At 72.6% G+C, this 57,671-nt stretch carries 47 protein-coding genes (2 of these 47 only partly in view); 26 read left to right on the forward strand and 21 right to left on the reverse strand.

From position 1 onward, the window contains the following. Positions 1-1,358, forward strand: the 3' portion of a protein-coding gene (locus ACFYO5_RS21270) for a PHB depolymerase family esterase (RefSeq protein ID WP_388710705.1). Its footprint begins 106 nt before the window's first position; only the last 1,358 of its 1,464 coding nucleotides appear in the window; its start codon lies beyond the left edge, outside the window; its stop codon occupies positions 1,356-1,358. Between the two features lie 164 nt (positions 1,359-1,522). Next, the gene (locus ACFYO5_RS21275) at positions 1,523-2,953 is read left to right on the forward strand and encodes a tannase/feruloyl esterase family alpha/beta hydrolase (RefSeq protein ID WP_388710707.1); all 1,431 of its coding nucleotides are present in this window, start codon (positions 1,523-1,525) and stop codon (positions 2,951-2,953) included. A 51-nt stretch (positions 2,954-3,004) separates the two neighbouring features. Here ACFYO5_RS21275 and ACFYO5_RS21280 read toward each other — a convergent pair whose 3' ends face one another. Further along, entirely contained in the window at positions 3,005-3,460 is a 456-nt protein-coding gene (locus tag ACFYO5_RS21280) for a hypothetical protein (RefSeq protein WP_388710710.1), read from the reverse strand. A gap of 293 nt (positions 3,461-3,753) precedes the next feature. Here ACFYO5_RS21280 and ACFYO5_RS21285 point away from each other — a divergent pair, with 293 nt between their 5' ends. Both ACFYO5_RS21285 and ACFYO5_RS21290 read left to right on the forward strand, forming a co-directional pair. Next, a complete protein-coding gene (locus tag ACFYO5_RS21285; protein WP_388710713.1) occupies positions 3,754-4,638 on the forward strand; it encodes an alpha/beta fold hydrolase in 885 nt (294 codons plus the stop codon). A 100-nt stretch (positions 4,639-4,738) separates the two neighbouring features. Then, positions 4,739-5,518, forward strand: a complete 780-nt coding sequence (locus tag ACFYO5_RS21290) for an SDR family NAD(P)-dependent oxidoreductase (RefSeq protein WP_388710716.1) — start codon at positions 4,739-4,741, stop codon at positions 5,516-5,518. 99 nt (positions 5,519-5,617) lie between these two features. On the opposite strand, the gene argG is transcribed toward ACFYO5_RS21290, so the two are convergent. The 3 genes from argG to ACFYO5_RS21305 form a co-directional block, all read right to left on the reverse strand. Continuing rightward, positions 5,618-7,072 carry an argininosuccinate synthase gene (gene argG, locus ACFYO5_RS21295; protein WP_356569852.1) on the reverse strand — a complete coding sequence of 485 codons (1,455 nt, stop codon included), beginning with the start codon at positions 7,070-7,072 and terminating at the stop codon, positions 5,618-5,620. 123 nt (positions 7,073-7,195) lie between these two features. Next, on the reverse strand, positions 7,196-7,336 hold the full coding sequence (locus ACFYO5_RS21300; RefSeq protein WP_356569854.1) for a hypothetical protein: 141 nt from the start codon (positions 7,334-7,336) through the stop codon (positions 7,196-7,198). Positions 7,337-7,472: 136 nt separating this feature from the next. After that, on the reverse strand, positions 7,473-8,384 hold the full coding sequence (locus tag ACFYO5_RS21305; protein ID WP_388710721.1) for a polysaccharide pyruvyl transferase family protein: 912 nt from the start codon (positions 8,382-8,384) through the stop codon (positions 7,473-7,475). 281 nt (positions 8,385-8,665) lie between these two features. On the opposite strand from ACFYO5_RS21305, the gene ACFYO5_RS21310 reads away from it, so the two are divergent. Then, complete coding sequence (locus ACFYO5_RS21310; RefSeq protein ID WP_388710724.1) at positions 8,666-9,655, forward strand: SDR family oxidoreductase; 990 nt, start codon at positions 8,666-8,668, stop codon at positions 9,653-9,655. Positions 9,656-9,889: 234 nt separating this feature from the next. Here the strand turns inward: ACFYO5_RS21310 and ACFYO5_RS21315 are convergent, their stop codons facing one another. Beyond that, positions 9,890-11,167 (reverse strand): cytochrome P450, encoded by a 1,278-nt coding sequence (locus tag ACFYO5_RS21315; RefSeq protein WP_388710727.1) that lies wholly within the window; start codon positions 11,165-11,167, stop codon positions 9,890-9,892. 113 nt (positions 11,168-11,280) lie between these two features. Here ACFYO5_RS21315 and ACFYO5_RS21320 point away from each other — a divergent pair, with 113 nt between their 5' ends. After that, positions 11,281-12,744 carry an aminotransferase class I/II-fold pyridoxal phosphate-dependent enzyme gene (locus ACFYO5_RS21320; RefSeq protein ID WP_388710730.1) on the forward strand — a complete coding sequence of 488 codons (1,464 nt, stop codon included), beginning with the start codon at positions 11,281-11,283 and terminating at the stop codon, positions 12,742-12,744. Positions 12,745-13,070: 326 nt separating this feature from the next. On the opposite strand, the gene ACFYO5_RS21325 is transcribed toward ACFYO5_RS21320, so the two are convergent. Both ACFYO5_RS21325 and ACFYO5_RS21330 read right to left on the reverse strand, forming a co-directional pair. Further along, positions 13,071-13,352: a DUF3040 domain-containing protein gene (locus tag ACFYO5_RS21325; protein ID WP_388710732.1), complete on the reverse strand. Its 282-nt coding sequence runs from the start codon at positions 13,350-13,352 to the stop codon at positions 13,071-13,073. A gap of 142 nt (positions 13,353-13,494) precedes the next feature. Next, positions 13,495-13,881 (reverse strand): DUF805 domain-containing protein, encoded by a 387-nt coding sequence (locus tag ACFYO5_RS21330; RefSeq protein ID WP_356569866.1) that lies wholly within the window; start codon positions 13,879-13,881, stop codon positions 13,495-13,497. A 133-nt stretch (positions 13,882-14,014) separates the two neighbouring features. On the opposite strand from ACFYO5_RS21330, the gene ACFYO5_RS21335 reads away from it, so the two are divergent. Together ACFYO5_RS21335 and gap are read left to right on the forward strand one after the other, a co-directional pair. Further along, on the forward strand, positions 14,015-14,971 hold the full coding sequence (locus tag ACFYO5_RS21335) for a GlxA family transcriptional regulator (RefSeq protein WP_388710735.1): 957 nt from the start codon (positions 14,015-14,017) through the stop codon (positions 14,969-14,971). Between the two features lie 123 nt (positions 14,972-15,094). After that, positions 15,095-16,096, forward strand: a complete 1,002-nt coding sequence (gene gap, locus ACFYO5_RS21340; RefSeq protein ID WP_356569870.1) for a type I glyceraldehyde-3-phosphate dehydrogenase — start codon at positions 15,095-15,097, stop codon at positions 16,094-16,096. 537 nt (positions 16,097-16,633) lie between these two features. Here the strand turns inward: gap and ACFYO5_RS21345 are convergent. Beyond that, a complete protein-coding gene (locus ACFYO5_RS21345) occupies positions 16,634-17,824 on the reverse strand; it encodes an MFS transporter (RefSeq protein ID WP_388710738.1) in 1,191 nt (396 codons plus the stop codon). A gap of 72 nt (positions 17,825-17,896) precedes the next feature. Beyond that, a complete protein-coding gene (locus ACFYO5_RS21350; RefSeq protein WP_388710741.1) occupies positions 17,897-18,454 on the reverse strand; it encodes a TetR family transcriptional regulator in 558 nt (185 codons plus the stop codon). A 305-nt stretch (positions 18,455-18,759) separates the two neighbouring features. Here ACFYO5_RS21350 and ACFYO5_RS21355 point away from each other — a divergent pair, with 305 nt between their 5' ends. Continuing rightward, entirely contained in the window at positions 18,760-19,632 is an 873-nt protein-coding gene (locus ACFYO5_RS21355; protein WP_388710744.1) for an SGNH/GDSL hydrolase family protein, read from the forward strand. Positions 19,633-20,065: 433 nt separating this feature from the next. After that, positions 20,066-21,343, forward strand: coding sequence for an RICIN domain-containing protein (locus tag ACFYO5_RS21360; RefSeq protein ID WP_388710747.1), 1,278 nt, complete (start codon positions 20,066-20,068; stop codon positions 21,341-21,343). Between the two features lie 167 nt (positions 21,344-21,510). Here the strand turns inward: ACFYO5_RS21360 and ACFYO5_RS21365 are convergent, their stop codons facing one another. After that, positions 21,511-24,936: a CARDB domain-containing protein gene (locus tag ACFYO5_RS21365; protein ID WP_388710750.1), complete on the reverse strand. Its 3,426-nt coding sequence runs from the start codon at positions 24,934-24,936 to the stop codon at positions 21,511-21,513. 456 nt (positions 24,937-25,392) lie between these two features. Between ACFYO5_RS21365 and ACFYO5_RS21370 the strand changes: the two genes are divergently transcribed. From ACFYO5_RS21370 to ACFYO5_RS21390, 5 genes are all read left to right on the forward strand, one after another. Next, positions 25,393-26,403 carry a LacI family DNA-binding transcriptional regulator gene (locus ACFYO5_RS21370; protein ID WP_388710753.1) on the forward strand — a complete coding sequence of 337 codons (1,011 nt, stop codon included), beginning with the start codon at positions 25,393-25,395 and terminating at the stop codon, positions 26,401-26,403. A 243-nt stretch (positions 26,404-26,646) separates the two neighbouring features. Further along, positions 26,647-28,089, forward strand: a complete 1,443-nt coding sequence (locus tag ACFYO5_RS21375) for an ABC transporter substrate-binding protein (RefSeq protein ID WP_388710756.1) — start codon at positions 26,647-26,649, stop codon at positions 28,087-28,089. Positions 28,090-28,252: 163 nt separating this feature from the next. Next, complete coding sequence (locus ACFYO5_RS21380) at positions 28,253-29,215, forward strand: carbohydrate ABC transporter permease (RefSeq protein WP_388710759.1); 963 nt, start codon at positions 28,253-28,255, stop codon at positions 29,213-29,215. A gap of 19 nt (positions 29,216-29,234) precedes the next feature. Then, a complete protein-coding gene (locus tag ACFYO5_RS21385) occupies positions 29,235-30,110 on the forward strand; it encodes a carbohydrate ABC transporter permease (RefSeq protein WP_356570027.1) in 876 nt (291 codons plus the stop codon). Positions 30,111-30,233: 123 nt separating this feature from the next. Then, the gene (locus ACFYO5_RS21390; protein ID WP_356570026.1) at positions 30,234-31,850 is read left to right on the forward strand and encodes a glycoside hydrolase family 13 protein; all 1,617 of its coding nucleotides are present in this window, start codon (positions 30,234-30,236) and stop codon (positions 31,848-31,850) included. 124 nt (positions 31,851-31,974) lie between these two features. Here the strand turns inward: ACFYO5_RS21390 and ACFYO5_RS21395 are convergent, their stop codons facing one another. Beyond that, positions 31,975-32,460, reverse strand: coding sequence for a VOC family protein (locus tag ACFYO5_RS21395; protein WP_388710763.1), 486 nt, complete (start codon positions 32,458-32,460; stop codon positions 31,975-31,977). A 227-nt stretch (positions 32,461-32,687) separates the two neighbouring features. Here ACFYO5_RS21395 and ACFYO5_RS21400 point away from each other — a divergent pair, with 227 nt between their 5' ends. Beyond that, positions 32,688-33,065 carry a VOC family protein gene (locus ACFYO5_RS21400; protein ID WP_388710766.1) on the forward strand — a complete coding sequence of 126 codons (378 nt, stop codon included), beginning with the start codon at positions 32,688-32,690 and terminating at the stop codon, positions 33,063-33,065. A gap of 216 nt (positions 33,066-33,281) precedes the next feature. Continuing rightward, complete coding sequence (locus ACFYO5_RS21405; protein WP_388710769.1) at positions 33,282-33,629, forward strand: DUF1330 domain-containing protein; 348 nt, start codon at positions 33,282-33,284, stop codon at positions 33,627-33,629. Between the two features lie 62 nt (positions 33,630-33,691). On the opposite strand, the gene ACFYO5_RS21410 is transcribed toward ACFYO5_RS21405, so the two are convergent. Next, positions 33,692-34,114, reverse strand: coding sequence for an ATP-binding protein (locus ACFYO5_RS21410; RefSeq protein WP_356570022.1), 423 nt, complete (start codon positions 34,112-34,114; stop codon positions 33,692-33,694). Between the two features lie 235 nt (positions 34,115-34,349). On the opposite strand from ACFYO5_RS21410, the gene ACFYO5_RS21415 reads away from it, so the two are divergent. Next, a complete protein-coding gene (locus ACFYO5_RS21415; RefSeq protein WP_388710772.1) occupies positions 34,350-35,315 on the forward strand; it encodes an expansin EXLX1 family cellulose-binding protein in 966 nt (321 codons plus the stop codon). 92 nt (positions 35,316-35,407) lie between these two features. Here the strand turns inward: ACFYO5_RS21415 and ACFYO5_RS21420 are convergent, their stop codons facing one another. The 4 genes from ACFYO5_RS21420 to ACFYO5_RS21435 all read right to left on the reverse strand — a co-directional run bounded on the left by ACFYO5_RS21420 (position 35,408) and on the right by ACFYO5_RS21435 (position 39,809). Then, positions 35,408-36,121: a hypothetical protein gene (locus ACFYO5_RS21420; protein ID WP_356570020.1), complete on the reverse strand. Its 714-nt coding sequence runs from the start codon at positions 36,119-36,121 to the stop codon at positions 35,408-35,410. Positions 36,122-36,218: 97 nt separating this feature from the next. After that, complete coding sequence (locus tag ACFYO5_RS21425; protein ID WP_356570019.1) at positions 36,219-37,184, reverse strand: YihY/virulence factor BrkB family protein; 966 nt, start codon at positions 37,182-37,184, stop codon at positions 36,219-36,221. A gap of 231 nt (positions 37,185-37,415) precedes the next feature. Further along, positions 37,416-38,933, reverse strand: a complete 1,518-nt coding sequence (gene glpK / locus ACFYO5_RS21430; protein WP_388710776.1) for a glycerol kinase GlpK — start codon at positions 38,931-38,933, stop codon at positions 37,416-37,418. A 24-nt stretch (positions 38,934-38,957) separates the two neighbouring features. After that, on the reverse strand, positions 38,958-39,809 hold the full coding sequence (locus tag ACFYO5_RS21435) for an MIP/aquaporin family protein (RefSeq protein WP_388710779.1): 852 nt from the start codon (positions 39,807-39,809) through the stop codon (positions 38,958-38,960). Positions 39,810-40,026: 217 nt separating this feature from the next. Between ACFYO5_RS21435 and ACFYO5_RS21440 the strand changes: the two genes are divergently transcribed. Beyond that, positions 40,027-42,078, forward strand: a complete 2,052-nt coding sequence (locus ACFYO5_RS21440; RefSeq protein WP_388710782.1) for a SpoIIE family protein phosphatase — start codon at positions 40,027-40,029, stop codon at positions 42,076-42,078. Positions 42,079-42,389: 311 nt separating this feature from the next. On the opposite strand, the gene ACFYO5_RS21445 is transcribed toward ACFYO5_RS21440, so the two are convergent. The 3 genes from ACFYO5_RS21445 to ACFYO5_RS21455 form a co-directional block, all read right to left on the reverse strand. Then, positions 42,390-42,923, reverse strand: a complete 534-nt coding sequence (locus ACFYO5_RS21445) for a GNAT family N-acetyltransferase (protein WP_388710785.1) — start codon at positions 42,921-42,923, stop codon at positions 42,390-42,392. Positions 42,924-43,586: 663 nt separating this feature from the next. Beyond that, positions 43,587-45,182 carry a glycerol-3-phosphate dehydrogenase/oxidase gene (locus ACFYO5_RS21450; protein ID WP_388710788.1) on the reverse strand — a complete coding sequence of 532 codons (1,596 nt, stop codon included), beginning with the start codon at positions 45,180-45,182 and terminating at the stop codon, positions 43,587-43,589. After that, positions 45,179-45,778: a TetR/AcrR family transcriptional regulator gene (locus ACFYO5_RS21455; protein WP_388710791.1), complete on the reverse strand. Its 600-nt coding sequence runs from the start codon at positions 45,776-45,778 to the stop codon at positions 45,179-45,181. The genes ACFYO5_RS21450 and ACFYO5_RS21455 overlap by 4 nt, the downstream gene beginning before the upstream one ends. Before the next feature lie 74 nt (positions 45,779-45,852). On the opposite strand from ACFYO5_RS21455, the gene ACFYO5_RS21460 reads away from it, so the two are divergent. After that, entirely contained in the window at positions 45,853-47,451 is a 1,599-nt protein-coding gene (locus ACFYO5_RS21460; RefSeq protein ID WP_388710794.1) for an FAD-binding oxidoreductase, read from the forward strand. Positions 47,452-47,740: 289 nt separating this feature from the next. Beyond that, complete coding sequence (locus tag ACFYO5_RS21465) at positions 47,741-48,622, forward strand: YegS/Rv2252/BmrU family lipid kinase (RefSeq protein ID WP_388710797.1); 882 nt, start codon at positions 47,741-47,743, stop codon at positions 48,620-48,622. Positions 48,623-48,799: 177 nt separating this feature from the next. On the opposite strand, the gene ACFYO5_RS21470 is transcribed toward ACFYO5_RS21465, so the two are convergent. Next, on the reverse strand, positions 48,800-50,203 hold the full coding sequence (locus ACFYO5_RS21470; protein ID WP_388710799.1) for a DHA2 family efflux MFS transporter permease subunit: 1,404 nt from the start codon (positions 50,201-50,203) through the stop codon (positions 48,800-48,802). Positions 50,204-50,299: 96 nt separating this feature from the next. On the opposite strand from ACFYO5_RS21470, the gene ACFYO5_RS21475 reads away from it, so the two are divergent. Next, positions 50,300-51,238, forward strand: a complete 939-nt coding sequence (locus ACFYO5_RS21475; protein ID WP_388710802.1) for a sigma-70 family RNA polymerase sigma factor — start codon at positions 50,300-50,302, stop codon at positions 51,236-51,238. A 150-nt stretch (positions 51,239-51,388) separates the two neighbouring features. Here ACFYO5_RS21475 and ACFYO5_RS21480 read toward each other — a convergent pair whose 3' ends face one another. Continuing rightward, complete coding sequence (locus ACFYO5_RS21480) at positions 51,389-53,341, reverse strand: glycoside hydrolase family 36 protein (protein ID WP_388710805.1); 1,953 nt, start codon at positions 53,339-53,341, stop codon at positions 51,389-51,391. Between the two features lie 467 nt (positions 53,342-53,808). On the opposite strand from ACFYO5_RS21480, the gene ACFYO5_RS21485 reads away from it, so the two are divergent. The 4 genes from ACFYO5_RS21485 to ACFYO5_RS21500 form a co-directional block, all read left to right on the forward strand. After that, on the forward strand, positions 53,809-54,873 hold the full coding sequence (locus tag ACFYO5_RS21485) for a LacI family DNA-binding transcriptional regulator (RefSeq protein WP_388710808.1): 1,065 nt from the start codon (positions 53,809-53,811) through the stop codon (positions 54,871-54,873). A gap of 199 nt (positions 54,874-55,072) precedes the next feature. Next, the gene (locus ACFYO5_RS21490; protein WP_388710811.1) at positions 55,073-56,404 is read left to right on the forward strand and encodes an ABC transporter substrate-binding protein; all 1,332 of its coding nucleotides are present in this window, start codon (positions 55,073-55,075) and stop codon (positions 56,402-56,404) included. A 31-nt stretch (positions 56,405-56,435) separates the two neighbouring features. Beyond that, the gene (locus ACFYO5_RS21495) at positions 56,436-57,365 is read left to right on the forward strand and encodes a carbohydrate ABC transporter permease (RefSeq protein WP_388710815.1); all 930 of its coding nucleotides are present in this window, start codon (positions 56,436-56,438) and stop codon (positions 57,363-57,365) included. Positions 57,366-57,373: 8 nt separating this feature from the next. Then, on the forward strand, positions 57,374-57,671 hold the beginning of the coding sequence (locus tag ACFYO5_RS21500; protein WP_388712268.1) for a carbohydrate ABC transporter permease. It continues 527 nt past the right edge of the window; only the first 298 of its 825 coding nucleotides appear in the window; it begins with the start codon at positions 57,374-57,376; the stop codon falls past the right edge of the window.

A 57,671-nucleotide genomic window follows, 5' to 3' on the forward strand; every position in this document is an offset into this window, starting at 1 on the left:
ACGCCGCCGTCGGCCTGACCAGGGTCACCGACTTCGGCGCCGATCCCGGCCGGCTGGCCATGTACGTCCACCGGCCCCCGTCCCTGGCCGAGCACCCCGCCGTGGTGATCGCCCTGCACGGCTGCACCCAGAGCGCCCAGGGCTACGCCGACAACTCGGGGCTGCCCGGACTCGCCGACCGGTACGGGTTCCTCCTCGTCCTCGCCGAGACGACGTCCTCGAACAACCCGAACAAGTGCTTCAACTGGTTCCAGGCCACCGACAACCGCAGAGACCAGGGAGAAGCCGCCTCCATCAGGCAGATGGCCGCGCACACGGTCTCCGCCTACGGCGCGGACCCCCGCCGGATCCATGTCACCGGCCTGTCGGCCGGCGGCGCCATGACGGCGGTGATGCTCGCCGCCTATCCGGACGTGTTCCGCTCCGGCGCCGTCGTGGCCGGCCTGCCGTACGACTGCGCCAGGGACACCGGCCCCTACACCTGCATGAACCCCGGCGTCGACCTGACCCCCGCCCAGTGGGCTCGGCGGGTCCGGGACGCCCACCCCTCGTGGACCGGCCCGTGGCCGCGCGTCGCCGTCTGGCAGGGCGACCGGGACACCACCGTCGTACCGCGCAACGCCGACGAACTGCGCGACCAGTGGACCGCGCTGCACGGACTCTCCCCGGTGCCGAGCCGTACCTCGCTGATCGGGCCGGACTCGACGCGGCACGAGGAGTACGCGGCGGCGGACGGTACGGTGGCCGTCGAGGTGAACCGGGTGCCCGGCATCGGGCACGGCACCCCGGTCGACCCCGGCAGCGGCCCCGAACAGTGCGGCAGCACCGGAGCGCCCTACTTCCTCGACTCCATCTGCTCCAGCTACTGGATCACGCACTTCTTCGGGCTGGCGGAGCCCGGCCCCCCGTCCGGTTCGCTGCCCGCCCCGACCGCCCTGACCGCGACCGGCGCCACCGACACCACCGTCACCCTGGGGTGGAACCCGGTCGACGGAGCCGCCGGTTACGTCATCCACCGTGACGGTTCGCCGGTCGCCGCGCCCGCCTCGACCTCGTACACCGACACCGGCCTGTCACCGGGCTCGACCCACACCTATGCCGTCGCCGCCCGCGACGCCGACGGCGGCGCCGGACCGCTGTCGGCCACGGTCACCGCGCGGACCACCGGTGCCACCGCCGCCTGCTGGACCGCGAGCAACTACGCCCATGTCCGTGCGGGGCGTGCCACGACCGGCGGCGGCTCCACCTACGCCAAGGGATCCGGCCAGAACATGGGCCTGTACAACACCTTCGTCACCCACACCCTGAGGGAGTCACCCGTCGGCCACTTCACCGTCGCCGACACCGCCTGCCCCTGACCCGGGCCGGGCACGGCTGTCGGCGCCGTCCACGCAACCGGCAGCCGTGCATGGCGTCAGCCCACTCGATGAGCAGGGCCATCATGGCGGGCGCACACATGTCCGGCGACTTCTCGTGCCGCCTAGCCTCCAGCCGTCGAGTCCGCTTCCTCCGGAGGTCGTTCATGGCCCTGTTCCCCGCCGCCGCCCCGCCGACGAGACGGCGTACCGCCCTGGGCGCCGTCGCCCTGGCCGCCGCCGCGGCCCTGCTGCCCTCACCCGCGGACGCCGGGTCGGCCCCCGGCGACGTCACCGGTCACTGTGCGGGCCTCTCCCACCTGAGGGTGCCGGGTGCGGCCTATCAACAGGCCGACTGCCTGGACGAGTTGACCACGGCCGGCACCGTCGCCTCGGGCCACACCGACCCGGCCGACTGGGCCGGGCTGACCCCGAAGGACCTCACGGTCCCCAGCGGGGTCCCCGGCATCCAGGTCGACGGCTACTTCCCCGACACCTCGACCACCAACACCAACCACGGCTGGAACCACGACGCCCAGTTCGTCGTCCGACTGCCCGACCGCTGGAACGGCGGACTCGTCGTGGCCGGCACCCCCGGCAACCGCGAGCAGTACGCCAACGACCGGGCCATCGCCGACTGGGTCCTGGCCCGCGGCTACGCCTACGCCGCCACCGACAAGGGCAACACCGGGCTCGCCTTCCACCGGGACGGCGTCCGTCCCGGCGACGCCGTCGTCGAATGGAACACCCGGCTCACCCAACTCACCCGGGCCGCCCGCACGGTGGTCACCCGGCGCTACCACCGGCCGCCCGCCCGCACCCTCGCCACCGGAATGTCCAACGGCGGCTACCTGGTGCGCTGGCAGTTGGAGAACCATCCCGAACTGTACGACGGGGGAGTGGACTGGGAGGGCACGCTCTGGCGGGCCGAGGGCCCCAACCTGTTCACGTTCCTGCCGTCGGCCCTGCGCCACTACCCCGCCCACGCCGCCGGCGGCCCCGCCGCCGAGCGGGCGCGGACGGAACTGCACCGGGCGGGTTTCCCGGCCGGCTCGGAGTTCCTGTGGCCGTTCCACCACCAGGTCTACTGGGACCTGACCCAGCGCGTCTACCGCGAGGAGTTCGACCCCGCCTTCGACGGCGCCACCGAGGCGGGCACGCCGTACTGCGCACCGGGGTCGGTCCCGGGCTGCGACGCCGACTACGACTACCCGGCCCGTCCCGCCGGGGTGCGGGCGGCGGTGGAGCGCGTCGCGCTGACGGGCCGTATCGGCAGGCCGCTGATCACGATCCACGGCACCCTCGACGTCCTGCTGCCCATCGCCCGGGACTCCGACGTCTACGCCCGGATGGTGCGGGAGGCGGGCCGCGGCGGCCTGCTGCGCTACTACCGCGTCGAGGGCGGCACCCACACCGACGCCCTGTTCGACAGCTTCCCCGACCGGCTCCGCCCCCTGCTGCCCTGCCACCGCTCGGCCTTCGCCGCCCTGGAGACCTGGCTCGCCACCGGCCACCGCCCGCCCGCCGGCCGTACGGTCGCGCGGCCCGCGGACGCCGACGCGGCCACCCTGCTCAGGGACTGCCCCCTCGACGGGTGACCGGCCCGGTGGCGTGGAGCCGCCGAGGGAACCGGCGAGCCGGGCCGGTGGTCAGCCCGCGAACACCCGGCCGTCCTTCACCACGTAGTGCGCGGGGTCGGAGCAGCCGAGGGACGGCGTGAGGAGCAGACTCACCGTGAGCGGCGCCGGCTCGGTGCTCGCCGTCGAGAACGCGCAGACGGCGCCCTTGCCGGTGAGCGGGTACCAGAACCAGCCCTCCGGGTCGCCGACGGTGACACGGTCCGTCTCCTTCCAGGCGCCGCCCGTCCGTGTGAAGACCTGAAGGCGCACGGAGGCGGCGTACTCGTCCTCGGCCGAGCGCAGTGCGGTCAGGGTGATCTTGTAGTCGCCGCCGAGCACCGAGGAGGCGATCTGCCGTGACTGCGGCGCGGCGGTGCCGGCGGCCGACGCCCCGGCGGCGCCGAGCACGGTCGCCGACAGGGCGACGAGGGCCGCCGTCACGCCGAGCCGGGTCCGGCGGTGGTCGCGCTTGCGAGCCGTGTTCATGTGTTCCCCCGTGGAACGATGTGAGGTGGATGACCGAGTTCGTCCCGGATCATTCCGTTTGATGAGGAAGACGCCTGAAACGGCTCGACGGTTGCACGGGCGGCGGGCTCCGGTCTCCGTCCCGCCGGACCCCGCGGCGGAAGTCGCCCCACCGGCGAGCGTGACGCGGAGGGCGGAGCGGGCGTTGAACCTCCCATGGAACATGCCCTCACCACAGCGGTCCCGCCGACCCGGGCGACCGTGCAAGCCCGTGGTACCCGTGCTCGTCACGACCGTGGCCGACGGAGCCGACGATGACCGGGCGCAGGCGTGAACACCGGCTCGAGTTCGAGGGGTTCACGTATCTCTGCCGGGTGACCGAGTCGCCCGACCCGGTCACCGGGCCCCTCGTCGTGATCGGCGGCATGATGCAGGACCGCGGTTCCTGGGCGAACTACGAGAAGCTGCTGCTCGGGCAGGCCTCGCTGGTGACCGTCGAGCTTCCCGGCTTCGGCGCCTCCGACCCGCTCCCCGCCGCCCACGGCTACGACTTCCTCGCCGCGGCCCTGCGCCACCTGCTCGTCGAACTCGGCATCCGCGACGCGAACCTGCTCGGTACGTGCTACGGCGGCGCGATCGCCCTGCGCTGCGCCCAGCGGTACCCGCAGCACGTGTCACGGCTGCTGCTCGGCGCGATGACGGGACGGCTGCCGCAGCCCTACCTGGGCATGATCCCGCAGTGGCGGGCGATGGTCGCGGAGGACCGGCGCGACGAACTCGCCGACAGCCTGATGTCGACGTTCGTGAAGCCGCCCGACCGCCGCATCCCGCGCCACTCGGCGGTCTGGCGGATGCTCAGTCACCAGTTCCGCACCCAGAGCCGCCAGGACCTCGCCAAGGCCTGCGACCACAACGCCCGCATGCTGCTGCACGAGTGGTACGAACCGATCGCCCTCGACGTCCCCGCCGTGGTCTACACGGGCGAGCAGGACCACCTCACCACCCCGGCCCAGGGGCGGCAGCTGGCCCGTGAACTGAACGCCCCGTTCGCGACGTTCCGCGACGCCGACCATATGTTCACCCTCGAGCAGGACGTGGCCCACGCCGACCTCATCCTCCGCTTCTGCACCGGTCGGCCCCTGACGGACCTGCCCTACCTCAGTTCCCTCGAGCACCCCGCCGACGCGGCCGCCGTCTGACGCGTGCCGCCGCCTCCCCGGCCCGCGGCACCGGAAGGCGGCGGACGTCCGTGGCGTCCCCCGGCCCCGTCGCCGTGCACCGGACGCCTAGGGTGCGGTCATGACATCGCGCGACTACCTCTCCGAACTGTTCTCGCTGGACGGCCTGACCGCCGTGGTCACGGGCGGCAGTTCCGGCATCGGCAAGGGCATCGCCGGGGCACTCGCGCGAGCGGGGGCGAGCGTGGTGGTCGTGGCCCGCGGGGAAGCGCAACTCGCCGCCACCGTGGACGAGTTGACGGCGGACGGCTGCCGCGCCGGCTGGGTGGCCGGCGACCTGAGCACCCGCGACGGGGTGCGTACGGCGGCGGAGCGGGCCGTCGCGGTGTTCGGCGAGCCCGACATCCTCGTCAACAGCGCCGGGATCAACCTGCGTCCGCCGATGAGCGAGCTGGACGAGGAGGTGTGGGACGCGACGATGGCGGTGAACCTGGACGCGCCCCATCTGCTGGGCCGTCGGTTCGGTCCCGGCATGGCCCGGCGGGGCTACGGGCGGATCATCCACATCACCTCGCAGCAGGCACACCGGGCGTTCGCCGACAGTGGCGCCTACGGCGTCTCCAAGGGGGCGCTGGAGTCGCTGGCCCGCTCCCAGGCCGAGGCCTGGTCGCCGTACGGCGTCACCTGCAACACGCTGGTGCCCGGCTTCGTGATGACCCCGCTGAACACACGGCTGTCCTCCGACCCGGAGAAGGTGGCGGCGCTGGCCGCGCGCACGATGGTCGGGCGCAACGGGCTGGCCGACGACTTCGCCGGTGCCGCGGTGTTCCTGGCCGGCCGCTCCTCCGGCTATGTCACCGGGCAGTCCGTCTTCGTGGACGGCGGGTTCTCCGCCCACTGAGCGGGGCCCGTCGACCCGCGCGGCGCGTCGGCGCGGGGCCCCGCCTCCACGACGCGAAGGCCGGCCGGTGCGTCCGGCCGGCCTTCGGGGGTCGAGGGATCAGTCCGTGCCGAACTCCATGGCGGCGCGGTCCAGCAGCTCGTCGTCCTCGGAGACCTCGCCGCGTGAGGCGATGGCCTCGGCGCCGCCCTGCGGCATCTCCGGCATGGTGCCGATCAGGCCGGTCGCGGCCGCCTGCGAGGCGCCCATGGCGGGGCTGCCGGTGCCGATCAGGCCGAGGCCGACGTACTGCTCCAGCTTGGCGCGCGAGTCGGCGATGTCGAGGTTGCGCATGGTGAGCTGGCCGATCCGGTCCACCGGACCGAACGCGGAGTCCTCGGTGCGCTCCATCGACAGCTTGTCCGGGTGGTAGCTGAACGCCGGGCCCGTGGTGTCGAGGATGGAGTAGTCCTCGCCGCGCCGCAGCCGCAGGGTGACCTCGCCGGTGACGGCCGAGCCGACCCAGCGCTGGAGCGACTCCCGGATCATCAGCGCCTGCGGGTCCAGCCAGCGGCCCTCGTACATCAGCCGGCCCAGACGGCGGCCCTCGGCGTGGTACTGGGCGAGGGTGTCCTCGTTGTGGATCGCGTTGACGAGACGCTCGTACGCCGCGTGCAGCAGGGCCATGCCGGGCGCCTCGTAGATGCCGCGGCTCTTGGCCTCGATGATGCGGTTCTCGATCTGGTCCGACATGCCGAGGCCGTGCCGGCCGCCGATGGCGTTCGCCTCGACGACCAGGTCGACCGCGGAGGCGAACTCCTTGCCGTTGATCGTGACCGGGCGGCCCTGGTCGAAGCCGATCGTCACGTCCTCGGTGGGGACCTCGACCGAGGGGTCCCAGAACCGCACGCCCATGATCGGCTCGACGGTCTCGACGCCCGTGTCGAGGTGCTCGAGGGTCTTGGCCTCGTGGGTGGCACCCCAGATGTTGGCGTCCGTGGAGTACGCCTTCTCGGTGCTGTCGCGGTAGGGCAGGTCGTGGGCGACCAGCCACTCCGACATCTCCTTGCGGCCGCCCAGCTCGGTCACGAAGTCCGCGTCCAGCCAGGGCTTGTAGATCCGCAGGTGCGGGTTGGCGAGCAGCCCGTACCGGTAGAACCGCTCGATGTCGTTGCCCTTGAACGTCGAGCCGTCGCCCCAGATCTGGACGTCGTCCTCGAGCATCGCCCGGACCAGGAGGGTGCCCGTGACCGCGCGGCCGAGGGGCGTGGTGTTGAAGTACGCGCGTCCGCCCGAGCGGATGTGGAACGCCCCGCAGGTGAGTGCGGCCAGGCCCTCCTCGACCAGCGCCGCGCGGCAGTCGACGAGACGCGCGATCTCGGCGCCGTACGTCTTCGCACGGCCGGGCACCGACGCGATGTCGGGCTCGTCGTACTGGCCGATGTCGGCCGTGTAGGTGCAGGGGACGGCGCCCTTGTCGCGCATCCACGCGACCGCGACGGACGTGTCGAGGCCGCCCGAGAAGGCGATGCCGACGCGCTCGCCGGCGGGAAGGGAGGTGAGGACCTTGGACATAGGAAGAGTATGCAGCATCTCGCATGATCATGCAAAGAGAGTTCTCTTCGCCTCGCCGGGGCCGCCTCGCTGTGGGGTGCCCTCGCCGCCGTCGCTCGCCGTGGTGGCCTCGCCGTTGTCTCGCTAGTCGGTGTCGGGCTCGTCGTCCCGGTCGCCCTCGGCCTGGGACGGTGTCGGGTGCTCGGGGGTGGGCACGTCGGTCCTGTTCCCGGCGTCGGGCTCGTCGGGCTCGCCCTCGGCCTGGCTGGGGGTGTGGTCGTTCATGGAGAGGCTCCTCAACGGTGTCGTTCGCGTGCTGTCGTGGCGGTCGTCGGTGTGCGGTCGTCGGTGTACCGGAAGGACCCGGACCGGCCGCCCGGACCGCCGGGGTCGTGCCCCGGGTGCCCCGGCGGCTTCCGGCTCAATCGGCGGGGTCGCGCGCCAGGGCCTGGAGGAGACCGTCCGCCGCGTCCGGCGCGGCATCCCGGCGGAATCCGGCGCCGATCTCGCGGGCGAGGTCACGGCCGGAGGTCCCGCACCAGTGCCACCAGTGGTCCAGCGCCGCCTCGTCGAGCCGTTCGGCGGGCACCAGCGCGGGCCACCCGCAGGCGTGTGCCTGCGCCGTCACCTTCGCGCCGCCCTCCACCGGGTCGACGGCCACCACCGGAACCCCGGCGCGCAGAGCGAGCACCATCCCGTGCAGCCGGTCGGTGACGACCAGGTCGAGCCGGGAGAGCACGGCCTCCAACTGGGCCGGTGTCGCGCACAGCCGCCAGTCGTGCACGTCGAGCCGCGTCTCCAGTTCCAGGCGCGCGCAGTCCCGGCCGCACAGCCAGCGCGTCACCTCCTCGGCGACCCGCTCGTGCCTCCGGCGCGCCCCGTACTCGTGCTGGCCGTGGGTGAGGATCACCCCGACCACGGGTCGCGCGGGCAGGGCGGGGGCGCGGGCCGCGAGATCCGTGGTGGGCACGGTGTCCGGGGCGTCCCGGGCCAGCACCCGGTGGAAGCCGGTGACGGCGGGACCCCCGACGTCGACGACGGAGGTACCGACGGCGATCCGCACACAGTGCGCGAACCGCCGGTGCAGCTCCTCGATCTGCGGCCCGTGCAGGGGACCGCAGACGAACACCAGATGGGAGTAGTCCTCGGGACGGAGCCGCGCCAGATGCGGTCCCGCGGGCCGGAAGCCGGGGCTCCAGGCGACGTCGTGGTCCAGCCCGGCGCGCAGCAGCACGTCCCGCACCCGCTCCAGCGCCAGCACGTCCCCGGCGGTCGCCTCCCCGTCCAGGAAGCCGAACCACCCGGTCAGCAGGATCCGCGTGCGCTCTGCCACAGCGCCCCGGGTGCCCCCGTGGTCCGGTCGGCAATCACGGCCGGGCGCGGCCGGTCTCCGCACCGTCGGGCGTGGCGCCGAGACCCGCACCCGCACCGTCGGGGCGCGGCGCCGAAATGCACCGGACAGGACGGGGGAACCATGGCCAGGTTCCTCTCCCCACGTCCTCACGAGGGTTCGACGACGGAACGCGGAGAGGACCCGGCGGTGCCGGGTACTCGTCCCGCCGTGTGCGGCCGGACATCAGGCGTCCGGCTCCGACAGAGCCGAGGAGGTACGGGATGGGACTGCGCAACCAGGTCGTGGTGGTGACCGGAGCGTCCAGCGGGATCGGGCGGGCCACGGCCGAGGCATTCGCCCGCAAGGGCTGCGCCGTCGTGCTGGCGGCGCGCCGCGAGGAGGCACTGGAGGCGGCCGCCGAGGAGTGCGCCAAGCACCGCGGGGCCCGGACGCTGGTCGTGCCGACCGACACGACGGACGTCGAGGCGGTCGAGAACCTGGCACGGCGCGCGGTGGAGGAGTTCGGCCGGATCGACGTCTGGGTCAACAACGCGGCCGTCAACGCCTTCGGCCGCTTCGAGGACGTGCCGCTGGAGGACTTCCGCAGGGTCCTCGACGTCAACGTGATGGGTTACGTGCACGGGGCCCGAGCGGTTCTGCCGGTGATGCGTCGGCAGGGTACGGGGACGCTGATCAACATCTCGTCGATCGTGGGCGCCGTCTCGCAGCCGTACAGCCACCCGTACAGCATGTCCAAGCACGCCGTGCGGGGCCTCGGGTCCAGCCTGCGCCAGCAGTTGCGGGTGGAGGGGGTGAAGGGCATCCACGTGTGCACGGTGATGCCGGCGACCATCGACACCCCGCACTTCGAGCAGTCGGCCAACTACACCGGGCGCAAGGTGGTCGCCATGCCCCCGGTCTACAGCCCCGAGCGGGTGGCCCACGCGATCGTGGCTCTCGTACGCCGTCCGCGCCGCGAGGTGGTGGTCGGCCCGGCCGGTCGCGCCCTGGTGCGCCAGTCCCGCATGGCGCCGGCGCTGGCGGAACGGGCCATGGCACGCCAGACCGACAAGGGCCACCTGGACAAGGACGAGACGGCTCCCGCCACGCACGGCGCGCTGCACGTACCGGCCCCCGGAGAGGGCTCCGTGCACGGCGGCTGGCACGGGCGTCGACGGACCGCGGTGCGCAGGACGGCCGTCGCGGCGGCGCTGGCGGGAGCGGCCGTGACCGCGGGGCGCCGCGTGGGCCGGGTCCAGGCGGGCCGCTGACCCGGGGCCCTGACCGGCCCCGAGGGCCTGACCGGGGCCCTGACCGGCGTTCTCCGGCCGTGTGCCACGTCCGCCGACGCGCGGCGCACGGCCGAAGGGGCCCCTTTTTCATGACCCTGTTCGTCAGCTGGTTCGTGACTAAGGTGCGTCGTGATCCGGGAGGCGGCCGCCGGCGCGCGAACGGGCCCCGCCGTCAGGCGGGGCCCTAAGAACGCGCCGATGTGCCGACGGACCTCAGCCGGACACCCGCCCCGATTCCTGGCGGGCCGGCGCCGGGACGCGGACCCCCTCAATGACGAATCCGCTGCGTACACGGCTGGGCATGCGGCTCAGCGGGATCCGCAGGTCCTGTTCGGGCACGGCGTACTCCAGCCGGGCCAGCCGTGGCCCGAGGGCGCTCAGCAGAGCGATCGTGATGTCCTCGCCGGGGCAGCGGTGGCCGGAGGAGCGGTCGCCGCCGCCCTGGGGGACGAGTTCGTCGCGCTCGGGCGGCCTTCCCAGGAAGCGCTCCGGTGCGAAGGTGTACGGATCGGTCCACAGCTCGGGGTCGTGGTTCTGGCCGTACACGTCGAGCAGGACCAGCGCGCCGGACGGGATCGGTTCTCCCCGCCACTCCAGATCGGTGACGGCCCGGCCGCCGAGGAAGGGCGCGAAGGGGTAGAAGCGCCGCAGTTCGTGGGCGAAGGCCACGGCGTAGGCGGAGTCGTCCTGGCACAGCCGTTCCCGGATGGCCGGACCGCGGTGCAGCGCGTGTCCGGCGTAGCTGACGAACCAGCACACCGCGACGGTCGGGCGGATGACGTTCAGCAGTTCGACGGCGGCGGTGTGCGGGTCGAGCAGCCTGCCGTCGGCGTCCCGGTGCCGGACCACCACGTCCAGCGCCGACCCGGCCGGCGCGACGGCATCGCCGTCCCGTACGTCCTCCACCAGACGCCCCAGCCACGCCTCACTGCGGGCACGGGCCCGGCGGGCCCGCCAGTGGCGCGGCCCCGGTGTGGCGAAACCGTCCACCATGGCGACCATGGACCGCGCCACCTGGTCGGCGTCGTCCAGCGGAATGCCGGCCCACCGGCAGACACCCCGGGTGAGGACGCGGCTCACCTCGTCGAACAGGACGACCGACGGACGGCCGGACCACGACGGCACCGCCTCGTCCCACGCCTTCGTGACCTCCTCCACCACTCCGGCGACGGCCTGCGGGCCGGTGAGCAGCGAGAGGAACATGTCCTTGCGGGCGCGGTGCGCCCCGCCGTCCAGGGTGTGTACGGCCCCGTGCCCGAACAGGGTGCTCAGCACGGGCCCGGGAAGCGCCGTTCCGCGTTCCACGTGGCGTTCGTCGTAGAAGAAGCGCACCGCGTCCGGCCCGTGCAGGGCCACGGCGTGCTGTCCCATCAGGCGGGTGCGTACGACAGGGCTCGCGGTGCGGCGCCGGCGGTCGGGCAGCCAGGCGTACCCCTTGGCCAGGAGGGGAAGCGAGCTGTCGGCGAGTGGGGGGCGACGACTCTGATTCATGGCTCCGCGAGTGCCCGTCGGCCCCGGCCGGAAACGCGGAGCGGCCGGGCGACGACGCAGGGTTCCCCCGCCGGGCCGCAGGGTACTCGGAGCGCTCCCCACCAGGAGGAATAATGGATCACTCACGGGTTCCGGTGCTGGAGGCGTTGCAGAAGTTCAGGCTCCGGGGAGACGTGTCGTACGGCCCGCCCGGGCACCGGCAGGGCCGCGGGGTGGACCCGCGGGTGGCGGAGATCGTCGGCCTCGACGTGTTCCGCTCCGACGTCCTGTCCCTCAACGGCCTCGACGACCGCCGCCAGTCCCAAGGCGTGCTCAGCCAGGCCCAGGAACTCATGGCGGACGCGGTCGGTGCCGAGCAGGCGTTCTTCTCCACCTGCGGCAGCTCCCTGTCGGTCAAGACCGCCATGCTGGCCGTCGCCGGCCCCGGCGAGAAGCTGCTGCTGTCGCGCAACGCGCACAAGTCCGTGGTCGCGGCCGTCGTCGTCAACGGTGTCGAACCCATCTGGGTCCACCCGAAGTTCGACGAGGAGCGCCACCTCGCCCACCCGCCGGAGCCCGACGACGTACGCCGTCGCCTCGAGGAGCACCCGGACGCCAAGGGCATGCTGCTGATCACCCCCACGGACTGGGGCACCTGCGCGGACATCCAAGGCGTGGCCCGGGTGTGCCACGAGTTCGACGTCCCGCTCATCGTCGACGAGGCGTGGGGCGCGCACCTGCCGTTCCACCCCGCGCTGCCGCCCTGGGGCATCGACGCGGAGGCCGACCTGGTGGTCACCAGCGTCCACAAGATGGGCGGCGCGATCGAACAGAGTTCCGTCTTCCATCTCCAGTACGACCGCGTCTCGGCCGAGGCGCTCAAGCAGCGGGAGGACCTGCTCGGTACGACGAGCGCCTCGTCCCTGGTCTACGCGACGCTCGACGGCTGGCGCCGCCAGATGGTCGAGCAGGGGCACGAACTCCTGGGGACCGCGCTCCAGCGGGCGGAGCGGATCCGGGTCGCGGCCGGTGAGCTGCCGGGATTGCGGCCGATGGGCGAGGAGGTGGTCGAGGAGGGGCTCGCCGCCTCCTTCGACCCCCTCAAGATCGTGATCGACGTACGGGAACTCGGCATCAGCGGTATGCAGGCCGCCGAGTGGCTGCGGGACCGGCGGCACGTGGACGTCGGTGGCTCCGACACCTGCCGCATCAGCGCCTCGATCACCCATGGCGACGACGACGAGACCGAGAAGATCCTCCTGGACGCCCTGCGCGCCCTCGTCGACGGCGCCGACTCCATCGAACGGCAGCCGCCGGTCCACCTGCCGGAATCCTCCGTCCTGGAGCTGGAACAGGCCATGCTGCCGCGCGAGGCGTTCTTCGCCGAGGTGGACCACGTGCCGGCGGAGCGCGCGGCGGGGCGGATCGCCGCGGAGACGATCAGCCCGTACCCGCCGGGCGTGCCGGTCATCGCTCCGGGCGAGGTCATCACCGCCGAGGTCCTCGACCACCTCCGCAGCGGAGTCGAGCACGGCGTCCTCATCCCGGACGCGGCCGATCCCTCGCTGGAGACGCTGCGCGTCGTGCGACAGCACTGAGGAGACGGAACAGGCGGGACGGACCGAAGGGACGGAACAGGCGGGACGGACCGAAGGGACGGAACAGGCGGGACGGGCGGGACGGAACCGTCGAGGCTGTGCACAGACCGACCCCGCTCGGCCACCCGGAGCCGGGCGGGTCGGGCCGGGTCGGTCCGGGGGATGGCCGAGCGGGGTCGGACGGGGACGAGCATGCGGGACGGCGCCGGGAGGTCGGCCGGCGTAGCGCGGTCCGTGCTCGCCGGTGTCGTACCTCTCGCTTCCCCGGCTCGGGCACGACGATCACCAGCCGCCGGCCGCGTCCCCCACTTCACAGGGCGATACCGCTAGCCGTCCGTCCAGCGGCACAGCAGCCGGAACACCGTCACCAGGGTCACCGGCCACACGGCGGCGAACGCCCAGATCACGGCGGGTTCGGAGGTGACGATCCCGGTCACCATGAACGTGACGGACACGGCGAGCAGGAAGAGTGCCGTACGCGGGCGCGGGCGGGCCGGGGGCAGGTGGAAGGCGCGCAGTCGTCGATCGAGGCGACGGTCGCGGCGCAGCGCGCGTTCGATCTCCTCCAGGACGCGCCGTTCCCGATCGGAAAGTCGGCCGGCAGCCACTGTCCCTCCTCCCGCGACGACCGAGCGGACGCCCGGCGAGTGCCCGGGAGGCACCGGAGTTAACGGGTGGCCCGGCAGTCCGTGGACGGAGGGAACGGCCCATGCCGAGGAACGCTCCCGTCCGCAGCCGGTCGGCCACCGGTCAGTCGGCGACCGGTCGGTCGGGGACCGCGTCGGCGAAGAAGGGGGTCTCCTTGGGATTCGGGCCGTACCTGTTCTGGCCGGGGGTGGGTTCGTTGGACGTGAGCGCGAGCATGGCGATGATGCCGACGCAGGGGATCGCGCCGATCAGCACCCACCAGCCGGAGCGGTCGGTGTCGTGCAGGCGGCGGACCGTGGCGGCGAGGGTGGGCAGCGCGGTCGCCGCGGTGTACGAGAGGGTGGGCCAGTCGTTGCCGAAGTGGTCGTCCGCGAACATCAGCGCGATGTAGACGACCGAACTCACCAGGGTGAACATCCAGTACTCCTTGCGGCGGGCACGGCCGCGGAACACGGCGTACTGTCCGAGCACCTTGAAGTACCAGCTCACTGCGGCCCCCGGGATTCGATGTGCGACGGTCCTGTTGATCAGGAACGCCGCGAAACCTAGGTGGGCGGACGTGTACCCGTCAATCGAGATACCGGCGGGGAGGTCCGGTGATCGTCGCCGGTAACCTGGTCCCGTGCAGGCCCCCCGTCTACGTCGTGTCGCCGTCCTCGTCCTCGAAGGGGCGAAACCGCTGGATGTGGGCATCCCCGCCCAGGTGTTCACGACGCGAGCGAGCATGCCGTACGAGGTACGGGTCTGCGGTGCGGCTCCGGGGCTGGTGACCGGCGGTGACGGACTGTCGTACCACGTCGCCGACGGGCTCGACGCCCTGGAGTGGGCCGACATCGTCTTCATCCCCGGCCACCGGTTCCCCGACCGCGACGACCCGCCGCCCGCCGTCGTCGACGCGCTGATCGCCGCCCACGGCCGGGGGGCCCGGCTCGCCGCCATCTCGACGGGCGCCTTCGCACTGGCCGCGACCGGTCTGCTCGACGGCAGGCGCGCCACCACGCACTGGCACTACACCCGGGCGCTGGCGGCCCGGCACCCGCTGGTACGGGTCGACGAGAACGTCCTCTTCGTCGACGAGGGCACCGTGCTGACCTCGGCCGGCGCCGCCTCCGGCATCGACCTGTGCCTGCACATCCTGCGCGGCGACCTCGGAGTGGGCGCCTCCAACCACACGGCCCGGCGTCTCGTCGCGGCCCCGTACCGCAGCGGCGGCCAGGCGCAGTACGTGCCGCGCAGTGTGCCCGAGCCGCTCGGCGAGCGGTTCGCCGCCACCCGCGAGTGGGCGCTGCGCCGCCTCGGCGCCCCCCTCACCCTCACGGACCTCGCCCGGCACGCGGCGGTCTCGCCCCGCACCTTCTCGCGGCGTTTCGTCGAGGACACCGGGTACACACCCGTGCAGTGGGTGATGCGCGCACGTATCGACGCGGCCCGTGAACTGCTCGAACGGTCCGAGCGGAGCGTCGAGCAGATCGCCGCCGACGTCGGCCTGGGCACCGGCGCCAATCTTCGGACGCACTTCCAGCGCATCCTCGGCACCACGCCGAGCGAGTACCGGCGCACCTTCACCCGGGGCGAGTGACCGGCCGGCATCCGTCCGAGGCACCCCCGTGGCGCGATCCTTTCGAACCGTGGCGATCTCGCCGCTGTCCCGGTCGTGGGCGGCGCGCGAGCCTGGGGGAAGCGAATGGAAGGGACACCACTCATGACTCGCATCGCCATCAACGGATTCGGCCGTATCGGACGCAACGTGCTGCGCGCGCTGCTGGAACGCGACACCGGCCTGGAGGTCGTCGCGGTCAACGACCTCACCGAGCCCGCCACCCTCGCCCGGCTGCTCGCCTTCGACTCGACGGCCGGCCGTCTCGGCCGCCCGGTGAGCGCCGACGGGGACACCCTCGTCGTGGACGGCCACCGCATCAAGGTGCTCGCCGAGCGTGAGCCGGCACGGCTGCCGTGGGCCGAGCTGAACGTCGACATCGTCCTGGAGGCGACCGGCCGTTTCACGTCGGCGAAGGCCGCGCGCGCCCACCTGGACGCGGGCGCGAGGAAGGTGCTCGTCAGCGCGCCGTCGGACGGCGCGGACGTCACCCTCGCGTTCGGCGTCAATACGGACGCGTACGACCCGGACCTGCACACGATCGTGTCGAACGCCTCCTGCACGACCAACGCGCTCGCACCGCTGGCCGCGGTCCTCGACGACCTCGCGGGGATCGAGCACGGCTTCATGACCACGGTGCACGCGTACACCCAGGAGCAGAACCTCCAGGACGGCCCGCACCGCGACCCGCGTCGCGCCCGCGCCGCCGGTGTCAACATCGTGCCGACCACCACGGGTGCCGCGAAGGCGATCGGGCTGGTCCTGCCGAACCTCGAGGGCAAGCTGTCGGGCGACTCGATCCGGGTGCCGATCCCGGTGGGCTCGATCGTCGAACTCAACACGACCGTGGCCCGCGACGTGACCCGCGACGAGGTGCTGGCGGCCTACCGTGCCGCCGCCGAAGGTCCCCTCGCCGGGGTCCTCGAGTACTCCGAGGACGCGCTCGTGTCGGCCGACATCGTGGGCAACCCGGCCTCTTCGATCTTCGACTCGGCCCTCACCCGCGTCGACGGCCGTCACATCAAGGTCGTCGCCTGGTACGACAACGAGTGGGGCTTCTCCCACCGCGTCATCGACACGCTCGGACTGCTCGCCGCCACCGGCTGACGGACACCGCTCCTGCGCCCGGCGCGGGACCGCGGTACGCGGCGGCCGGCGCACGGACGGGCCCTCTCGTCCGGGGCGGGAGGCTTGCTGTTGCCGTTGACGTTGCGCTGCTGCCGGTGTCGTGTGTCGCGAGCGCGTCGGCCGGGTTCGCCGCTGCCGCGTCGCGCACGAAGCCCCCGCTGACGGCCGTCCGCGGCGGGGGAACCGATGCCCCCGGTGCCGCCCGGACCCCGGACTCGCCGCGCCCCGTGGCCCGTTCGGCCGCCGTCACGCGCAGGAGGGGCATCGGGCCGATGGCCCGAAGCCCCTGTCAGCGTCATGAGGCAGGGTGTTGGCGCGTTCGCGCGACCGTGGTGCGGCCGCTTCCCCGCAGCGGACGACTCTGCGGGAGCCGGGCCCCCGGCCTCGCTGACCGACCGTGAGCAGGCCCGACGTGAGCAGGGCTGACGTGAGCGGGCCGACATGTGCAGGCCCGACGTGTGCAGGGCCGACCTGTGGAGGCCCGGCGTAGAAATCTCCTCCGAACCGCCCGGACGTTCAGGAGTTTCTAGGTAGTGGTCGCCGGAGCAGATGCGCCGCCGCCGTCGAGACCAGGATCGCCATGCAGGCGATGAAGACCAGGCCCGCGCCCTCCAGGCCGAGCGGCTCGGCGAGCACGCCCACGCCGATCACCGGGACGGAGATGCCCGTGTAGGCCACCACGAACAGCGTCGAGATCACCGCCGCGCGCCGGTCGGCGGGGGAGGCCCCGGCCACCGCGGTCAGCGCGCCGCGGAACGCGAGTCCCTGGCCGATCCCGCCGACGATCGCGCTCAGTACCACCAGAGCCAGCAGCTCCCGGTGCAGCGCGCCCGCGAGCAGTGCGAGTCCCACGAGGAGCGCCGCGCAGCCCAGTGGCAGAGACCGCCGGACCCCGACCCGCCCGACGACCAGTTGTCCGGCGGTCGAGGAGAAGAAGGCCAGGGCGACGATCAGCCCGCTGACCGCATGGTTGTCCACGTGCAGCGACTGGGCGAGGAACGCGGGGCTGACCGACGTGAACACGCCGGACAGCGCGAAACCGACGAAGGCCGCGATCGCCGCCGGCCCGAAGACGGCCCGTACCTCGGCGGGCAGGGCGGGGCGCTGCGGCCGTACGGTGCTCAGCGGGCGCGGCTCCCGGACGGTTTCGGGGAGCCGCAGCAGGACGGCGGCCGAGACGACCACCAGGGCCAGGTGCACGGCGAACGGCAGGTACAGCGGCCAGGGCGCGTACTGCGCGAGCAGCCCGGCGAGGAGGGGGCCGCAGCCCAGACCGCCCATGGTGGCGGCCGTCGCCACAAACGTGGCCCGCGGGCCGCCGCCGCGCGGCGCCAGGTCCATGATGTACGCCGTGGCGGCTCCGGTGAACAGGCCGGCGGACAACCCGGACAGCAGCCGCCCCGCGTACAGCCAGGCCGGCGACTCGGCGCAGAGGAACGCGCCGGCGCTCGCCGCCGCGCAGCCCAGGCCCGCGAGGAGCACGACACGTCTGCCCACGGTGTCGGAGGCGTTGCCCGCGAGCAGCAGGACGCCGATCACCGCGAAGGCGTACACGGCGTACACGACGGTGACCGTCAGCTCGGAGAAGCCGAACTTCTGCTGGTAGAGGCCGTAGAGCGGAGTCGGGAGGGTGGTGCCGGCCATGCACACGGCGAAGACGGCCCCGCCGAGCAGAACCTGCGGCCATCCCCGGCGCTCACCGTCCATGCCGCCGACGGTAACGCGGCAACCCGTCTCCGCCCGGTACGACGTGCCCGTGAGCAGGTGGGCGGCCGACGGTCAGGAATCCGCCGGGGTGAGGACCGTCTGGAGGAGCGCGCCGTAGCGGGAGATCAGTTCCGCCCGGTCGGTGCGCAGCAGGGCTTCGTCCCTCACGACCCACAGGGTGTGCAGGAGACCCGCCGCCAGGGCGGCCGCGAGGCGTGCGCGGAGGTCGGAGTCCGGTCCGCGGAGCCGGCCGCGCAGGGACCGGACGAGGACCTGTTCGTGTGTGGTGCGCAACCGCTCCTGGATCTGCGGCTCGTTGCTGCCGCGTACCAGGGCGAGGAAGATGCCTCTGGCGGATCCGTCGAGGCCGACGAGGAGTTCGACAAGTCGTTCGCCCAACTGCCCCAGGGGGACGTCGAGGAGCGGTTCGTCGTCGATCGTCAGGTGCATCGTCTCCAGGAACAGCAGCTCCTTGCTCTTGAAGTGACGGATCACCAGGGCGGGGTCGGTGTCGGCCGCCGCGGCGATCTGGCGGACGGTGGTCCGGGCGAACCCCCCTTGCTGGAACAGTCGGGTGGCGGCGGAGTGGATGGCCTCGCGTGTCGTCGCGGCGGATCCCGTCTGCAACATCGCGCCAGGATAGGCGGAGCCGAGCCGGAGCGTGGGCCGTCTTCGGCCGAGCGACGTGGTAAGGCGTTCAAGAACTTCGGTCAACTATGTTGACTCGGCTGCCGGGCGCCTGCACATTACCTATGGGTAGTACCAACAGGTAACCGCGCAACCAGCACGTCACGGTCGTCGGCGGGCGTTCTCGCGCCCGCGCGAGCCGTCGGCACATCACCTCGCTCGAGCCGCTGAATCCTCGCGTCCCGTACGCCCGTGGGCATCGCTGTGCCCGTTTCCGCCGCGTCCGCACCCCCGAGAATCGAGAGCACATGCCGAAGCCCGTCCTGCGTCATGTCATGGCTACGTCACTGGCCGCCGTCGGTACGCTGGCCCTCAGCCTCACCGGGGCCCCCGCGCAAGCCGCCACCCCCCTCGACTACGCCGCCCTCGGCGACAGTTACAGCGCCGGTTCGGGCGTCCTTCCGGTGGACCTCTCGAACCTGCTGTGCCTGCGATCCACGGCCAACTACCCCCACGTCATCGCCTCCAGGACGGGCGCCCACCTCAAGGACGTGACCTGCGGAGCCGCCCAGACCAAGGACTTCACCCAGGCCCAGTACCCGGGCACGGCCCCTCAGGTGAACGCCCTCGACGCGGGCACCGACCTGGTCACGCTGACCATCGGCGGCAACGACAACGGGACCTTCATCAACGCCGTGACGGCGTGCGCCGCCGCCGGCGTGCTGAGCGGGGGTCAGGGCAGCCCCTGCAAGGACGCCAACGGCACGAAGTTCGACGACCAGATCGACGCGAGCACGTATCCCGCGCTCCGGGCCGCCCTCGGCAGCGTCCGCGCCAAGGCCCCCAACGCCCGTGTGGCGGTGCTGGGCTACCCCTGGATCACCCCCGCCACCGCGGATCCGTCCTGCTTCGCGAAGCTCCCCGTCGCCTCCGGCGACGTGCCCTACCTGCGCGCCATCCAGACCCACCTCAACGCCGTCGTCCGCCGCGCAGCCGAAGAAAGCGGAGCCACCTACGTCGACTTCGGCCGGGTGTCCGACGGCCACGACGCGTGCAAGCCCGTGGGCACCCGGTGGATCGAACCCCTCCTCTTCGGCAGCAGCGTCGTCCCCGTCCACCCCAACGCCCTCGGCGAGCGCCGCATGGCCGAACGGACCATGAACGTCCTCGGCCTCGGCTGACCGGGCGATCCGCCGACCGGGCGATCCACCGCCCCGACCGCCGCCGCGGGCACAGGGACACCGACACCGTTCGCGGCGGGGTGGGGAGCGGTGGGGAGCGGCAGCGAAGGCCGCGCGCAGGCAAAGGTGGCGCAGGCAAAGGTGGCGCAGGCAAAGGTGGCGCAGGCAAAGGTGGTGCCGGGAAAGGCGGCGGCGGCCGTCGACCGGGCCACGGGATCGGCGGCCAGGTCGAAGGGTGTCGCGGTCCCCGTGGTAGGTGGTCCATACCAAACTCTTGACAGCCGGATTACTCACTCCTTAAATCACACAGTGAACTAAGTGTTGCCCCCCACCGCCATGCCGCACCGACCGGCCGATCCCGCCCGTACCTGACCGACTCTGTCATGGGCATGATGTGGCCGGTCCCCGCGTCATGCCCCACGAAGGGAGAGTCATGGACTCCCCGCGCTTTTCCCGGCGCCTCCTGTGGTCGCTCGCCCCGCTCCTCGCCTTCGCGTCGCTCTCCACCGGGCTCGCGCAGGGCGCGTCGCCCGCGCCGAAGACCGCCGCGTCCGCCGTCGCCGAGGCCCAGGCGGCCGCCGTCACCTTCTCCGACGAGTTCGACGGTCCCGCGGGCGCCGGCGTCGACGGCGCCAAATGGCAGGTCGAGACCGGCGACAACGTCAACAACCACGAGCGGCAGTACTACACGGCCGGCAACCGCAACGCCGCCCTGGACGGCCAGGGCCATCTCGTGATCACCGCCCGCCGCGAGAACCCCGGCAACTACCAGTGCTGGTACGGACGGTGCGAGTACACCTCCGCCCGGCTGAACACGGCGGGCAGGTTCACCACGACGTACGGCCGTGTCGAGGCCCGGATGAAGATCCCGCGCGGCCAGGGCATGTGGCCCGCGTTCTGGATGCTGGGCAACGACATCGGCCAGGTCGGCTGGCCGAACTCGGGCGAGATCGACGTCATGGAGAACGTGGGCTTCGAGCCGTCCGCCGTGCACGGCACCCTGCACGGTCCCGGCTACTCCGGTTCCGGAGGCATCGGCGCCGGATACACCCTGCCCGGTGGACAGGCCTTCGCGGACGCCTTCCACACCTTCGCCGTCGACTGGAGCCCGAACGCGATCACCTGGTCCGTCGACGGCACGGTGTACCAGCGGCGCACCCCCGCCGACCTCGGCGGCCGGCAGTGGGTCTTCGACAAGCCCTTCTTCCTCATCCTCAACCTCGCGGTCGGCGGCTACTGGCCCGGGGACCCCGACGGCAGCACCGTCTTCCCCCAGCAACTCCTCGTCGACTACGTCCGCGTCAGCACCGACACCGCCCAGCCGGGCGGCAGCGGCCCCATCACCGGCGTCGGCGGCAAGTGCGTCGACGTGGCCGGAGCCAACACCGCCAACGGCACGGCCGTCCAGCTCTACGACTGCAACGGGACCGCCGCCCAGCGGTGGACCGTCGGCGCCGACGGCACCGTCCGCGCCCTCGGCAAGTGCCTGGACGTGGCCTCCGGCGGCACGGCCGACGGCACCCCGGTCCAGCTGTGGGACTGCAACGGCACCGCCGCCCAGCAGTGGGCCGTCCCGGCCGCGCGGGACATCGTCAACCCGCAGGCGAACAAGTGCCTGGACGCCAGCGGCGGCAGCTCCGCCAACGGCACCCGCCTCCAGATCTGGACCTGCACCGGAGCGGTCGGCCAGAAGTGGACGGTGACCCGATGAGCCCGCGACCCCCGCGTGGGCCGGCCGCTCGCCGCGAGCCGGTCGCGGTGGCCGCCGTGTGACGCGGCGGCAGGCGCACAGGCCGCGCCCGGTGCCGGATCTCCGGCACCGGGCGCGGCCCATGAGAGGGGTGGCCGATCCCCGCCACCGGGGGGATCGGCCGCGGGTCAGCGCGGGGCTCGCCGGGCCGCCGGCGAAGCCCCGTTCGGGGTTCCGGTGATCGTGAACTGCGACCCTGGTTCGACGTGTACGTCTCCCTCGGCCGAGCCCGTGATCGTGACGTTCGACAGGGTCGCGCTGCCGCGGGCGCCGCTCATCGCGAGGATGCCGGAGCCGTTGACGGACCTGTCGATACGGACGTCGGTGATCCGCACGTCCGGCATCGCGCCGCCTCCCGTCTTGAACTGGATGCCGTCGTACGTCGAGTCGTGGATCTCGGTGTCCCGGATGGTGACGCCCGGGATGTCCTGGCCCTGCGCGAAGAGGGTGATGGCACCGAACTCCTGGTCCTCGTTCCAGAACGCGCCGCCCGTGCGGTACAGGGCGTTGCCCGCGATCAGGGTCTGCCCGGAGAAGGGCAGCGGGTCGTGGTCGGTGGCCAGCATGATGCCCGGGTAGTTCATGGTGTCGGAGACGACGTTGTTCTCGATCGTGTTCCCGTGACCGCCGTACACCGCGATTCCGTTGGCCCGCCAGGGCAGCTGGACGGTGTTGTTGCGGAAGTGGTTGTCGTGGCCGACGTCCACCGCGGTGTCCTTCACGTACTTGCTGGCCCAGACCGCGAGCGCGTCGTCGCCGGTGTTGCGGAAGGAGGAGTTGTACACGGTGGAGTTGCGGGTGCCGTTGGCGAAGTTGATGCCGTCGGCGTAGGTGTCGCGGATGCGGACGCCGGTGAACTCCAGTCCGTCGCCGGGGCCCCACAGTTCGGGGATGTTGGAGTAGTCCCGGCCGGCCCACACACCGACGTTGGCGTGCTCGATCCACACGTTGGTGATCTTCGTGCCCTTGCCGAAGCGGCCGTTGAGGCCGACGCCGCCCTCGGCGTTGCCGTCGCCGCCCCGGATGGTGCCCGACCCGAAGATGGCGATGTCGGAGATCTGTGTGTTGTGGTCGATGTCGAAGCCGAAGTTGCCCTCGTGCGGGTGGTTGATGCCGCCCGCCTCGTGCGGCGGGGTCAGGGTGTACAGCTGGGAGTGCCACATGCCCGCGCCGCGGATCGTGACGTCCCGGATGCCCACCTGGTTGAACTGGCCGCGGTTGAGCGGGTCGTCGGTGAGGATCTTCTGTTCCTGCCGCCACTGTCCGGCCGGGATCCACACGCAGGAGATCTGGCCGTTCTGGTCGGCGGTGACCGCCCGCTGGAGGGCGTCGGTGTCGTCGAGGCCGTCGTTGGGGACGGCGCCGTACTCGGTGATCGAGGTGCAGGCGGCCGGCTTGGCGGCCGGTGGCGCCACCTGCTCCAGGTCGACGAGGTCGATGATCTGGAACGCGGCGGAGTCGCCCGCGTCGCGCTGGAGACGGAAGGTGGTCCCCACCGGGTAGGTCTGCGACAGCAGCGCGTGGGACTCGTCGAACAGGCGCCGGGCGTCGCCGCCGGGACGGTTGGTCAGCCCCTCCGGGTCGTCGGTGGAGCCGTACAGCCAGCTGTGCTTCGACGACAGGGTGAGCTTGCGGACGAACGTGCCGTCGGCGTAGAGGCTGATCGTGGCGTCCGCGCCGCCACCGGTCGCCGAGTCCGGGACGGAGTTGCGCACCACGAGGGAGTTGGCCGGGTTGGTCGAGGTGAACTCCACGTACTGGCCCGTGGAGTTGAGGCGCACCGACCTGCGTCCTGAGGACTCGGTGGCGAAGTTGGTGTGTCCGAAGGTCCGTTCGGCGTCGGCCGTCAGCAGTGTGCCCGAGTAGCGGCCGTCCTCCGCCTCGTATTCGGTGTACGGAACGGCGGCACCGCGTCCGACGACGAGGGACTTCGCGAGCACGTTGTTGTTCTCGTCGGTCTCGGTGACGACTCCGGTGGCGTCGGCGGTCGCGGTGACGGTGGCCCCGCCGGCGGTCGCCGTCCAGGCTCCGCTGATCCGCACGTCCACCGTGGCGTCCGGAGCCACCTGGCCGGTGGTGCCGTTCAGGGTGGTCGAGCCCGCCTGGACCCGGGTCACGGACCCGGCCGGTACCGCGGTGGTCCCGCGGTTGTGCACGGCGACGGTGAAGGAGACGGGGGTGCCGACGGCCGGGTTGGCCGGGCTGGTGGCGATGGACCGCACCTCCAGGTCGGGGCCCGGGGCCTGCGCGACGACCAGTCGGTTCGCGGCGGCACGGCTGTTGTTGGTGTCGTCCAGCTCGACGACGGTGCCCCGCGGGTCGACGACCGCCGACACGGCGTAACTGCCCGCCGGGCGCGTGCCGGTGGCCACGTCCACGGTGGCGGAGGCGCCCGGATCGAGTGCCGGGACGGCGCCGCTGCCCGCGACCACGCCCTCGACGACGGCTTCGACGGTGGTCGCGGCGGAGCGTGCGGTCCCGGCGTTGCGGACGGTGGCCCTGACGGTGACCGCGTCCCGTGCGGTGGGCGCGGCGGGCGTCCAGTCGAGGCCGGTGACCGTCAGGTCGGGGGCGGGCGCCGCGGTGCCGACGACCTGGAACTCGGCCACCTGACCGCCGGGCGCCCCGGTGTTCGAGGAGAACCGCAGGCGTACGTCGGCCCAGCGGCCGTCGACCGCGATGGTCACCGTGTTGCCGCTCGCCGGGCTGAAGGCGTACGTCCTCGCGGCGACGAGGGAGGTGAAGTCACCCGCCGCCTGCCGGCGGCCGAGGACCTGGATGCCCTGGGTGCGGGCGGCCCACACCGGGTCGGGGGCGAGCTTGACGACCACGGCGGAGAGATCGGCTTCGGCGCCCAGCCTCACGGTGAGGTCGGCGGGGTGGCCGGCCGCCTCCCAGTAGGTGGAGGTCGAGTCGTCGGTGGCGTTGGCGGCCACGTAGTTCTGCACGGAGGAGGTGGCCTCGACGGGCTTGTTCCGGGCCAGGTTGGTGCCGGTGGGTGGCGGTTGCGTGCCGCCGTCCTCGCCGTAGACCTCCAGTTCGGAGAGCTGGGCCGCGTTCCAGCCGGTGTTGCCGGAGATGCTGACGCGGACGTAGCGGACGTCGGCGGGGGAGGCCGGTGCGACGGACACGGTGTTGGCCCGCACCGGGTCGAAGACCCGGACCGCCGAGGTGGCGAGGGTGCTGAACGCGGAGCCGTCGGTGCTGCCCTGGAGGGACAGGGTCTGGTCGCGGCCCTCCCAGCCCGTCGGGAGTTTCAGCACGACCCGGTCCACGTCGCGGGGAGCGCCGAGGTCGACCTGCACCCACTGCGGGAAGGAGCCCGCGGGGCCCTCCCAGTAGGACGCCTGGGCGCCGTCGGTGGTGCGGGACGCCGGGTACTCGGCGTGCGAGCCGCCCGCGGTCGCCGGGCGGCCGAGGGCCAGGTTGACGTCGGCGGCGGCCGGTTCGGCCTGGGCGGGGGGAGCGAAACCCAGCGGCAGCAGTCCCGTCGTGACCAGAGCGGCGATGACGACGCCGGTCAGTGGCCGACGGCCTGGTGGTCTCCATCTCATGGTGTCCTCAGTTCGATCGGTGGCGCGGCGGAGGGCGCGGCGGACCGGCGGGGGAGGTGCGGGGAGGAGAGAGCGGGACGACCCCGAGGGGTCCACCCGAGCGAGAAAACGCCGGCCGTGCAGGTGATTTGAGTCGGACGGTCGATTCTTTGCGGAAACTACGTCCACAGGTTTCTCGCGAGTCTTCGGTTTGTCAACGGTCCGGGGAGGAGCGCCGGTTGACGCGCAAGTCGCTTGCGCCGCTTGTCGGCCGACTTGCTTTTCCCGACAGTCCTCGCGAAAGCCGCTGGCGGGGGCGGTCACAGGCCGAATCGCCGAGGGAGGGGGCGACCCGGCCGAGAACCAGGACGGATGACGTCGCGCCCGGTGAGCCGCCCACGACAGCCTCGCCGCCGACGTCCCGCACGCTCGGCATTCACGCAAAACGCTTGCATCGCTTGCGCTAGCCTTTCGTTCATGACGCGACGACTTGCTCAGGTAGCCAAGAAGGTTGGGGTCAGCGAGGCCACGGTCAGCCGGGTCCTCAACGGCAAGCCCGGGGTGTCGGACGCCACCCGGCAGTCCGTCCTGACCGCGCTGGACGTGCTCGGCTACGAGCGCCCCACCCAGCTGCGCGGCGAACGCGCCCGCCTGGTGGGCCTGGTCCTGCCCGAGCTGCAGAACCCGATCTTCCCCCTGCTCGCCGAGGTCATCGGCGCGGCCCTCGCCCAGCAGGGGCTGACCCCGGTGCTGTGCACCCAGACCAAGGGCGGCGTCTCCGAGGCGGACTACGTCGAGCTGCTGCTCCAGCAGCACGTCTCGGGGGTGGTGTTCGCCGGTGGGCTGTTCGCTCAGGCCGACGCCCCGCACGAGCACTACCACCAACTCGCCGAGCGGCGGATCCCGGTGGTGCTGATCAACGCCCCCATAGCGGAACTGGACTTCCCCTGCGTCTCCTGCGACGACGCCGTCGCCGTCGAGCAGGCCTGGCGCCACCTCTCGCTGCTGGGTCACGAGCGCATCGGCGTCGTGCTCGGACCCGGTGACCACATCCCCTCCCGGCGCAAGCTCGCCGCCGCACGCGCCGCCGCCGAGGCGGCCGGCTCCCCCCTGCCCGACGACCGGGTGGAGCGCTCGATGTTCTCCCTGGAGGGCGGCCAGGCGGCCACCACGCGCCTGCTGGAACGCGGTGTCACCGGCATCGTCTGCGCCAGCGACCCCCTAGCGCTCGGTGCCATCAGGGCCGCCCGCCGCCGCGGCCTCGCGGTGCCCGGACAGGTGTCGGTCGTCGGCTTCGACGACTCGGCGTTCATGAACTGCATCGAGCCCCCGCTGACGACCGTGCGCCAGCCCATCGAGGCCATGGGGCGGGCCGCCGTGGACCTGTTGTGCGCCCAGATCCGCGGTGGTGAAGTGCCGCCCGGAGAGCTGCTGTTCGAACCCGAACTGGTGGTCCGCGGATCGACGGCGCAGGCTCCGCGCGGCTGAACGGCGGGCTCGGTGCGGGCCGCTGCGGGCCTGCCGTCGCGGACCGGTCAACCGGCCTGCCGGGGACGGGCCTTGCGCAGCCGGACCCGGCGTGGACTCGGGTGTATGCGGCTGACTGTCAAACAATTACTAAATCAGCGCGAGATATTGCGACCACTTGTTGGCGGTGGTTGAGTGTGCGGCGCCCCACATCGCATCGGCGACGGGGGCGCCTTCCACGTTCATGCCCGAAGGGGACCACCCATGAGAAGAGTTCGGTTCCGCCGCACCCCCCGCACGCATCGCACTCGTCGCACCCGCCGCGCCGGCGCGGTCGCCCTCGTCTCCGCGCTCACGCTGACGGCGCTCGCCGCCTGCGGCACGAGCAGCGACACCGACGACGACAACGGTTCCGGGGACGGCGCGAACTCGGATCCCACCGCGCCGCTGGACCCCGGGACCAAGGTGACCATCACCATCGACTGCATGCCCCCGGCGGCGAAGGCGGCCGAGCTGAAGGAGTGGAACGAGGACGTCGAGGAGTTCAACAAGACGTACCCCCACGTCACCGTCCGGGGCCGGTCCACCCCGGGCCAGTGTCTGGAGCCGCCCCGCTTCACCGCCATGCTCAAGGCCAAGTCCCAGCCCGACGTGTTCTACACGTACTTCACCGACCTGGAGCAGGTCCTCGACAACGACGGCGCCCAGGACATCAGCGCCTACGTCAACGACAGGACCGTTCCGCTGCTGAAGGACATCGACCCCGACGTCCTCGCCTCCCTCACACGGGACGGCAAGCTCTACGGCCTGCCCACCAGCAACTACCGGATGGGCCTGCTGATCAACCGCAGACTCTTCACCGAGGCCGGCCTCGACCCCGACACCCCGCCGGCCACCTGGGAGGACGTCCGCGCGGCGGCCAAGAGGATCGCGGCCCTCGGCGGCGGCGTCGCCGGGTTCGGCGAGTACAGCGCGGCCAACACCGGCGGCTGGCACTTCACCGCGCAGATGTACAGCCTCGGCGGTGACGTCGTCGACGCCTCCGGGAAGAAGGCCGCCTTCGACGACGCGACCGGCAAGCAGGTCGCCCGCAACCTCCACGCGATGCGCTGGGAGGACGACTCGATGGGCAAGACCCAACTGCTGAAGTGGGGCGACCTCCAGAAGCAGATCGCCACCGACAAGCTCGGCATGTTCCTCGCCGCGCCCGACGACGTGACCTACATGGTCCAGCAACTCGGCGCCAAGTACGAGAACTTCGGCATGGGCCCGATCCCCGGCGGCCGCAACACCCTCGCCGGCGGCAACAACTACATGATCAAGAAGGGTATTTCGCCCGACAAGGTCAAGGCCGCCGTCGCCTGGCTCAACTTCAAGTTCACCACCGTCGGCAAGGGCCACTACGACTGGCGGCGGGCCAAGGCCGACGGTCTGCCCGTCGGACTCCCGCAGCCCAACCTGTGGAGGAACGACAGCAAGGCCAAGGACGACGCGGCCCGCAAGCAGTACGCCACCATGCCGGTGGAGAACTTCAAGGCGTTCATGGACAACCCGGTCCCGGGCAAGGCCGAACCGCCGAAGGCCCAGGAGATCTACAAGGTCCTCGACAACGTGATGTCCGGCATCCTCACCAACGAGGACGCCGACATCGACAAGCTCCTGTCGACGGCGGCGTCCCAGGTCGACCAGGTCCTCGCCACGCGGTGACCCCGCGGGGCCGGGCGGCGCCGCACCGACCCGGCCCGCGAGCGCCCCCGCCCGGCCCGCGAGCGCGCCCCCGCCCTCCCCGGCGGCACGGCGAGCCCGACCGCCCACGTCACGTGCCCGGACCGACGCGTCCGGCGGCACCGCAGCACGTCAAGGAGCGCCCATGTCGGCCCCCACCCTCGCGCAGGACCCGGCGGCCAAGGAGCGCCGTCCCCGCCGGACCCGCCCCGGCGCCGTACGGCCCCCGGCCGCAGGCCTCGCCACGGCCGTGCGCCGCAACCTCACCGCCCACGGATTCCTCATCGGCGCGGTGCTCTGCTTCGCCTTCTTCTCCTGGTACCCGATCGTCCGCGAGTTCCTGCTCGCCTTCCAGAAGACCGAGAACGGCCGCGTCAGCTGGACCGGCTGGGACAACTTCGTCACCGTCTGGAACGACCCCGCCTTCGGCCAGGCCTGGCGCAACACCCTGTGGTTCACCGTCCTCGCGCTGCTCCTGGGCTTCGCCGTCCCCTTCCTCACCGCCCTGGTCATCAACGAGTTCCGGCACGGCCAGGGCTACCTGCGGCTGCTCGTCTACCTGCCGGTGATGCTTCCGCCCACCGCGTCCGTCCTGCTGTTCAAGTACCTGTACGACCCCGGGTACGGCATGTTCAACGAGGTCCTCGGCGTCCTCGGCGTTCCCGCCCAGCAGTGGCTCCAGGACCCCGACACCGCGATGCTCTCCGTGGTCGTCGCCTCCACCTGGATGAACATGGGCGGCGCGACCCTCATCTACCTGGCCGCACTCCAGGGCGTCCCCGGCGAACTGTACGAGGCCGCCGAACTCGACGGGGCCGGCCTGCTGCGCAAGGTGTGGCACGTGACGATCCCGCAGACCCGGCTCGTGCTGCTGCTGATGCTCCTCATGCAGATCATCGCCACCATGCAGGTCTTCATCGAACCCTTCCTGCTCACCGGCGGCGCCGGACCGGAGGGCTCCACCACGACGGTCGTCTACCTCATCTACCAGTACGCCTTCAACTTCAACAACTACGGTGCCGCGGCCGCGCTCGGCCTGCTCCTGCTCGTACTGCTGGCCGGCTTCTCGGCCGCGTACACCAGGCTCAGCCGCGCCGCCGACGACTAGGACCGGGGGAGACACGCACATGTCCACACGCACGCTCATCTCACCCGCCCGACTGGCCCGGCCGCGCGGCAGACTCCTCTACTGGCTCGCCTTCGCGCTCGTCGTCGCCCTGTTCACGCTGGCCTTCCTGGGCCCCCTGTACTGGATGGTGTCCGGCGGACTCAAGACCACCCAGGAAGCCGTCCAGACACCCCCGACCTGGGTGCCCGCCTCCGTCCACCCCGAGAACTACCGGCGGGCCTGGGAGGTCATGGACCTCGCCCGACTGCTCCTGAACACCCTGTACTACGCCTTCGGGGCGCTCGCCTTCCAACTGGTCCTGGACGTCGCCGCCGCCTACTCGCTGTCCAGGCTGCGGCCCGTCCTCGGCAAGGCCGTCCTCGGGATGATGCTCGTCACCCTGATGATCCCGGCGACCGTCCTCGTCGTACCCCAGTACCTCACCGTGCTGGACGTGCCGATCGTCGAACGCAACCTGCTCAACTCGCCGTGGGCCATCTGGCTGCCCTCGGTGACCAACGCCTTCTCCATCTTCCTGCTGAAGCGGTTCTTCGACTCCATCCCCCGGGAACTCCTCGACGCGGCCTCCATGGACGGCGCCGGACCGCTGCGCGTCCTGTGGTCCGTCGTCCTGCCGATCTCCCGGCCCATCCTCGGGGTGGTGTCCATCTTCGCCGTCGTCGGCGTCTGGAAGGACTTCCTCTGGCCGATGCTGGTGCTGCCCGACCCCACCGGACAGACCCTCGCCGTCGGCGTCTACTCGCTCGCCACGAGCGTGCCCGAGAACGTCCTGATCGCCGCCCTGACCATCGCCTCCCTGCCGACCCTGCTGCTGTTCCTCCTCTTCCAGCGCAACATCATGAGCGGACTGACCGCGGGCGGCCTCAAGGGCTGACGCGTCTCGCCTCCCGGCACCGGTGCACCACCGCCCTCCCGACCTTTCCGCCGCCGCCCGTCCTCGCCGCCCCGCTGTCCGAGGCGGCGGCGGAGAACCACCCTGCCCCGAAAGGACCCTCACGTGGCAGCCCCGCATCGCGACACGACCCCCGGCCACTCGGACCCCTGGTGGCGTGACGCTGCCATCTACCAGGTCTACCCCCGCAGCTTCGCCGACGGTGACGGCGACGGCACCGGGGACCTCGCGGGCGTACGGGCGAAACTGCCCTACCTCGCCGAACTGGGCGTCGACGCCGTCTGGTTCACCCCCTGGTACGTCTCGCCGCTCGCCGACGGCGGCTACGACGTCGCCGACTACCGCGCCATCGACCCCGCCTTCGGCACCCTCGACGAGGCCGAGAAGCTGATCGCCGAGGCCCGCGCCCTCGGCATCCGCACCATCGTCGACATCGTGCCCAACCACGTCTCCGACCAGCACCCCTGGTTCCGGGCGGCGCTCGCCGCCGGACCCGGCAGCCCCGAACGCGAGCTGTTCCACTTCCGCCCCGGACGCGGTGAGCACGGCGAACTGCCGCCCAACGACTGGCCGTCACAGTTCGCGGGCCCGACCTGGACCCGGGTCGAGGACGGCGAGTGGTACCTGCACCTGTTCACCCCGCAGCAACCCGACCTCAACTGGGCCCACCCGGCGGTCCGCGAGGAACACGAGGACGTCCTGCGGTTCTGGTTCGAGCGGGGCGTCGCGGGCGTCCGTATCGACTCGGCCGCCCTGCCCGCCAAGGACCCCGCCCTGCCCGACTTCGTCGAGGGCCGCGACCCCCACCCCTACGTCGACCGCGACGAACTCCACGACATCTACCGCTCCTGGCGGCGCGTCGCCGACGCCCACGACGGCGTCTTCGTCGGCGAGGTGTGGCTCCCGGACGCGGAGCGCTTCGCCCGCTACCTGCGCCCCGACGAACTGCACACCGCGTTCAACTTCACCTTCCTGGCCTGCCCGTGGGAGGCCGCGCGGCTGCGCACGGCCATCGACGACACCCTCGCCGAGCACGCCCCCGTCGGCGCCCCCGCCACCTGGGTGCTGTGCAACCACGACGTGACACGCACGGTCACGCGCTACGGCCGCGAGGACACCGGCTTCACCTTCGCCACCAAGGCCTTCGGCACCCCCACCGATCTGGAGCTGGGCACCCGCCGGGCCCGTGCCGCCGCTCTCCTCACCCTCGCCCTGCCCGGCTCCGTCTACCTCTACCAGGGCGAGGAACTGGGCCTGCCGGAGGCGGACATCCCCCGCGACCGCATCCAGGACCCCATGCACTTCCGCTCCGGCGGCACCGACCCCGGCCGCGACGGCTGCCGCGTCCCCCTGCCGTGGACCGCCGACGCTCCCCACGCCGGCTTCGGCTCGGACGCCGAACCCTGGCTGCCGCAGCCCACCGGCTGGTCCGCGTACGCCGCCGACCGCCAGGCCGCCGACCCCGCCTCCATGCTGACCCTGTACCGCACGGCCCTGCGGCTGCGCCGCACCGATCCCGGCCTGGGCGACGGCCCGTTGGAGTGGCTGCCCGCCGCCGACGAGGTCCTCGCGTTCCGCCGCGCGCCGGGACTGGTCTGCGTGGTCAACCTGGGCGGCGCCCCGGCCGACCTGCCGGACCACGAGACCGTCCTCCTCGCCAGCGGCCCCCTGGCGGACGACGGGAAGCTGCCCACCGACACGGCGGCCTGGCTGCGCGTCTAGGACCCGTCCGCCGATCACGTCCGGCGCCCGAGTGCCTCCACCCCGAGCACCTGGGAGGGGTGCCGTGGCGCGGGACGGCACGGCGCCCGGTGTGCGGTCCGGTCGCCGCGCGCGCGAAGTCCGGTCACCCGGCGGCGGTCAGGCGGCGGCGAAGCTCCTCCTCGGAGACGTCCTCCAGGTGGGTGAGGAAGACCCACAGGTGACCCGAAGGGTCCCTGAGGACGACGGTGCGATCGCCGTGGAACATGTCCTTCGGCGGCTGGAGGATCTCGGCGCCGGCGGCTTCCGCGCGCTCCGCCAGACCGTCGACGTCCGGCACGAAGACATGCAGCATGACGGACGTACCTCCGCCGAGCGAGGTCGGCGCGGCGAAGGGGGTGGCCGCCGCCTCGTCCACGCCGGCGTCGCCCAGCATCAGGGCCGACCGTCCGACGGTGATCTCGGCGTGCAGGATCCGGCCGCCGGGGGCGTCGATCCTGAAGTCCTCACGGGCGCCGAACGCCCGCTGGTAGAAGTCGATCGCCGCGGCGGCGTCCTCGACCACGATGTGCGGGATCACGGCATAGCGGTAGCGGTCGGGAATCTCGATGTGGGTCGTGCGCTCGGCCACGGCGAACCTCCTGGAAGCGGCGCCGCCGGTCGGTTCCCGCGGCCCTGGTAGGAACCTAGAAGCTCAGGTTTGGTTGAGGTCAAGCGTCGGAGTGGCTCCGCGGGTGTCCGGTCGCGGGCACGCGCAGGCAGACGCCCGCCCCCGGACGGCACGGCTCGCCGACTCGGTGTCGGCGTGCGCCGATCTCCTCCATCGAGGGTGCCCGCGCCCCGACCTACGATGAGGGGATGCTGAAGCTCACCGATGTCATCCTGGACTGCCCCGACCCCTGGAAGCTGGCCGAGTTCTACGCGAAGCTGCTGGGCTGGGAGATCAACACCGACATAAGCCAGAAGGACTGGGTCAACCTGCGCAACGACGGCATCGAGCTGTCCTTCCAGCGCGTGGAGAACTACCAGCGGCCCTCCTGGCCGGGCCAGGAGCATCCGCAGCAGTTCCACCTCGACTTCGAAGTGGACGAGTTCGAGCCCGAGCAGCGCCGGGTGATCGAGCTGGGTGCCACCTTCGAGAAGAGTTTCGTCGGTGAGTCGGGCTACGGCTGGCAGGTCTACACCGATCCGGCCGGGCATCCGTTCTGCCTGTGCCGCAACCGTCCCTCGACCTGACCGCACGCAAATGAGAAGCCGCCCCCCGGCCACGAAGGCAGTTGGGGGCGGCTTCTCGTCCCTCGCGGGAACCCGGTGTCGCGCGAAGCGTAGGGGTTCGCCCGGCGCGGGGCGGGTGCCGTGCGGCGCCGTGCCTACCTCTCGGGTAATCGACCGCCGGCCCCTCGAAGGCGCAGGATCGTGGGTGTCGAGAGCCCGAACGGACGGAAGGACACCATGTCTGCCTACGCGATCGCCCACTTGCAGGAGGCGGCACCGCACGCGGAGGTCGCCGAGTACATCGAGCGCATCACCGCGACGTTCGAACCGTACGGCGGCCGCTTCCTGGTGCACGGTGCGCAGCACGAGGTGATGGAGGGCGCCTGGCCAGGACACGTCGTGGTGATCGGCTTCCCCTCGATCGCCCGGGCGCGCGCCTGGTGGGCCTCCGCCGCGTATCAGGAGATCGCGCCGCTGCGCGCACGGCACATCGAGGGCGACATCATCCTGGTCCCGGGCGTCCCCGAGGGCTACGACGCGACCCTCACGGGAAGGGCGATGCGCGAGGCGCTGCCCGCCCGATAGCGGAGCCGCTGCCCGCCCGACAGCGGAGCCGCTGCCCGACGAGCGGCCGGACCCCGGTCCGTTCAGCCGGGCCCGGCGTCCGCCGCGGGCGGACGGAAGCAGGCCGTGACCGTCTTCCCGTGCGGACAGGGGTGCGCCTCCCAGCTGTCGGCCAGGGCGTCGATCAGGAGCATGCCCCGCCCTCCGACCCGGTCGGTGCTGGGCTGCCGGGGAGAGGGCAGCTCGCCCGAGTGGTCGTGGACCGCGATGTGCAGGCATTGGCTGTCCCACACCATGACGAGCTGGGCGTTGCTGTGGGCGTGCCGGTGGGCGTTCGTGACCAGCTCGGAGACCGTCAGCAGAACGGCGTCGGAGGTCTCCGCGGCCTCGGTGCTCCAGCCCAGGGAGTCGAGGTGTCCCCGGGCCCAGTCGCGGGCGGCCTTCACCGAAGTGTCCAATGGCAGGGTCCGCGCCCACCCGACCGCCCGTACCGCCGACCCGTCCATCCTGACCCCTTTCGAAGGAAATGCCGTGAGGATGGGCGGGTACCCCCGGACAGCGAGGTGAGGCGTGTCGCGGGACGGACGGCACGGATCGTCCGCTCCCCGCTGTCCGTTCGCGGGGCGGTGCGCCCGGCGCCCTACCGGGAGTTCGCGCGCGGAAGGGGAGCGGCGGCAACCTTTCGGCGTCGGGCGGCGACAGGGTGACGTGAAGTCGACCCGCTCTTCCGAACGGACGGACATGAAGGCTACGAGGCACGCCGCGCGACGCCGCAGGAGCAGGCGCGGACCATGGACGACGGTGACCGCGGCGCTGGTCGCCGCGGGCGTTCTCGTCTACCTGGTGACGGCACTGCGTCCGGACGGCGGCAGCGATCCGGGTCGTTCCGTCGCGGCCTCCGCCGCCGACGCCCCGTCAGCCGACGTGTCGCGCGGCCCCTCCGGACCCCCGTCACCCTCCCCGTCCACCACGTCCTCCGCCTCGCCCACGGCGACCCCCGGCGCCGGCCCGTCGAAGACCCCCGCGGCGACTCCGGTGGCGCGCGCGTCCGCGTCGGAGCCCGCGCGGGCGGTCACCGCGGAGGCGCCGTCGGCGGGCCGGATCCGTCCCGGCGTCACCTACCGCGGACTCGCCACCCATTACGACGCCGGGGACGGCGACGGCGCCTGTCTGTTCGGCCCGAGCGACGACCTCATGATCGCGGCGATGAACCACACCGACTACGAGACGTCCAGGGCGTGCGGGGCATACGTCCGGGTCCGTGCGGCGAGCGGCGCCTCCGTCACGGTGAAGGTCACCAACGAGTGCCCGCTGCCCTGCGCTCCCGGCCAACTGGACCTGAGCAAGCAGGCGTTCGCGAAACTGGGCGCACTGTCGGCTGGGGAACTGCCCATCACGTGGACCCTGTTGAGCCCCAGTACCTCCGACACCGTCGCCGTCCGCTACAAGACCGGCTCCACCGAGTACTGGTGCGGCATCCAGGTCGTCGGCCACCGCAACCCGGTGGCGCGGCTGGAGGTCCGGGCGCAGGGAGCGTGGCGTCCGCTGCCCCGCGCCGAGTTCAACTACTTCCTCTCCGAGCAGGGCACCGGCTGCGGAGGCGCCCTCAGGATCACCGACATCTACGGCGAACAGCTCCAGCTCGACGACATCCCCGTGCGCGCGGACGTCCTGCAACCGACCGGGGTCCAGTTCCGGCGGCACTGACGGCAACGGACGATCCCACCACGGGGACAGCCCTTCCCCGACGCGGCGCCGCCCCCTCGTCCCAGGAGGGGCGGCGCGGCGCGCGGTCGCCGTCAGTTCACCCGGTCGCCCGCCGTGACCGGGTGGGCCTCCAGGCCCGGGTCGGCGAGGAGTTCGGCGATCAGTTCCGGCGACCCGCCGACGTAGGTGCTCACCAGGTCCACGTCGCCGCCCAGGCACCAGGCACGGTCGTCGGGCCACCACAGGTCGGGCAGTTCGGCGAACTCGTCCAGCTCGACCGGGCTGACCGCCTCGGTGAGCGTGCCGGACAGGAGCACCTCGTCGCGGCCGGGGGTCTCGAACGAGGGGTACCCGCCGAAGTCCCAGCGGCCGTAGCCGTGCCACAGCCCGAACCAGCAGTTCTCGGCGGTCCGGGTGTGCCGGGCCAGGACGGGGATGAGGGACAGGGCGAGCGCGGGCGGGGTCGGCCCTTCCGCCGGATGCTCGTCCCAGACGCCGGGCAGGCCGTACTCGCAGGCGTTGACGTAGTCGCGGTCCATGCCGATCACCTCGTGCCAGGCGGTGTCGGGTCCCACGGCGCGCCCCAGGGCGGCGGCCACCGTCGCCCATCGCACCGGCCGCTCGTCCAGCGACGCCGGGTGCAGCACCCGGGCGTAGGCGGCGAAGCCGGGCGCGCAGACGCCCGCCACGGTCCCGAAGGCGCCGTAGCCGGGGGCCCGTTCGGTGAGCCACTCGGCGGGGCGCAGATCGGTGGACCGTACGCGCAGGCGCCCGTACCGCTCGGGAGCGGGCTCATGGTGAACCAAGGGATAACAGTCGTCCCCGAGCGGGCCGGGACGGGTTCGCGCGAGAGGGTCCGGGAGGGGTTCGTCGTCCATTCCCCCGACGCTATACGGCGACGGGTCAGGAGCCGGGTCCCGGGTCGGGTCGGACGGGCGCCTCGATCCCGGCCCGTGCCGCCTCCAGCTGGGCGGCGAAGGCGATGCCGAGGAACAGGGCGATCGCGGTGACGTTGGCCCACAGCAGCAGGGCGACGAAGGCGGTGAGCGGCCCGTAGACCGCGCCGAACGAGGCGCTCCGGCCCACGTACAGCGACAGCAGCCAGGTGACCGTGACCCACAGGACCAGGTGCAGCGCGCTGCCGAAGGCGAGCCAGGTGTAGCCGGGCTGCCTGCGGCGCGGAGACCAGCGGAAGATGACGGCGGAGGCGATCCACGCGAGCGCCAGACCCACCGGGATCCGGACCGCGTTCCACCAGCGGTGCCCGCCGGCGCCGGAACCGAGGGTCTCGGCGACGGCGTCGCCGAGCGGCCCGCCGGCCACGAGCGCCACGAACCCGAACACCAGCGGCATGCCGGCCGCGACCGACAGCAGCAGGGCACGTCCGTACTTGCGCGGGAAGGGCCGGTCCCGCTCGATGCCGTAGATGCGGTTCGCGCCGCGCTCGATCTGGGCCATCGCCGAGGCGAGGTTCAGCATCGCGAACCCCAGTCCCAGCCACAGCGCGAGGGTGCTCCACACGTCGCCGTGCGCGCTGCGCCGCGTCCCGGCGAACGCGTCGTCCAGTACGTCGGCACCGGCACCGGGCACGATGTCGCCGAGCGTCATCTCGATGATCCGGCCCACGGAGTCGGTGTGCACGGACGTCGCCAGGCCCACCAGGGCCAGCGTGAAGGGCACCAGTCCGAGCACGACCTGGAAGGCGAGCGCCCGCGCGTTGGTGAAGCCGTCGGCGTACCGGAACCGGGTGAACGAGTCGAGGAACAGGGGGATGCCGCCGTAGCGCCGCAACGCGGTCAGCGCCTCGTCGCCGGACAGCTCCTCCCCGATCATGTCCCTGGTCTGCGGCACGTGGACGGCGGTTCCCATCGCGGACCGGCTCCCCCTGTGTTCGGCCGGAGCTGCCCTCCGGGTCTCTGCCTGTCCGACTGCCCCGGACACCGCACCGTACCCCGGCCCCGGCCCGCGCCGGCCGCCGGGCGGCGCGGGCCGGGGCGAGGGACCCGCAGCCGACGTGGGCGGGACCGGCGTCGGCTGTCGCCGCCGGTCCCGCCGCCGAACTGTCCGCCGCCCCGCGAGGAGCGCCGTGGGGAAGGACGCCTAATCGACCTTGGCCCAGTCGAGTGTGCGTTCCACCGCCTTCTTCCAGCCCGCGTAACCCTCCGCCCGTTGCTCGTCCGACCACTGGGGCTGCCAGCGCTCGGACTCCTGCCAGTGGGTGCGCAGTTCGTCGGTGTCGCGCCAGAAGCCGATCGCCAGTCCGGCCGCGTAGGCGGCGCCGAGCGCGGTGGTCTCGGCGACGACCGGACGGCTGACCGGGACGCCGAGCACGTCGGCCTGGATCTGCATGCACAGGTCGTTGGCCGTCACACCGCCGTCGACCTTCAGCACGTCGAGGTGGACACCGGAGTCCTGCTCCATGGCCTCGACGACGTCACGGCTCTGGTAGCAGATCGACTCCAGGGTCGCCCGGGCCAGATGGCCGTTGTCGTTGTAGCGGGCCAGGCCGACGATCGCGCCGCGGGCGTCGGAGCGCCAGTACGGGGCGAACAGGCCGGAGAACGCCGGGACGAAGTACATGCCGCCGTTGTCCTGGACGGTACGGGCCAGCGTCTCGCTCTCGTCGGCACTGCTGATGATCTTCATCTGGTCGCGCAGCCACTGCACCGCGGACCCGGTGACCGCGATGGAGCCCTCCAGGGCGTAGACCGCCGGCTCGTCGCCGAACCGGTACGCCACCGTGGTGAGCAGCCCGTGCTGCGAACGAACCAGCTCCGTACCGGTGTTGAGGACCAGGAAGTTGCCGGTGCCGTAGGTGTTCTTGGCCTCACCGGGGGCGTAGCAGACCTGTCCCACCGTGGCGGCCTGCTGGTCGCCGAGCACGCCGGTGATGGGGATGGCGGCGCGCAGGGGCCGGGAGGTGCGCGTGACCCCGTACGCCTCGCGGTGGGAGGAGGAGTTGATGGTGGGCAGCATGGCCCGCGGGATCCCGAAGAAGCCCAGCAGTTCGTCGTCCCAGTCCAGGCTCTCCAGGTCCATCAGCATGGTCCGGCTGGCGTTGGTCACGTCGGTGGCGTGGATTCCGCCGTCCGGGCCGCCCGTCAGGTTCCACAGGACCCAGCTGTCGGTGTTGCCGAAGACGGCGTGGCCCTGTTCCGCCGCCTCACGGACCCCGTCGACGTTCTCCAGGATCCACTGGATCTTGCCGGCGGAGAAGTACGTCGCCGGGGGCAGGCCCGCCTTGCGGCGGATGACGTCGCCCTTGCCGGAGCGTTCCAGGGCCGCGGCGATGGAGTCGGTGCGGGTGTCCTGCCAGACGATGGCGTTGTAGTAGGGGCGTCCGTTGCGCGGATCCCACACCACCGTGGTCTCCCGCTGGTTGGTGATGCCGATCGCGGCGAGGTCCTCCGGGGACAGGTTCCCGTGCCGCAGGGCGTTCTGCATCACCGAGTTGGTGCGTTCCCAGATCTCCACGGGATCGTGCTCGACCCATCCGGACCGCGGCAGGATCTGGGCGTGCTCCAACTGGTGCTTCGCCACCTCGTTCCCGGCGTGGTCGAAGATCATGAATCGGGTGCTGGTGGTGCCTTGGTCCACCGCGCCCACGAAGTCAGCCATGGAATGCCGCCTTTGCTGAGGGTGTCAGCGCTCGGAGTCGGGGGCGGGGACGCGGCCGGGGGGTTCGGGCTCCGCCGTCGGCAGGAACCGGCCGATGAACGCCTTGTAGAGGCCGGCGCCGAGCAGACCGCCGATCAGGGGACCGATGATCGGCACCCAGAAGTAGAAGTTCCCGTACTGATCTCGCCACGCTCCGCCGTAGCCGGTGAGGAAGCTGGCCAGCCGGGGGCCGAAGTCACGCGCCGGATTGATCGCGTAGCCGGCGTTGGTGCCCCAGGCCATGCCGATGGCCACGACGATGAGGCCCACGATGAACGGGGCCAGGTTCGCGCCGGGCGGGTTGTTGAGCAGGTCCGTGACGGCCAGGATCAGCAGCAGCAGGATTGCGGTGCCGATGATCTGGTCGCGGAAGGCTCCCCACTCGTGGACCGGCAGGTTGGGGTTGCCGTTGGCGGGGAGTGTGGAGAAGACCCCCTGTGTCTTGATGGTGTGGCCGGGGTCGGCCTTCGCCAGGGCCTCGGTGTAGTTCCACCGGACGATGAGGGCGGCCACGAAGGCGCCCGCCGTCTGCGCCAGCGCGTAGGGCGCGACCTTGCGCCAGGGGAATCCCTTGAACGCCGCGAGCGCGACGGTCACCGCGGGATTGAGATGGGCGCCGCTCAACCGTGCCGCGACGTACACGCCCAGGGTGACGCCGATGCCCCAGGCCCAGGCGATGCTGTCGTGGTTGCCGAGGCCGCCCGGCGGTGTCGTCAGGGCTCCGCCGGCGACCACTTGGGCGACGACGCCGCATCCGAAGAGGATGAGGATCATCGTGCCGGCGAACTCGGCCGACAGCTCGCCGATCAGTCCTGACCTTTTCAGTCGCTCAGCCATGGAAGCTCGCTTCCCGCCGGTCGAAAACCGGCTCCTCGATTACCGAGCCCTCCCGACGACAGCATAAGTCGATAAGCGTGAAATCGCTCGAATGGAGTGATATTGCGGCCGTCCCCCCTTGTCCGCCGCCTCGGGAACGGGCGTGCCGCCTGGTGGACTCGGCTCTTCCGGATAGGGTGTTTTCATGTGACGTATTGCCTGGTGGTTAGGTCGTGCGGTGAACGCTCACCAGACGGCGGGACCGGTGCCCGAACAGCCCTCCACGGCTGTCGGGTACGCGGGTGTGCTGCGCGAACTGCTGCCCATCGCGCTCTGGCGGGAGGACGCGGACGGACGCGTCGTGGAGTGGTCGCTGGCCGCCCAGGACCTGCTCGGCTACCGACCCGAGGACGTCCTCGACCGACCCGCCTCGGACCTGCTGGTCCCCGAGGGCAACGGTGAACTCGCCGACCAGCTGACCCGCCGGGTGCACGCCGGGGAGACCGTCGTCGGCACCCTGTGGGTACGCCACCGCGACGGCCACCAGGTGACGATGGAGATGTGGATCGTGCCGGCCGTCGACCCCCGCGGACGGGCCGGCGCGCTGCTGATCGCCGTGGAGACCTCCCAGGTCCTGCGGATGCGTGACTCACTGGCGGCCCTGGAGAGCCTCTTCCGGCAGTCGCCCATCGGCCTGGCCACCCTCGGCACCGACCTGCGCTTCCTGCGGGCCAACGACGCGCTCGCCCGGATGAACGGCCTCTCCGCCGCCGACCACGTGGGCAAACGCCTGACCGAGGTGGTGCCCGGCGTCAACGCCGCGGCACTGGAGTCGACGATGAGACGGGTCATGGAGCGGGGCACCGCCGTCGTCGACGTCCGCCGCACCGGACGCACCGCGTCGGACCCGCACCACGACCGGACCTGGTCCTGCTCCTACGCCCCCCTCGTCGACGGCGCCGGCCGGACCCTGGGCGTGATCGCGTCCCTCATCGACATCACCGAGAGCCAGCGCGCCGAGGCCGACGCCGAACGGGCCAGACGCCGCTTCGCCCTGCTGGCCGAGGCGGGCACCCGCATCGGCACCACCCTGGACCTGCGGCAGACCGCCGAGGAGATCGTGCAGATGCTGGTGCCCCAGCTCGCCGACTCCGCCGATGTGCAGATCCTCGAAGAGGTCATGCAGCCCGACGAGTCCGCCGCCACCACCCGCGGCGTGGTCCGGCGCATGGCCGCCCACTTCCCCGACCCCTCCGCACCCACGGCGAGACTCCTGCCGGGCATGACGTCCCAGATCCCGCGCGGCTCCCTGTACGAGCGGGTCATCACCGAAGGGCGTCCCACGAACCTGTACCGCTCCGACGTCCCCGCGCTGGTCACCGAGCCCCGCTCCGACCGGCTGCGCGCGTACCTCATGGGCCTCGGCTCCGCGCGGCTGATCCCCCTGGTGGCTCGCGGCAAGGTGCTCGGCGCGGTCATCGTGACCCGGCTGCGCAGCCGCGAACCCTTCGACGAGCAGGACTGCGTCCTCATCGACGAACTGGCCGCCCGCGCCGCCCTGAACATCGACAACGCCCTCATGTACACCCGCCAGCGCGCGGCGGCCCTCACCCTTCAGCGCAGCCTGACCAACAACGCGCTGCCCGCCGTCCCCGGCCTCGAACTCACCGGACGGTACCTGCCGGCCAGCGAACACGACGTCGGCGGCGACTGGTTCGACGTCATCACCCTGCCCGAAGGCAGGACCGGCCTGGTCATCGGGGACGTCATGGGTCACGGGATCCACGCCGCGGCCGTCATGGGCCAGCTCCGCACGGCGGTGCGCGCGCTCGCCCGGCACGACATCCATCCGGCCCGCCTGCTCCGCTCACTGGACGCCGTCGTGGCGGACATGGGCGAGGACGAGATGGCGACCTGTGTCTACGCCGTCCACGATCCCGCGTCCGGCGGATGCCTGGTCGCCCGAGCCGGCCACCCGCCGCCGGCCGTGATGGCGCCGGACGGGTCGATCACGTTCCTCGACGGCCCGCCGGGCACCCCGCTGGGGACGGGAGGGCACGAGTTCCGCACCGAAGAGGTCCCGCTTCCGCCGGGCAGCCTGCTCGTCCTGTACACGGACGGCCTCGTCGAAGCCCGCGGCCGGGACCTCGACCAGGGCCTCGACCGGCTCGCCCGGGCCCTGCGGACGCCCGGACACTCCCTCGCGACACTCTGCGACGACGTCCTCGGCCAGATGCTGCCGCACCCCGCGCAGGACGACGTCGCCATCCTCATGGCCCGTCCGCAGTAGGCGGGCTGCTCCGCGTCGGGCCCGTCCCCGTCGGGGCCGGGCGTGCGCCGGTGCCGCGCCGGGAGTGCGCCGGTGTCGTCGGGCCCGCGGCGGGGTCGGCCGCGGTGCCGCACGCGGGCGGAGGGTGTCCGTGCATCCGGCGGTGCGGGTCTCTCGCCCGAGGCCCGGTGGATCGTAGGACACCACAAGGACAACTACCGGCGTCTGCAACGCGCGAAGGCGAGCTGGGACCCACGACGTCTTCCGCCACCGCCAGTCCGTCCGCCCGCAGAAGGCCACCCAGGGGTGACCGGGGCCGCCGCGCCGACCGGTCAGGCCTCGTACTCGGTGAGGTCGATGGCGTGAACGCCCAGCGGGAAGTCGTACACCGGGTGGGTGGTCACCCGCTCCGGCACCATGCCGAGCTTGCGGATGACGTTCTCGGAGGCCTCGTCGCCCACCCGGCAGATGCTGACGACCCGCTCCAGGCCACGGTCCTGGAGCGCGAACTCCAGCGTGGCCTGCGCGGCTTCGGAGGCGTAGCCCTGGCCCCAGAACGGTGAACCGAGCCGCCAGCTGATCGCCACCTCGGCGGCCATCTCGGGCAGGAACCCGGGCACCGACAGGCCGGTGAAGCCGGCCAGCTCGCCCGAGGCCAGCAACTCGACCGCGAAGAGGCCGAAGCCCTCCTCGTCCCACTCCTCCTCCCACCGCTCGATGGCCCGCGCGGTCGCGTCCAGGTCGAGGACCGAGCCGTCGTCGACCCAGCGCATCACCTCGGGGTCCGCGTTGATCTCGGCCATGGGTGCCAGGTCGTCGTCGTGCCAGCGACGCAGGATGAGGCGGGGGGTGCGGATCTCGGTCATGGGGCCATCCTGCCCAAGGCATGGCCCGGACCGGTAATCAGCGTCCTCCCAGCCGTTTCGGCCGGTCGCCCGCTCGATGAGCGCGATGATCCGCGCCTTCGTGTCGGCGGTCGGCCCCGTCAGCGGGTAGGAGGCGGGCCACGGGGTGCCCGCGTGGAGGTTCGCCGATCCGCGGCGGCACACCGCGGGCACTCTTGGGCGGCGACGTGGCACGGCAGCGCGCCGCCGCGGCGGCCTTCGAGGCGGCGGGGTGCCCGTACCAGGCGGCACGCACGCTGGTGCCGGCCGACCCGGCTGACCCGGCCGACCCGGCTGACCCGGCCGGCGGGAGGCCGGCAGCAGGGCACTGGCCGAACTCGGCCGGCCTGACGGGCGGCTGAAGGCCCTGAGGCGGGTGACCGGCCGAACTCCTCACCGGCACGCGGGGCGACGGGCAGACTCCTCACCGGCATCCCCGGGTGACCGGCCGGACCCCTCACCGGCACGCGGGGCGACGGGCAGACTCCTCACCGGCATCCCCGGGTGACCGGCCGAACTCCTCACCGGCACGCGGGGCGACGGGCAGGACTCCTCACCGGCATCCCGGCGACCGGCCGACGGTCATCTCACCCACCGCGGCGACCCACCGCGGCGAAGGGTGACCCGCAGGGACCGCACCCCGCGTCAGCGAGGAGTCGCGACGGACCCGGACGGCCGGTCCTGGGTCTCGCCCAGCAGGCGGCGTACGGCGTCGGCGGCCCGGTCGCGGTCGTCCGGTACCAGGCCGATGCGGGTGCGTCGGTCGAGGAGGTCGGCCTCGTCGAGGGCGCCTTCGTGGCGCACGGCCCACACCAGTTCGGCGCCCGTGACGGGGTGGCCCGGAAGGACCGGGTCGGCGAGGTGCGGCCGGGCGTCCGCGAGGGCCTGGACGGCCGGTGCCTCCGTGCCGTACCGCTGGACGAGACGGCGGGGTGCGGCGACGGTCCGGAGTGTCCGTGGGGGCGCCGCGCCGACGAGGGGAAGGCGGGCCGTGCGGCAGGGGGCGGCGGGCAGGTTGCCCGAGGCCACCGCGGCGTCGACCGCGTCCTGGGCCATCCGCCGGTAGGTGGTGAGTTTGCCGCCGACCACCGTGACGACGCCGTCGTCCTGGCCGATGACCGCGTGCCGTCGGGAGATGTCCGAGGTGCGGCCCGGGTCCGCCGAGTCCAGGAGCGGGCGCAGTCCCGCGAAGGCGCCGACGACGTCGGAGCGGTGCACGGGGGTGTCGAGCACGCAGCCGAGGACGTCGAGGAGGAAGCCGATGTCCGACTCGGGCGCGCCCGGGACGTCGGGCAGGTCGCCCTCGACGGGTTCGTCCGTGAGCCCGACGTAGACGCGGCCGTCGCCCTGGGGGAGGACGAGGACGAAGCGGTTCGTCTCGCCGGGGATCGGGACGTGCAGTCCGGCCGGGAGCGCGCCGAGGCGCTCGGAGCGCAGGACGAGGTGGGTGCCGCGTGACGGCCGGATGCGGACGCCGTCGACCAGGCGGCCGGCCCAGACGCCGGAGGCGTTGACGACCGTGCGGGCCCGGATCTCGCCCTCCTCCCCGGTCAGTTCGTCGCGGACCACGGCTCCGGAACCGGTGAGCCGTAGCGCTCGGACCCGGGTGAGGACGCGGGCGCCGTGGGCGGCGGCGGTCCGGGCCAGGGCGGTGACCAGGCGGGCGTCGTCGGTCACCTTGCCGTCCCAGGACAGCAGGCCGCCGCGCAGCCCGTCGGCGCGTACCGCCGGGGCGAGGTGGCGGGCCTCCGTCGCCGAGAGGCGGCGGGGTGCCGGCAGGGTCGACCGTGCGGTGCGGGCGGCCAGCCGCAGGGCGTCCCCGGCGCGGAAGCCGGCCCAGGCCAGGGCGGCCTGGCCGCGCGAGACCAGCGGGGTGAGCGGCAGCACGAAGGGTTCGGCGTGGACCAGGTGCGGGGCGGTGTGTTCCATGAGCAGCCCGCGCTCCACCGCGCTCTCGTGGGCGACGTCGAACTGCGCGGAGGCGAGGTAGCGCAGGCCGCCGTGAATGAGCTTGGAGCTCCAGCGGGAGGTGCCGAAGGCGAGGTCGTGGGCGTCGACGGCGGCGACCGTCAGTCCCCGTGCGGCCGCGTCGAGGGCGGCGCCGGCACCGGTCGCGCCCAGCCCGACGACCAGGACGTCCACCCTCGGGCCGCCCACCGTCGCGGCGAGTTCCCGCGAGCGGCGGGCGGCCGACAGCGAGGAGGAGCCGGGGGGCGGGGCGGGAGCGCTGGTGCGGCTCATGGCGTGAGGGTCCTCTCCAGAAGGGTCCGCAACTCGCCGAGGAAGGCCGCGGAGTCGAGGTCCGGGTCGTTCTCGTCGGTCATGGTCCGCAGCGACAGGGTGAACGACTGGACGACGAGCAGCAGGGAGCGGGCCTGCCGCTCCGGATGGCCGGGGCGCACCGAGCCGTCGGCGTGGCCCTCCCGCAGCCCGTCGGCGAGCAGCTTCAGCAGTGCCTCCTGACTCGCCCCGCGCCGGTCGAGGACGTAGGGGAGCAGGAGTTCGGGGTCCACGTCGACGATCTTGCGGAACAGGGGGTGCTCGCGGAAGGCGGCCACTCCCGCCACCAAGCCGTCGACGAGAAGGGTGCGGGCGGCGGTGTCCGGGCGGCGTTCGGGCATGGCGCCGGTGGCCACGCCGACCCATTCGCGGGTCATGAGGTCTCCGACCAGGGAGCGGACGTCCGGCCAGCGCCGGTAGAGGGTCATGCGGGAGACCCCCGCCCGGCGGGCCACGTCGGTGAGTGTCGTCCGGCGGACTCCGACGGCCAGGACGCAGTCGCGCACCGCGTCGAGCACCGCGTCTCCATCCGACTGGTTGTGACGAATAGGCGTCATGTGTAACAGTGTAACGCCCCGTGGGGGCCGTAACGAGACGGCGTCCCGCACCGCCGACCGGGAGGACGACACCGATGGACATGCTGTGGAGCGGCTGGGGCGATCCGGCCGCGGCGACGGCGCTGCCCGACACGGTGGCCGGGCTGCTGCACGACCTGCTCGGCGTCCAGCCGTGTACCGCCGCCCCGGTGACGCTCGACCGGATCGCCGTCCCCGCCGCCCCGCTCGACGCCGGGACGCGCGCCGCCCTGCTGGCCGCCGTCGGCGGATCCGCCGAGCACGTCCGCACCGACGCCGAGGCCCGCATCCGGCACACCCGCGGCAAGTCCACCCCCGACCTGCTGCGCATCCGCGACGGCGAGGTCGACGACCTCCCGGCGGCCGTGGTGCTGCCCGCCGGACACGACGAGGTTCTCGCCGTGCTGCGGACCTGCGCCGCCCACGGGCTGGCGGCCGTGCCGTTCGGCGGCGGCACCTCGGTCGTCGGCGGCCTCGCCCCCGCCCGGCGCGGCGCCTTCGTCGCCCTCGACCTGCGCCGCATGGACGGCCTGTCGGCCGTCGACCCGGTCTCGCGGACCGCCACCCTCCAGGCCGGACTGCGCGCCCCGCGGGCCGAGGCACTGCTCGCCGAACACGGCTTCACCCTCGGCCACTTCCCCCAGTCCTACGAGTGGGCCACCATCGGCGGATTCGCCGCCACCCGCTCCAGCGGCCAGGCCTCCGCCGGCTACGGCCGCTTCGACGACATGGTCCTCGGCCTCACCCTCGCCACCCCCGAGGGCACCGTCGAGACCGGCCGCGCCCCACGCTCGGCGGCCGGCCCCGACCTGCGCCAACTCCTGCTCGGCTCGGAGGGCGCGTTCGGCGTGATCACCTCGGTCACCGTGCGCGTCCGTCCCGTGCCCCGCACCCGCGTCCACGACGGCTGGCGCTTCCCGACCTTCCGGCAGGGCACCGACGCGCTGCGGAGGCTCGCCCAGGACGGGCCCCGCCCGACGGTGCTGCGCCTGTCCGACGAGACGGAGACCCTCGTCGGCCTGGCCCAGCCCGACGCCATCGGCTCCGGTCTCGCGCGGCAGAACGCCGGCTGCCTGGCCGTCGTGGGCTTCGAGGGCACCGAGGAGGACACCGCCCACCGCCGGGCCGCGGCGACCGCCGTGCTACGGGAGGCGGGCGGGGAGCCGCTGGGCGAGGAGCCGGGCCGCCGCTGGGCCCGCGGCCGCTACTCCGCCCCCTATCTCAGGGACGCGCTGCTCGACGCGGGCGCCTTCGTCGAGACCCTGGAGACCGCCGCGTTCTGGTCCCGCCTGCCCGAGCTGTACGCCGCCGTCGGCACCGCCCTGACCACGACACTCACCGACGCGGGCACCCCGCCCCTGGTCATGTGCCACGTCTCGCACGTCTACGAGAACGGCGCCTCGCTCTACTTCACGGTCGTCAGCGCCCAGGGCGACGACCCCCTCGCCTCTTGGACCCGCGCCAAGCACGCCGCCAACGACGCGATCCTCGCCGCCGGCGGCACCATCACCCACCACCACGGAGTGGGCACCGACCACCGCGACTGGTACGTACGCGAGGTGGGTGACCTGGCCGTCGACGCCCTGCGAGCCGTCAAACGACGCCTCGACCCGGCCGGGGTGCTCAACCCGGGCGTCCTGCTTCCCGCAGACTGAACGCACCACCTGTGGCCGCGTTCCCCGCCGAAGCGGCCCCGCCCGGCACCGCGGCACCGCTTCCCTGCCCGCCTGGCCGACCCCTTCCCGTCCGCTCGTACGACCCGGTCTGCCCGCCTTCCCGCCGACGGCACCGACCCGGCGCTCCACCTCTTCCGCCCGTTCAGCCCGCTCACCCGTTCACTCGCTCACTTGCTGGCCCGCTCACTCACTGGCCCGCTGGCCCGCTCCACCGCTGATTCGCTCAACCGCTGATCCGCTCACCGTCGACCGCCCGGAGGCCCACCCGATGCGACAGTTCACGGCCGTCGTCAACCCCACCGCAGGCGCAGCCACGGGTGCGGCAGCCCTCCTCGGGGTGGCCCGGCTGCTGCGCGAGGCGGGCGCCGACCTGGAGACCGCCTACAGCCAGAGCCTGCGACACGCCCAGGAACTCGCCCGGACCGCCGGGGAACGCGGGCGGATCGTGCTGGCGGTCGGCGGCGACGGCATCACCGGCGCCATCGGCGGAGCCCTCAGCGGCACCGACGCGGTCCTCGGCCTGATACCGGCCGGCCGAGGCAACGACTTCGCCCGCGCGCTGGCACTGCCCACCGAGGGGGACGCCCTGGCCCGGGTCCTGCTCGAGGCCGAGCCGCGCCCCGTCGACACCATCGAGGTGCGCTCGGCGGTCCACGACCGCACCGTCGTCCTCGGCAGCGTCTACGCGGGAGTCGACGCGCTCGCCAACCGCCACGCCAACCACGCCGGACTGCTGCGGGGGGCCGCCGCCTACTACGCCGGAGGCCTCCGCGCGGTGGCCGGGTGGCGTCCCGCCCGGTACCGCGTCACGGTCGACGGCGTCGAGCACGCTCACCACGGCTACACCGTCGTCGCGGCCAACTCCGGCTTCTACGGCTCGGGCCGCGTCATCGCCCCCGACGCCAGGATCGACGACGGACTGCTGGACATCGTGCTGATCCGGCACGCCCCGCGGCACCTGTTCTTCGCCCTGATGAACGAACTCAAGGCCGGCACCCACGTCCGCCGCCCCGAGGTGAGCGTCCTGCGCGGCACCCAGGTCCGCGTCGAGGCCGACCGCGGCGTCCCCTACGGCGCCGACGGCGAGGTCGAGGCCGAACTGCCCGTCACCGCCACGGTCCTCCCCGGCGCGCTGCGCGCACTGTACTGAGCCCTGCCCCCGAGGCCCGTCGGCCCAGGTGGGGGAGCGGGCCGCCGGTGCGCACGGCACGGCGGCACCGCATGCCCCTTGCGCGCACCGCCCCACCGACTTACCTGTTTGCCGACTTACCGACCCAGGGCTTGCCGACCCAGGACTCACCGGCCTACGGCTCGCCGACGTACCGGCTCAGCGGCGCGGGGTGGGCGCCGGCGCGGTCGGCACCGGGACCGCCGGGCCGGTCCGGCGCCCCGGGACGGCCAGCGCCGCCGCCGCTCCGGCCAGCGACAGCGCCCCGCTGACCGCCATCGACGCGGCGAACCCGTCGGCGAACTCGGCCGGTCCCCCGTAACCGCCCGCCTCGCTGAACGCGAGGGCCAGTACGGCGACCCCGAACACCCCGCCGAGTTGGCGCCCGGTGTTGAAGACCCCGGACGCCTTGCCGAGCTGCTCCGGCGCGACCGCGTTCAGGACGGCGGTCTGGGCGGCGGGCATCGCCATGCTCACGCCCGTCCCGGCGAGGAGCATCGGAGCGACCAACGCCCCGTACGGCACGGACGGCGTGGCGGCGAGCGCGAGCCACGCCATCCCGGCCGCCTGGAGGGTGAGCCCGAGCACGGCCAGTGGCCGCGCGCCGACCCGGTTGGTCACCCTGCCCGCCAGGGGCGCCACGACCGTGACCGCCGCCGTCCAGGCCAGCAGGTGCACTCCGGCGGCCAGCGGAGTGTCCCCGCGCCCCGTCTGGAAGTACTGCGCCGTGAAGAACAGGGACCCGTAGAGCGAGGCGTACAGGAACATCCCGGCGGTGTTGCCGGCCGCGAAGCCGGGGAGCCGGAACAGGGCGAGAGGCATCATCGGCCGCTCGGCGACCCGCTGCCAGGCCACGAACGCCACCGCGCAGACCACGCCCGCGCCCAGTGCGCCGACGACCTCGGCGCCGCCCCATCCGGCGGCGTGCGAGCGGACCAGCCCCCACACCAGCCCGAGCGCGGCACCGGTCACCAGCACCAGCCCGCCGACGTCCACGCGGCCCCGGTCGCCCCGGCTCTCCGGGACCCGGCGCAGGACCAGCGGGACGACGGCCAGACCGATCGGCAGGTTGAGCCAGAAGATCCACTGCCAGGCCAGTCCCTGCGTGACGGCACCGCCCACCACCGGTCCCGCCACCACCGCGAGCCCGGTCAGCCCGGCGAACAGACCCAGTGCCCTCGGCCGGTCCGGCGGCGGATAGACGGAGCTGAGCAGCGCCATCGCCAGCGGCATCACCAGTGCCGCCCCGGCGCCCTGCACCGCCCGTGCCGTGATCAGCCAGCCCACGCCCGGCGCGAGCGCACAGGCCACCGAGGCCGCCGTGAACAGCGCCAGCCCGGCGGTGAAGACCCGCCGCCGTCCGAACCGGTCGCCCAGCACGGACCCGGTCATCAGCAGCACGGCGAAGCTCAGGCTGTAGGCGTTCACCGTCCATGCGAGTTGTTCGATCGAGGTGCCGAGATCCAGCCGGATCCGGCTCAGTGCCGTCGTCACCACGGTGGCGTCCAGCGCCACCATCACCGAGGCCGCGGAGGTGAGCCCCAGAACCCATTTTCTGTCCATGTCGGTATGGACCGGCGGCGGCGCCCGATCGGCCGGGCGACGGCCGATGAATTCCGGCGGCCACAGGTGTCTGTACAAGAAAGGGAGGACCATGGCGTGACCGTGACCGAACAACCGCACGACGAGTTCGTCCGCCTGACCGGACCGTTCCGACGGGAGCTGCTGACCCACTGCTACCGGATGCTGGGGTCGGTCCAGGACGCGGAGGACCTCGTGCAGGAGACCTATCTGCGTGCCTGGCGGTCCTACGCGGACTTCGAGGGCCGCGCCTCACCGCGTACCTGGCTCTACCGCATCGCCACCAACGCCTGCCTCAACGCGCTGCGGCACAGCAGCCGACGGGTGCTGCCGGCCGGGCTGGGCGCCCCGGCCACCGACCCGCTCGCACTGGGGCCGCGGAACCCGGAGATCCCGTGGCTGGAGCCGATCCCCGACGAACGGGCCGATCCGGCGGCCGTGGTGGCAGGGCGCGCCGGACTGCGGCTGGCCCTCATCGCGGCCCTGCAACACCTGCCCCCGCAGCAGCGGACCGTGCTGATCCTGCGGGACGTGCTCGCCTGGTCGGCGGCCGAGACAGCCGACGTGCTCGGCATCGCCCCGGCCGCCGTGCAGAGCACGCTCCAGCGCGCGCGGGCCCGCCTCGACCGGCTGGAACCCGCCATCGACGAGATCGCCGAACCCGCCGAGCCGGAGCGACGCGATCTGCTCGACCGGTACGCGGCCGCCTTCGAACGGGCCGACATCGCCGAACTCACCCGGCTCCTCACCGAGGACGCCGTCTGGCAGATGCCGCCCAACCCGTCGTGGTTCGCCGGCCGCGACAGCGTCATCGGACTGCTCACCGCCCGGCTGGGCCACAAGGCCGCCCGGCTGGTTCCCCTGCGCGCCAACGGACAGCCCGGCTTCGCCGTCTACCACGACGGCGAGGCCTTCGCGGTCCAGGTCATCACCCTGCGCGGCCCGGCCGTCGCGGCGGTGACCGCCTTCCACGACGCCGCTCTCGTACGGCGGTTCGGACTGCCTCTCCGGATCTGAGCGGCCTGCCGGCCGACCCGGCGACGCGACGCACGAGACCCACGCGACGCACCGGCACGCAGGGGGAGCACGCGGCACACACGGGACGCAGTGGGCGCACGGGACGCATGCGACGCACTCCGCGCCGCGCCCCCCGCCCGCCCCGGACCGCTACGTCCCCGAGGTCAGACGGAGCAGCAGCACCGCGGGTGTCCGTGGCAGGGACACCCGCAGTCCGCTGCCGTCCCACCGCGCCGACCCGGCCGTCGGAGCGGACGGGTGCAGGACCTCCGTACGGACCTCCCGTCCCGCCAAGTGCTCGACGGGAACCCGGAGTTCGGCGTCACCCCCGCGGCGCCAGACCGAGACGTACGCGGTCCGGTCGCCCGGCACCCGCATGCCCAGGGCCAGCCAGTCGTCCGTCCAGCCCGGCAGGCCGAGCGGCCAGAACGGCACCGCTTCCGCCAGGTCCGCCCGGAGTGTCTTGTACACGGCCACCGCGTCCCGCACGAGCCCGAGTTGGCGCCCCGTCATCCGGTTCAGGTGGCCGGAGAGATGGACGCGGCCGAGCAGCGCCCCGCCCAGGGTGAAGGCGATCAGGTCGTCGTCGAACCCGGGCTGCGGGTAGGCCCAGACGGCGCCCTGCTCGGGCGGGACGGCGGTCGGGGCGGCGGCGGCGATCGCAGGGAAGCGGAGCGGGTCCTGCTGGTCGCTGGTCGACTGGAGCTGGGTGACGGCGAGCGTCGCCCCGTCCATCCGCATCCCGCCCGAGGCGCAGTTCTCGATCACCAGTCCGGGGTGCCGGTCCAGTACCTCGGACAGCCAGTCCAGGTAGGCGCGGGCGTGGCCGAGCAGTCCGGCTCCGGGCGCGATGTCGCCGGGGGCGCAGGTGCCGGGATCGACCACGATGTTGTAGTCCAGCTTGAGGTAGCCCACCCCCCAGTCGCCGACGATCCGGTCCACGGTCCTGTCCAGGTGCGCACGGGCGGCGGGGTGACGCAGATCGAGCTGGTGGCGGCCCTGTTCGGTGACGCGCAGTCCGTCGCGCTGGAAGAAGGCGTCCGGCGGCAGCGCGTCCGCGACGGGGCTGCGCACGCCCACGACCTCCGGCTCCAGCCACAGCCCGGGGATCATGCCGCGCTTCCTGATCCGGTCCAGGACCGCCGGGATTCCGCCGTCGGGGAAGCGGCGCGCCGAGGGCAGCCACTCGCCGACGCTGTCCCACCAGCTCTCGGCGCTGTCGTCGTACCAGCCGGCGTCGATGCAGAAGTACTCCGCCCCGGCCTCGGCGGCGGCGTCGATCAGCGGCAGCAGTTTCTCCGTCGTCGGGTCACCCATCAACGTGTTCATGTAGTCGTTGAAGACGACGGGCAGCGCCCTGTGGTCGCGGTGCGGGCGGCGTACGGCTCGCCGGTACGACGTCAGGGCGGCGAACGCGTCGTCCAGCCCGCAACCGAGGGCGAGGACCGCGGGGACGGTGGTGAACTCCTCGCCGGGCGCGAGCCGTACGCGCCACTGGTGCTCGGCGTCGGTGGGACCGTTCAGCGCCAGGTACGTGCCGCAGGCGCGCTCGCCCAGGTCCCAGCGCCAGCCCGCCGGGGACTCGACCTGCCAGAGCCAGGCCCGGCCGCCGCCGCGTTCGGTGACGGCACCCATCGGCAGGTGTCCGTCGGTGGGCCAACTGCCGCGGCCGGCCAGGGACACCGCGGCCCGGCTGTCGTGCTGGTGGGCGGCCGCGTGGATGTCCGCGACGGTGTCGCGCAGCGGCTCGGTGTACCAACGGCACTCGGCGAGCCAGTCGTTGCGGGCGCGGTGGACGTCGAGCTGGTCGGGGGAGGGGAGGGCTCCGAGGAGCAGACTGCTGACGGACTGGACGACGAGGGGGACGGTGCCCTCGTTGCGGAGGCGGACGTGGGAGCGCAGCACCGGCAGTCCGACGGGCGAGGACAGTTCGACGAAGGCCGTGAGACCGGTCCCCGGGTCGTGCAGTTCGGCGGTCAGGTACGACCAGCCGTCCCGTTCCCCGGTGGTGTGGCCGCGGTAGCGCAGCCGGGCGCCGAGGGCCGTACCGGTGAAGCGCGGCCCCGACCAGCCGCTGCCGTGACCGAGGGCGGTCAGCTCCACGAGGGGGAGGGGAGCCTCCGAGACGGAGGCGGAGGCGGAGCTGAGGGCGGAGGTGGAAGTGGCCCCGGACGACGCGGATGCGGAGGGAGATACGGAGGGAGATGCGGGCTCGGGTTCGGTCCGGGACGCGGTCCGGGACCCGACTTCGGACAGGGCCGGGCCGGTGGACGTCGCTGTCGGCCCGTCGGTGAGACGCCCCGCGCCCGAAGGGAGTCGGGCGTGCGGCCGGGTCAGCCGGACCATCCGCAGGACCCCGTCGGGGTCGGTGGCGAACCCGGCCTCCAGCGCGCCGTGACCCCAGCTGAACTGCCGTCGACTGGCTCCGGGGGCCGTGCCCGCCGTGTCCGACGTAACGGTCAACGTCTTCCCCTCCCGACGGCCGCCGCTTCCGGCGGCCTTGCGTCCGCTGCGTGAATCCCTCGTGACGTTCTCTTGACGGCCCCTGTGTGACCGGTCACAATCCTGGCATGAATGTGACCGGTCACACAAGGCGCTCGGTGAGTATCAGGGACGTCGCGACCGCTGCGGGGGTCTCGTACCAGACCGTCTCCCGCGTGATCAACGACCACCCCAGCGTCAAGCCCTCCACCCGCGAACGGGTCCTCGCCGCCATCGACGAGCTGGGCTTCCGCCGCAACGCCACCGCGCTCGCCCTGGCCAGCGGGCGCAGCAGGGCCGTGACCGTGCTCACCGCCAACACCACCCACTACGGCTACGCCTCGATCCTCCAGGGGATCGAGGAGGCGGCCCGCGCCGAGTCCTACGCCGTCGGGATCGGCGTCCTGGAATCGGCCGACGAGGCGGCCGTCGCCGCCGAGGTGCGGCGAGCGGCGGACGCGAGCGGCGGACTGATCGTGATCGCCTACGATCCGCCCGGCGTACGGGCACTGGCCGCCGTACCGGCCGAACTGCCGGTCGTCGGCGTGGTCGAGACCCCCACGAGCCCGCCCGGCGGCGACCGCCCCTGGGTGTGGACCGACGATCGCGAGGCCGCCTACGAGGCGACCCGCCATCTCCTCTCCCTCGGCCACGAGACCGTGCACTATGTCGCCATCCCGTCCAGCACCCGGCGCACCAGCGCCCGTACCACCGGCTGGCGGCAGGCGCTGAAGGAGGCCGGAGCCCCCGAACCCCGTCCGGTGCAGGGCCGTTGGGGACCGGCCGGCGGCCATGAGGCCGGCCGGGAACTCGCCCGGGACCCCCACGTCACCGCGATCCTGTGCGGCAACGACGATCTCGCGCTGGGGGTGATCCGCGCCCTCCACGAGAGAGGCCGGGACGTCCCCGGCGACGTGAGCGTGGCCGGGTTCGACGACGCCCCGCACTCCGCCTACCTCACCCCGTCGCTGACGACCGTACGCATGGACTTCACCGGCCTCGGCCGCTCCGCGTTCGCCCTGCTGCACGGCGTGCTGGAGGAGTCCGCGCCGATCGCCCCCCACCCCGTGTCCGTACCGGAGCTGGTGGTGCGGGAGAGTTCCGGCCGCCGTCGGCCGGCCGGGGAACGCCCCACCGGCGCACGCCCCGCCTGACCACCGCCGTCGCGAAGCCGCTGCCCGACCGGCGGCGGCCGAGCGGCCCGCCGCCGTGCGACCACCTGCCCGCCCGGCGGGGCCGAGCGGTCGCGCGTCCGCCCACCGCCTCGCAGCGCCCGCCCGAGCGGGACCGCCGTCCCGGACGGCACGCAGGAACCCCCGACGTCGTTCCCCACCGTCTCCCGAAAGGCCCGAGATGAAGAGAAGAGTTCTTCCGGCGCTGGCACTCATATGCGCCGTCGGTCTGTCCGGCACCGCGTGCAGTGACCCCTCCGTCGACAGCTCCGGCGACTCCGGCACGAACGCCAGGCGGACGACGGTCGACCCGACCGCCCGGCTGGACGGCGTGAAGCTGACCATGTGGACGGCGCAGAACACCCTCAACGCGCCCAAGCAGGTCGTCGACGCCTTCGAGAAGGCCACCGGCGCCCGGATCGACACCCAGGCCATCCCCGACCCGTACGAGCAGAACGTGCCGACCAAGCTCGCCTCCGGCGACAAGCCGGACCTGATGTTCTGGCAGCCGTCCGTCTCGACGCTGCCGTTCATCCAGCCCGGGCGGAACCTCCTCGCTCTCGACGGCGAGCCCTGGGTCGCGAAACTCGGCGCCACGGAGCAGTCCCTGGGCGTCATCGACGGCAAGCGGTACGCGGCGATCGTCACGAGCCCCGCCATGCTCGGCGTCTACTACAACAAGGACGTCTTCAAGGCGGCCGGACTCACCGAGCGGAACTTCCCCAAGTCGTACGACGAACTGCTGGCGCTCGGCCGCACCGTCAAGGACAGAACCGACGCGGCCGGCTTCTACGAGGCCGGCGGTGACAAGTGGCCCCTGCAGTGGCAGACGCAGGTCCAGCTCACCGACCTCGACGACCAGTGGTGGGCCGACCTCAACCGGAACAGGAGGAAGTGGACCGACCCCGTCGTCGTCGGCGCGATCAAGAAGTACAAGGAGAAGCTGATCGACGCCGGGCTCGCGCAGAAGAACTACCGGACCGGCACGTTCACCGGGCAGGCCGACGCCCTGTGGAAGGGCGAGGCCGGCATGGTCCTCAATGTCACGTCCTTCCAGAGCCAGTTGCAGGCCAAGTACTCCACGGCCGAGATCGACAAGAGGATCGGCTGGTTCCCGATCGCCAACTCCTCCGCCACCGGCATGTACTCGCCGGACCAGACCAACGGCGTCGTCGCGTTCAGGACCGGTGACGAGAAGCGGCAGAACGCGGCCCGTCAGTTCCTCGCCTTCTGGCTCGGCCCGGACTACGCCGACTACATCAAGACGATGAAGATCCCCTCCGTCGAGCCGTCGGTGCCGACCCCCGCGGGCCTTCCGCAGGCCTCCACCGCTCAGGTCGCGGCGCTTCCCCAGGCCATCGGCGTCTTCCAGGCCAAGGCCATCGTCGCCCCCGACACGCACCTCTACCTCGCCGACATGATCTTCGGCAAGAAGACGCCGCAGCAGGTCGCGCAGGCGATCCAGGACCAGTTCGCGCAGGTCGCCAAGGCCCAGGGCGCCAGCGGCTTCTAGCGACCAGACCCCACGGGCAAGGACTCATCCGATGGCGGACACGGCCATACGCACGCGCAAGCAGAAACCGGCGCCCGCCGAGGGCCGGGAGAAGAAGGGGGGACGGCTGCCCCGCGCCGCCGTGCACCACCCCTGGTGGTTCGCGCTCCCCGCGATCGCCGTCTTCGCGGCCTTCTTCCTGGTGCCGAACCTGCTCAACTTCTACTACCCCTTCACCGACTGGTCCTCCTACCACCCGGACATCGCCTTCACCGGCCTGGACACCTTCCGCAGCATCGCCGACGACGGCTCACTGCTGCGGGCGATCAGCACCACGCTGCTGTACGCCCTGCTGGCGGCGGTCTTCCAGAACGCGTTCGGACTGGGCCTCGCGCTGCTGCTGGAGGCGGACTCCCGCTTCAACCGGTTCTTCCGCGCCGTCTTCTTCCTGCCGGTGCTCATCTCGGCGCTCGCCACCGGCTACGTCTTCCAGGCGCTGCTGAACCAGGACGGCGCCGTCAACGGTCTCCTCGGCACGGACGTCCCCTGGCTCGGCTCGACGACCTGGACCCTGGTCCTGGTCACCGTCATCCACGGCTGGAAGTGGATGGGCCTGTCGATGCTGATCTACCTGGCCGGCCTCAAGGGCATCCCCGGCGAGATGCTGGAGGCCGCGAAGTGCGACGGCGCCGGGCCGTGGCGGACCTTCCGCTCGGTGCGCTGGCCGATGCTGGCGCCCGCCCTCACCTTCAACGTCACCACGGCACTGATCGGCTCGATGAACACCTTCGACATCGTGCAGGCCACGACCGGCGGTGGCCCCGCGGCCTCCACGGAGGTCTTCAACATCTACATGTTCCGGATCTTCGGACAGGGCCTGTACGCCCAGGCGTCCGCCATGAGCCTCGTCCTCTTCCTGGTCGTGGTCGCCGTCGCGATCCCCCTCGTGGTCGGACTGCGCCGAAGGGAGCAGCTGCTGTGAGCACCACCGTGCACCCCGCCTGGCGTTACGGCCGTCCGGCGCTCGTCCTGCTGATCGCCGGGCTCGCCGTCGGCGTACCGCTGTGGCTGGTGGCCGTCACCTCCGCCAAGCCGCAGGCCGAGGCCATCACCCCGAACCTCCGCCTGCCCCGGCACTGGCAGCCGGCGAGCAACTACGAAGACGCCGTCGGCCAGGGCGAGATGCTGCGCGGATTCGTCAACTCCCTGCTGGTCGTGGTGCCTTCGGTCGCCCTGGTGCTGATCCTGGGCGCGGGCGCCGCCTGGGTCTTCGCGCGCCGCAAGTCGA

The organism is Streptomyces sp. NPDC006259 (assembly GCF_042870975.1).
Taxonomy (GTDB): Bacteria; Actinomycetota; Actinomycetes; order Streptomycetales; family Streptomycetaceae; genus Streptomyces.

Bases quoted from the DNA above. Each gene is read 5' to 3' on its own strand.
- ACFYO5_RS21275 (WP_388710707.1), top strand. From the start codon at position 1,523: ATGGCCCTGTTCCCCGCCGCCGCCCCGCCGACGAGACGGCGTACCGCC.
- ACFYO5_RS21280 (WP_388710710.1), bottom strand. From the start codon at position 3,460: ATGAACACGGCTCGCAAGCGCGACCACCGCCGGACCCGGCTCGGCGTG.
- ACFYO5_RS21285 (WP_388710713.1), top strand. From the start codon at position 3,754: ATGACCGGGCGCAGGCGTGAACACCGGCTCGAGTTCGAGGGGTTCACG.
- ACFYO5_RS21290 (WP_388710716.1), top strand. From the start codon at position 4,739: ATGACATCGCGCGACTACCTCTCCGAACTGTTCTCGCTGGACGGCCTG.
- argG (WP_356569852.1), bottom strand. From the start codon at position 7,072: ATGTCCAAGGTCCTCACCTCCCTTCCCGCCGGCGAGCGCGTCGGCATC.
- ACFYO5_RS21300 (WP_356569854.1), bottom strand. From the start codon at position 7,336: ATGAACGACCACACCCCCAGCCAGGCCGAGGGCGAGCCCGACGAGCCC.
- ACFYO5_RS21310 (WP_388710724.1), top strand. From the start codon at position 8,666: ATGGGACTGCGCAACCAGGTCGTGGTGGTGACCGGAGCGTCCAGCGGG.
- ACFYO5_RS21315 (WP_388710727.1), bottom strand. From the start codon at position 11,167: ATGAATCAGAGTCGTCGCCCCCCACTCGCCGACAGCTCGCTTCCCCTC.
- ACFYO5_RS21320 (WP_388710730.1), top strand. From the start codon at position 11,281: ATGGATCACTCACGGGTTCCGGTGCTGGAGGCGTTGCAGAAGTTCAGG.
- gap (WP_356569870.1), top strand. From the start codon at position 15,095: ATGACTCGCATCGCCATCAACGGATTCGGCCGTATCGGACGCAACGTG.
- ACFYO5_RS21345 (WP_388710738.1), bottom strand. From the start codon at position 17,824: ATGGACGGTGAGCGCCGGGGATGGCCGCAGGTTCTGCTCGGCGGGGCC.
- ACFYO5_RS21350 (WP_388710741.1), bottom strand. From the start codon at position 18,454: ATGTTGCAGACGGGATCCGCCGCGACGACACGCGAGGCCATCCACTCC.
- ACFYO5_RS21355 (WP_388710744.1), top strand. From the start codon at position 18,760: ATGCCGAAGCCCGTCCTGCGTCATGTCATGGCTACGTCACTGGCCGCC.
- ACFYO5_RS21360 (WP_388710747.1), top strand. From the start codon at position 20,066: ATGGACTCCCCGCGCTTTTCCCGGCGCCTCCTGTGGTCGCTCGCCCCG.
- ACFYO5_RS21365 (WP_388710750.1), bottom strand. From the start codon at position 24,936: ATGAGATGGAGACCACCAGGCCGTCGGCCACTGACCGGCGTCGTCATC.
- ACFYO5_RS21370 (WP_388710753.1), top strand. From the start codon at position 25,393: ATGACGCGACGACTTGCTCAGGTAGCCAAGAAGGTTGGGGTCAGCGAG.
- ACFYO5_RS21375 (WP_388710756.1), top strand. From the start codon at position 26,647: ATGAGAAGAGTTCGGTTCCGCCGCACCCCCCGCACGCATCGCACTCGT.
- ACFYO5_RS21380 (WP_388710759.1), top strand. From the start codon at position 28,253: ATGTCGGCCCCCACCCTCGCGCAGGACCCGGCGGCCAAGGAGCGCCGT.
- ACFYO5_RS21385 (WP_356570027.1), top strand. From the start codon at position 29,235: ATGTCCACACGCACGCTCATCTCACCCGCCCGACTGGCCCGGCCGCGC.
- ACFYO5_RS21400 (WP_388710766.1), top strand. From the start codon at position 32,688: ATGCTGAAGCTCACCGATGTCATCCTGGACTGCCCCGACCCCTGGAAG.
- ACFYO5_RS21405 (WP_388710769.1), top strand. From the start codon at position 33,282: ATGTCTGCCTACGCGATCGCCCACTTGCAGGAGGCGGCACCGCACGCG.
- ACFYO5_RS21410 (WP_356570022.1), bottom strand. From the start codon at position 34,114: ATGGACGGGTCGGCGGTACGGGCGGTCGGGTGGGCGCGGACCCTGCCA.
- ACFYO5_RS21415 (WP_388710772.1), top strand. From the start codon at position 34,350: ATGAAGGCTACGAGGCACGCCGCGCGACGCCGCAGGAGCAGGCGCGGA.
- ACFYO5_RS21425 (WP_356570019.1), bottom strand. From the start codon at position 37,184: ATGGGAACCGCCGTCCACGTGCCGCAGACCAGGGACATGATCGGGGAG.
- glpK (WP_388710776.1), bottom strand. From the start codon at position 38,933: ATGGCTGACTTCGTGGGCGCGGTGGACCAAGGCACCACCAGCACCCGA.
- ACFYO5_RS21435 (WP_388710779.1), bottom strand. From the start codon at position 39,809: ATGGCTGAGCGACTGAAAAGGTCAGGACTGATCGGCGAGCTGTCGGCC.
- ACFYO5_RS21445 (WP_388710785.1), bottom strand. From the start codon at position 42,923: ATGACCGAGATCCGCACCCCCCGCCTCATCCTGCGTCGCTGGCACGAC.
- ACFYO5_RS21450 (WP_388710788.1), bottom strand. From the start codon at position 45,182: ATGAGCCGCACCAGCGCTCCCGCCCCGCCCCCCGGCTCCTCCTCGCTG.
- ACFYO5_RS21455 (WP_388710791.1), bottom strand. From the start codon at position 45,778: ATGACGCCTATTCGTCACAACCAGTCGGATGGAGACGCGGTGCTCGAC.
- ACFYO5_RS21460 (WP_388710794.1), top strand. From the start codon at position 45,853: ATGGACATGCTGTGGAGCGGCTGGGGCGATCCGGCCGCGGCGACGGCG.
- ACFYO5_RS21465 (WP_388710797.1), top strand. From the start codon at position 47,741: ATGCGACAGTTCACGGCCGTCGTCAACCCCACCGCAGGCGCAGCCACG.
- ACFYO5_RS21470 (WP_388710799.1), bottom strand. From the start codon at position 50,203: ATGGACAGAAAATGGGTTCTGGGGCTCACCTCCGCGGCCTCGGTGATG.
- ACFYO5_RS21485 (WP_388710808.1), top strand. From the start codon at position 53,809: ATGAATGTGACCGGTCACACAAGGCGCTCGGTGAGTATCAGGGACGTC.
- ACFYO5_RS21490 (WP_388710811.1), top strand. From the start codon at position 55,073: ATGAAGAGAAGAGTTCTTCCGGCGCTGGCACTCATATGCGCCGTCGGT.
- ACFYO5_RS21495 (WP_388710815.1), top strand. From the start codon at position 56,436: ATGGCGGACACGGCCATACGCACGCGCAAGCAGAAACCGGCGCCCGCC.